Here is a 56,548-nt window from a genome sequence, read left to right as displayed (position 1 = left end):
CACACGCCCTCCAACCCTTTGAATGTTTTTGTCATGGTGTCCTCGACAGGCTAGCTGCCGGATTTTATCCGGCAGAGCCTTGATCTCAGTCGTTGAAAACCTGCTCAGCCAGAGGACGGATTTCCTGCGGCACCGATGCGATAACGGCGTCCTTTGCCTTGCTCGCAAATGCGGCCTGGTCAACTTCCACGAATTTCACACCACGTGCTTCCAGATCGGTGACGAGTGCTTTTTCGTCAGCCGTAAACAATTCACGCTCGTAAGCCTGCGTGGTTTTGGCGGCTTCCTTCAAAGCAGCCTGATCTGCTTCCGACAATTTGCCCCAGCTGCGCTCTGATATTGTTAGGTAGATCCATGAGCGAACGTGTTCAGTTTTGTTGACGACCTTCTGAACTTCGTAAAAGCCACCCGACTTGAAGAGGGCGAGCGGATTTTCCTGTCCTTCGATGGTGCCGTTCTGAAGCGAGGTGAACACTTCCGAGAAGGCCATAGGGGTTGGATTTGCACCAAGCGCTTGCCATGCAGCCACAAAAATCGGCACATTTGGCACGCGGACTTTGAAACCCTTCAGATCTTCCGGCTTTGTAATCTCACGATTGGCTGAGAGATTGCGCGGACCGCGTGCGAAATAAGTCAGAGGGCGAATGCCCGCCTTTTCGATGATCTCGGCTTCGATCTGCTGGCCGATATCACCCGATGCAACCTTGTCCATATGTTCAAGCGACTTGTATCCATATGGCAAAGCCAGCAAAGCCGCTTTAGGCGCCCAATTCTGCAGACTTTCGCCGGTGATGGTCATGTCGGCGGTGCCAAGCTGCATGCCGTTGATGACGTCGATTTCCTTGCCGAGCGATTCATTGGGATAGACTTCAACCGCTACGCGCCCTTCGGTGCGTGTCTTGACCTCGTCAGCGAATTTCAATGCGGCCTTGTGCCAGATGTTCTCTTCATTGGCGAGGTGGCCAAGCTTAAGAGTAACCTCCTGTGCAAGCGATGTCCCTCCCATCAATGCGAGCATCGCGCAGGTTGCCGCTATGTGTTTAAAACTCTGAAACTTCATTCTTTCCTCCTCCGGAATGATGTCGATGCCGTTTTTGTCCGGCGTTATAGAAAATATTCGGGCCTTTCCTGCTCTATGACGGGGAGATCGATCAGAATCCCCTGCAGGTGTTGCCGCATGAATTGTTCAGCCCGGGAGGCATTTCCCGACGCAATGGCGTCAACCACCTCACGGTGCTGGGCGATCAGACGGGCAACCGGAAAATGCATGCTCGACAAAAAGCGCACGCGGTCCATCTGCGCCTTCATCTCAACCACGACGCGCCAGGCTTTGCCCTTGTCAGCGCCTTCAGCCAAAGTGCGGTGGAATATTTCGTCGGCATCCATGAAATCTCTTGCCGATCCGCCAATGAGTTCTTCCTGGCGAACGAGCTGCGCCCGTAGTTCGGTCACAAGCGCATCGTCTGGTGATTGGGCCAGAAGCTTAACGATATCGGCCTCAACGGCTTCGCGCACAAAGCGGGCATCCATTACTGCTTGAAGTGAGATTTTTGCGACGAAGGTTCCTCGCTGCGGGCGGACCTCCAGCAATCCTTCATTGGCAAGCGTAATAAAGGCTTCACGGACAGGCTGGCGGCTCACGCCATACTGCTGAGCCACGTCAGCTTCAGAAATTCGCGTGCCAGGGGACAATGCATTGTCAATGATGGCAGCTCGCAACGTAGCGTAAAGCTGATCCACCACACTGATGTGCTTTGGTCGCAACAATGGACTTTGCATATTCTTCGTCTCCTCGATTTCCGATTATACCATACTACCATACCAGTCAATATGGTGACGTGTTTGCACCGCTGTGGCTCAGCTTGCTGATGTTTACTACGGCGAGTAAATAGCCGAATTATCTCGGCTTTTCGTCAATTTTTTAGGCAATGAGAAATTGGATGATGTGTCGGTCTGCAGGCTGCAAAGCAGGTTATTCCGCCGATCTGGCCGTATCAGATCGGCGCTCCAGCAACTTATTTTGAAGTGAGTCTCACCTCGAAACGCGTCCCGCATTTTTCAGGAAGCGTTCACTGAGTGATTGCATGCACTAGAGCATTTCCTGTTTTTCTTGAATCATTGGAAATGCTCTATCTCTTTGTTTTTTCGCATTATCCGACGCAAAACCGCTTCGCACTTTTGCTGGAAATGCTCTAATCACACGGTTTTATATGAATTGGTGTCACTTCCTCTTTGCCCAACTCAATGCATTTCTGTACAGCGCAAAAGGTCCAGCCGCCGCCTGTTTTGCCGGATGCAGCCAGTACGATTTCCTGCCGGGGCGGTATGTGCGGGCGGTAGTGATACCAACCGTCTTCCAGGAAGGCATCAGCCGGCGGATCCATACCGGCTCCAGAGCCTTTAATGCGCGCCTCTGATAGAACCAGCCCCTGAGAAGTTACTGTCCACGACTCCTCCCATGGTATTTTTTCAACACTATGCGTCCATGAGAGGAGAAAGCTTGTGGCGGCGACTTTCAAAACGCCGCCAGCTGTTGCAATGCAGATCGCCATTTAGCCGGACGACGCGACAATGGATGGCCGCGATCTCCAGAAATGCCAGATGAGGAATGCTGCACAGGCGGTGAAACCCATTTCATCGCTATAAGGATAGGTCGCGAGCATCAGGGCGATAGCGGCGAAAGCCCATATGCGCTCCCACATATTCAGCGGTGTGCGAAGGTGGCCGATCGCCGCTGCCCCCCAAAGAAGGATACTGAGCAGCGCTTTAACGAACATATAAGCGAAGGCAGGCCAGAAACCGAACTTCTCAGAAAGAGGTCCGCCTTCCTGCAGCATGATAACCGGTTCGTACACAGCCATGAAAGGTACGGCGAAGCCCGCTACTGCAATGCGGATCGCTTGCATGCCGATCTTCATCCCCGATTCCCGTGCAATTGGGGCTGCCGCGAAGGCAGCAAGAGCTACAGGTGGGGTGAGGTCTGCCATGATGCCAAAATAGAAGACAAACATGTGCGACACCAGAAGAGGTACTTCGAGGTGAAGAAGTGCGGGCCCAGCTATCGAAGAGGTGATGATGTAGTTGGGAATGGTCGGAATGCCCATGCCGAGTATGAGACAGGCAAGCATGGTCAGTACCAGCGAGAAGAACAACGAGTTCTCTCCGACGCTGACAATCAAACGCGCAAAAGTCGATCCTGCCCCCGTGAGCGCCAGAACGCCGATGATGACGCCAACTAATGCGCAGGCAACACCCACTGGAAGCGCGTTTTTGGCACCTTCTGCGAGGCTTTGAAGACAAAGATTGAGCGTTTCCCGACCACCGCGCACTAGAAAATTGATCGCGACCAGAAGTGCTACAAGAGCAATGATCAGCGTAATACCGCGTAGGGCGTAGCCGAAAATGTTGAAAGTCGTGCCGAAGGCTGCTGCCGACATAACGCCCAGCGCGACCCAGAACAGCACACGCAACGGCATGGACATGCCGCCGGAAACGGGGACGCCGAGGATGATAAGCGCAGTGAGACTGAGGCCAACGGTGCCTGCAAAAAGTGGCGTGTAGCCCGAGAAAAGAAGCCATACCAGTGCGACAAGCGGCAACACCAAAAACCAGCGTTTTCTGATTGCTTCCAATGCGCTTGGCATCTCGCTTTTATTGAGGCCCTTCATTTTGAGGCGACGTGCTTCAAGATCCACCATGACAAAGACGGTGATGAAGTAAAGAATTGCCGGGATGATCGCGGCTTTGACGATGTCGACGTAAGGCAGGCCGAGCGTTTCAGCCATGATAAAAGCCACGGCACCCATAACTGGGGGCATGATCTGGCCCCCCATTGATGCAACGGCCTCAACGCCACCGGCAAAGGCGGGGCGAAATCCAGACCGTTTCATCAGGGGAATGGTGAAAGCGCCTGTCGTCACGACATTGGCCACACCGGAGCCGTTGATCGTCCCCATGAGTGCAGACGAGATCACCGATACTTTTGCCGGTCCGCCGCGCGATGCTCCGACCGTCCCCATAGCTATGTCGTTGAAAAGCTGGATCATGCCTGCGCGCTCGAGAAATGCCCCGAATAGGATAAAGAGGAAGATATAGCTCGATGAAACGTAGATTGGTGTCCCATAGATGCCTTCGGTTCCCAAAAAGAGAACCTCGATCACTTGCTCGAAATCATAACCACGGTGATTGAAAGGATGCGGTAAATATTGCCCGAACAGACCGTAGGCTAAAAAGATCGCGCAGATCAGCGGCAAGGTCCAGCCCATCATCTTTTTCCCCGCCCAGAAGACGAGAGCGACGACGAGGATGCCGATCACAATATCCAGTGTGTTGGGTTCCCCCGCGCGGATCACGAGGTCTTCATAAAAAATCCAATGATAAAGGCTGAGCACAAAAGCCACGATTGCCGCAAACCAGAAGGCTGCTCTTTGGGCGGTCACGGTGCTTGCATTCGCATAAAGACCAAACAGCAATAGGAGCAGAAAGCCGACATGGATGGACCGAACCACCTGACTGGGTAATGGTGAATAGGCGGACGTCCAAAGCTGGAAAACAGAAAAAGCCACGGCAATGGCAAACAGGAGTCTCGCACCTGTGCCCGTGCCCCAGGCTGGAATGTGCTCGGCCGATTCTACGGCGCTGTTCTCGCTCTGCGTCATGAGTAAACCTTCATCAGATTATACCAGTTAAAACAAACAGTTGCGCAATGATCTGCGTTGTTCGGATCAAATGAGCTCTGTTGGAAAAGGTGAGGCCCGGGTTATCCCACCCGGGCGTCGACTATCTGGATGCGGCAATACAAGCTTGCCACGATTACCAGCCGGTCTTACTCGATGCCTTTTTCCTTGTAATAACGCAGCGCGCCGGGGTGTATTGGAACCGGCGAGACGATGGTGCTTTTATCGAGTTTGATGGCTTTTGCCGAAGAATGAGCAGCAGCCAGCTGGTCGAGGTTCTCAAATAATCTCTTGGTCATCTGATAGACCAGTTCTTCGTCCATATCAGGACGAACGATCAGATAGTTGATCACGGAAGCCGTCACGACATCCTTATCTTGACCGTTGTATGTATCCGCCGGGATTGTGTTGACCTGATAGGGTGCACCGATTTTCTCGATGATATCGGCTGGGACTTCCACAACGTTTATATCCACGGAATTAGCAAGATCGCGCAGCGAAGCGACACCAAGACCCGACGATTGCAATGTTGCGTCCAACTGGCGGTTTTTCATAAGCTCGACCGATTCCGCGAAGGGCAGATATTCAATCTTGCCGAGATCGTCATAGGAAAGGCCAGCGGCTTCCAGAATGGTTCGCGCGTTCAGCTCGGTTCCGGATTTCGGAGCGCCGACGGAAAGTCGTTTCCCCTTCAGGTCGGCCAATGTCTTGATGCCGGATTCCTTGGAGGCAACGATCTGAACATAATTCGGATAGATTGCAGCGAGAGTGCTGAGATTGGTGAGCTTCTTTTTAAAGCCAGCCGCTTCATTCCCCTCATAGGCATCACGCAATGAGTCTCCCAGGGTGAATGCGACTTCTCCACGACCGCTGTTGATGAGGTTGATGTTTTCAATCGATGCTTTTGTTGCCTGAACCGATGGCCGAACCTCAGGAATGCTGGAATAGATTTTTTCCATCGCGACGCCGAGTGGATAATAAACGCCACTGGTGCCGCCGGTCAGAATATTTACAAATTCCTCCGCTTTGGCGTGCGCAGCACCAAGAACAAGGCCGAGCGCTGTAGCTAGAGAAACAGTCGATTTCCGGTTGAAAATTAGCATATTTCCTCCTCCCATAAATAAATGTCGTCTTGGCTATAGAACCATGACTAAGCAGGAGATTATGTGGATCAATCCCCCGCCGCATTTGAAAATGTCCTCCCTCGGAACTTGGGAAACGCTATAGCATTATTGAAAAAAACCAAAATGTTTTTGGCTGTTATTATTTTGTTAGTATAATTTCCCATGAGCATGGTATTTTTTGAATAAATGCATGAGAAAGAGGCTGTAATGGATAATATATAAACGGAATAAGACGGAAAATTTATAAGTATATTTTTGTTTGTAATTCTACTTTTCAGACCAGATAGAATAGTCAATCTTACCTTTGAGTTCAGGAAAATCATCTGGATCGAAACGTGGTTCGCCTGCTTGTTTCTGATTGAAATAGTCTTTGGTTATTTTGACGACTGTTCCAGACAGAAGTACGATGGCGATCAGGTTGACCGATGCCATCAAGCCCATCGCAGCGTCGGCCATATTGAATACCGTCGCTACCGTCGTATAGGCACCCCAGATTACCATGATCAGAACAGCGGCTCGTAGCGTGCCGATCATCCCACGGTTATCGAGCTTCAGGAATACCATCGCATTTTCTGAATAAGCGTAGTTGCCGATGATTGAGGTGAACGCGAAGAAGAAAATGGCAATCGCAATGAAATAGCGACCTGCCTCACCAATGTGCACAACCATCGCTTCCTGCGTCAGTGGCGTTCCTGTCAGCTCTGAACCAGGTGTCATGACGCCCGACAACAGGATCATGATGCCCGTAGCCGTGCAAATCAGGATCGTATCAATGAACACGCCCAAAGCCTGCACAAAACCCTGGCTTGAAGGATGATGAGGTGAGGGGGTGGCGACCGCCGCTATATTGGGTGCGGACCCCATGCCCGCTTCGTTTGAGAACAGGCCACGCTTGACGCCGTTCAGCATAGCTCCCGCAATGCCACCAGCGGCCTGTTCGATGCCAAAAGCGCTCTTGACGATGAGCGCAATTACTCCGGGTACCGCAGTGATATTTGCGACGACCACGTAAAGTGCCATGCCCAGATAAGCGACGGCCATGAATGGAACGACATACTCGGCAACCTGCGCAATCTTACGAATGCCACCGAATATAACGATCCCGGTTAGCACTGCGAGAGTGATGCCAACCCAAATCTTCTCAACGCCAAAAGCTCCCTGCATGGCATCGGCGATGGAGTTTGCCTGAACGGCGTTAAAAACGAGGCCGAACGCGATAATTAGGCAAACTGAAAAGATCGCACCTGCCCACGGTGCATTTAATCCACGTGAGATATAGAAGGCAGGTCCACCGCGATATTGGCCATTGTGATCTTTGATTTTATACAGCTGCGCCAAAGCGCTCTCGGAGTAGGCGGTTGCCATGCCAACGGTCGCGACGACCCACATCCAGAATAAAGCACCCGGACCGCCCAGAAACAGGGCCACGGCGACACCAGCCAGATTTCCAGTGCCGACACGCGATGCGAGACTCGTACAAAGTGCCTGAAGCGGTGTGATCCCGCTGGTGTCATTTGCTGGTGCGCGCATGACAGATCGGAAGAATTCCGGGAAATGCCTGAATTGTATGAACCCAAGGCGAAATGTAAAATATATCCCCACAGCGATCAGGCCATAAAGGAGAATATAGCTCCAGAAGATCGTGTTTAGAAAATCAATTATTGCATTCAGTATGGTCATGCTGATCTCCCAATAATTGACCTGCGGTGGACCTATCTTTAGTCACGATGACATGAGTTCATGCTCTGAGTATTTCTATAATTGCAATAATATTAGCTTATTTAGCGGGCGTGAAATGAATTTCTAGCCGGTCATTAGTCAACCACCGGAATTGAACAAGATAACAGCAGAATAAAGATTATACATCTCAGTATCGAAATCGATATGCATTACCAGCGCAACCAAACGTGTCTGCCGATCATGACGAGAAGCCCGGTGATAGCAATGCCGAACGTATACCAGGTCGCGATGAACGGAATCCCCCTTTTCTGGACAGTGAAGTGAACAGACAAGCACACCGCTAGCGCCCAATACGATGTCCGCTGCGAGACCCGCAAGCGCTGGGTTAACGGGAGCCAGCCTGCGCATGGCTGCAAGGAGCGATTTCAGCATTAGCAGAGTTATGAGCACTATCAGCCACGGACAAGCGAGAGCTGTGCGCCCAAAAGTAACATCCCGCCTTTATTCGGGCGAGGCACCCTCCCACTAATATAGTGCTGCCTCTATCAGACAAATGAGAAGAAGAGCCATTAGCCGCCAGTGCAGTTGGCTGCGGTTCGGTCGGGACAGGGCGGAACTGCGGGAACCAAAACCAGAAGTAGAAATAGCGCGTCGACGTTCTGGGTCAAACTATCGGCAAGACGGGCACAGCGGATGCTCCGCTCTGTCAGGCCTTTCCGCCAGCATTGACCATTCCGTCTTACTGTGTTTGCCACAGGGCGCATACCCAAAATCTGAAATAACCAGCAAATAGGTATCGTGCCGATAACCCAGCGTTGGGCACGAAGCGTTTAAGCTAAAGACCCATGATAGGTACCTCACTCCTGAGGAGTTGGATCGACTGGGAAAAGCCCTCGGTTCGGCGGAAAGGAAGGTGGTAAGCATATTTGCAGTTGCCGCGATAAGGTTTCTCTTCATGACAGGATGTAGAAGGAACGAGGCGCTGACTCTGCAATGGTCGTGGATTGATTTCGAACGCCGAATAGCGAAATTACCAGATAGCAAAACTGATCAAAAAGTTGTGCACCTAGGTGACAGTGTATTATCATTGATAAAATCACTCCAAAAGTCGCCGGCTCACCGTTGGTTTTTCCGTCATCAGTAGGAGGAGATCGACCGCTCAGTATCCAAAAGACATGGCATGATCTTCGGCATAATTTTGCAAGTATGGCTGTGTCGTCGGGACAAAGCTTATATCTGGTTGGGAAATTGTTAGGGCACAGTCAATCCCAGACAACTCAACGATATGCGCATTTGGCGCTAGATCCTATACGCGATGCGGCAGATAGTGTTTCGAATATGATTGGCTAAAACTTAAGCCGAACTTGCTCAGAAGATACTCCACAAACGAGTTAGTGCGCGTTTTTGCTGATGTTGTCGGCAACAACGCTATGATAGCCGTTATAGTCTGGTATCTCTATGTCCCGAAAGCCGTTGCGCTTGACCTCGCGATAGATCGTCGAGCGATGATGACACATGAGTTGCGCAATATCGCCGAGAGGGACTTTGAGCTGCTTAAGTTCGAAAAGACCACGACGTTCAGGCAAAGTGATTTGCGAATAGCAGTTCGATATCCAATTTTCTCCATGGTTAACGCCATGAATTTATTGGCATGTTGCAGTTTAGGATAGAATATATCTGACGGGGCTGACCATCGAAATGCGAACAAAGTCGCCAGAGTTTATCTGACGACTTTGAGTTTAAACCGTTTCAACACTGTTTGGAAAGTCAGATACGGTCTTCATGCACAGATCGCGCTCTTCGACATGTGGCATATGGCTAGATTCCTCAAATAGTACCCACTTATTGTTCGGAACATTTTCCACATAGGGCTTCACAACCAATGGCGTTGCTTCATCATAACGGCCTGAGACGACAAGCGTTGGTGCCTGAATGCGGCTGAGGCGGTCTTCAAGTGTCCAGTCTTTCATCGTGCCGATTACATGAAATTCAGTCGGACCGTTCATGTTGCGATAGATGGTATTATCCTCATCCATGATCGCGAATGTTCGTGCGACTTCCTTAGGCCATGGATTTACGCGGCAGACATGGCGATCATAAAATACGCGAGAGACTGCGATATATTCAGGATCGGTCAGCGTGCCCGTTCTTTCATGCTGCAACAAAGTTTCCTGCACATCAGCGGGAAGTTCGCGTCGTAAACGGTTGGCGTCCGCCACCCATGTGTGCATGTTAGCGGGGGAGTTTGCGATAACGAGTGTCTTTAGGTCCGCAGGTTGTCCAACGGCGTGTTCTGCACCCAACATACCACCCCAAGATTGGCCGAGATAAGCATATGAATTACATGACGCGCTATAATAATGAGAAGGTGAAAGACCTTGTAGCAGCTGCGCGCCTTGAACTCGATCCGAAGAAGCGCGAAGAGATGTATGTTGATTTGCAAAAAATGGCGAAAGACGACGTCAACTGGATCGACCTTTATTACAGCCCATATATCAATGTTACGGGAAAGAATATCGATGGTTTTTATCAGTATCCGCTCGGTCGTTTCTTTTTAGAAGACACAGTGAAGAACTAATGTGAAAGTTTGAAACTGAAATGACGACGGCCTTTTGGCCGCCGTTTAAATGTGGTGTTTGAATGGATTCAACGTAACGGCCCGATTGCTACCGCCTGTTTAAGCAAGGCCTCGTGACGTAAGACACGTCTTTAGCGACGTCGTTAATGACGTGTCTTGAGATTGAGGTAGACGATGCGGATGGAGATACTGGGCCACGAACGCCGACGTCGGTGGCGGGCCGAAGAGAAGCTTGCGATAGTCAATTCGGTTGGGGTTGATGGCGCGACCGTAACAGAAGTTGCGCTACGTCACGATGTATCGCGTCCGCAGATTTATATGTGGCGTAGCGAGTTGAAGAGGAAGGGGCTTCTGCCTCCCTCGCCGGAGCCCTTGTTTCTTCCCGTTGACATGACTGCCGCTCCGTCCGGCTCTGAGGCGAACAGTTCCGTCGATGCTTCATCCTCAATGGTTGAATTGCAATTGCGCTGCGGCCGCCGTCTTTGTTTTGACAGCCAAGTGGAAGGCGCGGTGCTGACGCGGCTCATCCGGGCGGTGGAACAGGCATGATTGGACCGGGCACCGGCGTTCGGGTTTACCTTGCCTGTGGCGTCACAGATATGAGGAAGGGTATTGAGGGCCTTTCGATGTTGGCTCAGGATGTCTTGCGTCAGAAGCCAACTGGCGGAGCGGTCTTCGCTTTTCGCGGGCGGCGTGGTGATCGGGTGAAGCTCCTGTATTTTGATGGCCAGGGATTTTGCCTTTATTATAAAATTCTGCAGAAAGGCCGTTTCCCCTGGCCCTCAGCGGCCGATGGGACGGCTCGACTGACAGCCGCGCAACTGGCGATGCTATGGGAAGGAATAGACTGGAGGCGTCCGGACTGGGGTGCTCCGCCGGCACGTGTCGGTTGATTTTTATCTTACTGAAACTACTTGTTTTTATGGCGTTCTGCCCTGACTTATGCTAGTCAGGATCATGTCGAATGCGAGCTCAATTCTTCCTGACGATCCAGCCTTTCTGAAGGCGATGATCACCGCCTTGCAGGCGGAGAATGCGAAGATGTCGGCGGCGTTGAAAGCGCATGATCACCTGATCCAGGGTTTGAGGCTGCGCATTGCCCGGCTGAAGAAACAGGTCTTCGGCAAGTCTTCTGAAAAGATTGAGCGGGAAATTGCGCAACTGGAGCTGGCGCTGGAGGATCTGTTGATCGCCAGTGCCGAACACGAGGCTGCGCCCGTTGAAGAGCTTGAAGACGAGATGGCTTGCGTCCCGGAGGAGACTTCACAGCCCCGGCCTCTGCGTCGACGTCCGCGCGTATCGGAAAATGCCGTTCGCGAACGCCGGGAACTTGATCCCGGTCATTGTTGTCCTGCCTGTGGCGGAGAATTGCGCCTTGTCGGAGAGGATGTCAGCGAAATCCTCGACATGATCGCAGCGACGATGAAGGTCATTGAGATCGCCCGACCAAAGAGGTCGTGCCGTTGCTGCGAGAAAATGGTGCAGGTTCCTGCGCCCAGCCGCCCAATACCCGGCAGTATGGCGGGTGCCGGGCTTCTGGCCTATATCCTGGTCTCGAAGTTCGATGATCACCTGCCGCTCTATCGCCTCAACGAGATCTTCGCGCGGATGGGTGCCGATATACCTGACAGCACATTGGTGGACTGGTGCGGTCGTGCCATGCAAGTGCTTCGGCCGCTGATCGAGCGAATTGAGAAGGAGATCATGAAAAGTGATCTCCTCCATGCTGACGATACCCCGATCCGGGTGCTGGATCGCTCACTGCGCGACAAGGAACTGGGCAAAGGTGTGAAGAAGGGCAGGATCTGGACATATGTCCGCGATCAGCGTCCATGGGCAGGCGGCGCACCGCCGGGTGCGGTTTATTACTTCGCTCCCGACTGGAAGGAAGAGCACGTCCATCATCATCTGCGAGAAGCGAGCGGCATCCTCCAGGCTGATGGTTATAAAGGCTACGCAAAACTATACGAACCTGATGCGGGTGGGAACTGCCGCTTCCGCGAGGCTTCCTGCTGGGCGCATTGGCGGCGTGACTTTCATGATATCTGGGTCGCGAACAAATCCGTGATTGCGCGCGAGGCTCTCGATCGGATCGGAGCGCTGTATGATATCGAGCGGGATATTGCAGGCCGGCCCGCCGATGTACGGCTCGCCACGCGCCAAAAGCACAGCAAGCCGAAGGTCGAGGAACTGCGCGCATGGGCGGAAAAGCAGTTGCTTAGCATTCCGGGCAAAAGCGAACTGGCGAAAGCTTTGCGCTATGGGCTGAGCAGATGGCCGTCACTCTGCCTGTTCCTGGAGGACGGTCGTGTGGCCATAGACAACAACGCTGCGGAGCGAGCCCTGAGGCCCATTGGTGTTGGACGTCGGAACTGGTTATTCGCAGGCGCTGATACTGGCGCGGAAACTCTGGCACGTGCCATGACGATCATTGAAACGGCGAAGATGAGCGGTCTCAATCCGCAGGCTTATCTGGCCGATGTGCTCGACCGCATTCACGATCACAAAATCAATCGGCTCGATGAGTTGCTCCCATGGAATTGGGTGCCTCTCGGAGCAGAACATGCTGAGGCAGCCTGATGGCCACGGTCACGTTTTTCTACACCACAGACTATGTCGCTGAAATGCTCAACGAGGATGCTGACCTTCTGTATGCGATCATCCGCAATGACGATAACCTGACTTATGGAAATATAGTCACTGTCGTAACCGGCGAGGATCAAACCACTTCCGCTCTAACGGACGACGGCATCGATGAACTCAGACAGATACTCGCCGACGCGCGTCAATCAGCCGAAAAATGGCAAGAATTCCTCGAATGCTTTGTCGATGACCAAGAAGTCGTCGAACGTGTCAAGACATATTCCCCACGGTAACAATCGGGCGGTTACGGTTATGCAATCAAGAGCCTTACCGAGACGCCTAACGGCACCTACATGCGCCAGACGAAAGAGGCTGGCCCTGTTTATGAAGCGACTGCCGGTCTGGCGGTAAAAGGCAAGACGACTCTCGTTAACAGCGAAGGCCGTATTGTAACGCAGCACATCATGGAACGCGCGGACGCCGACCAACAGCGTGCAGCAATCACGGCCCTGGTCGCCGCATTAAAAGAAGATTTGCCCCGCGTTTCGATTATGCCTGCGCCAAAGGGTTGTCGCGAGGATCTGTTGAATCAGTTCACGATCACTGACAACCATTTCGGAATGATGTCGTGGCGCGAAGAAACTGGCAGCGATTACGATCTGCGGATTGCCGAGCAGCTATTACTCGATTGGTTCTCTGCGGCTGTGGCACAGGCTCCCGACGCTCACACGACCATTCTGGCGCAGTTGGGCGACCTTATGCATCACGATGCGCTTGAAAGCGTCACGCCTGCCCACAAGCATGTTCTGGACGCTGACAGCCGACTGCAGAAAGTTATTCGCATTGTGATCCGCACGATCCGCCGTATTATTGATATGCTGTTGCAGAAGCACGAGCGCGTTCATGTCGTGATGGCTTCGGGGAATCACGACCCGGCCTCTTCTGCATGGCTGCGTGAAATGCTGGCCGTTATGTACGAGAACGAGCCGCGCATCACTGTCGATAACTCCCCTTCGCTTTATTACGCCTTCGAGTGGGGTAGCACGATGCTTGCCTATCACCATGGTCACAAGCGAGGTGTTGGGAATATCGAGGGCACGATTGCAGGCATGTTCCGTGGAATGTTTGGCCGCTCACTGCAAGCCTATGTGCATATTGGTCACCGACACAGCGACGACGCTCGAAAAGGCACGCTGATGTATGTCGAGCAGCATGAAACCCTCGCAGCACCAGACGCTTATGCCGCTGGCGGCGGGTGGCTGTCAGGCCGATCAGCAAAGCGGATTACCTACAGCAAGCAATTCGGTGAAGTCGGTCGCGATATTCTCCGGCCTGAGATGGTCGCAGGGAAGTATGCGGCGGCTAATGATAATGTGGCAAGCCAGAGGAGGGTGGTGTAAGTTGAAAAAAATACTCCTCCCCATTTATAACAATGGGGAGTGTGAAGTTTAAATGAATAGAAGTATTATTTTTATGATAATGTAGATGAGATTTAGTATGGTTGTAAGTAAGTTAATGTAAAACATCTTTTTCTCCTTTCTACTTTTATTTATGAAAAGAGAGTCTGTGATATTTACGTAATATGATTATTTTTTAATGACAAATTGTCGCACTGTAACGCCGCCCACCAAGCGGCGTTTCACCACAACACGAGGAGAGCATATGCTTGAAGAAGCAGAAGACAAAGCCGCACGTGCGGCTGTTGAAGGGCGGCCCACAGCAGAGCCGGCTACGCGCATTACATTCGGCGCCAACGGCATCGCACTAAGCACTAGAGATGAGCACGGCATCTGGCATGACGTGCCGTGGGTAATCAATCTCGCTCCCGTCAAGCAACCTGCCGATCTCGTCATAATCGAGAGTCCTTACAACGAATATGTGGAGGCCAACACAGCATATGCGCGGGCTTGCCTCTTAGACAGCCTGCGGCGAGGCGAAGCGCCGATTGCCAACCATTTGCTGCACACGCAAGTGCTGGACGATATGCAGCCAGATGAGCGGTTGTTGGGGATTGAGGCTGGCCTTGCCTGGTATCGGGTGGCAACAAAATGCGTTGTTTACACTGATCGTGGTATCAGCGGAGGAATGAAGATGGGCGTAGCACGCGCTGAACAGCACAGCGTTGCCATTGAGTATCGAAGCATTGAGGCGAGGGCAGCAGGAGTAGCACATGAGCAATCTTGAAACAGCAATTGCAGTAGCGGCAGCAGCGCACATGGACCAGAAGAGCGACAACGGCGATCCGTACATTATGCATCCACTGCGCGTTATGATGGCTCAGGAGACGCGCGAAACGCAGATCCTCGCTGTTATGCACGACATGATCGAGCACACGAACACTTCCTTGAACGATGTCTATTCGTTTGGCTTTGACGACGACATTGTGCTGGCCTTGAACGCAATTACGCGTCGCGATGACGAAGACTATTTCGTCTACGTAAAGCGCGCCTGCTCTAATCCCATTGCACGGCCGGTGAAGATCGCTGATCTGCGGGACAACCTACGCACCTATCGCGACGATGAGGAACACCGAGTTCGCTACGCCGCTGCTCTGGAAATGCTCGGGGAGGCTCCATGAACCATTTCCACGTTGGCCAAAAAGTGGTCTGCATCGATTCAGTCGTTGGCTTTGAGCAATACCTTGAGGTGAAAGAAGGCGAAATTTACGAGATCGCGTGGATTGGTCCATTCGAGCATTATATTCATGGCACTTACATCGGTGTGCGGCTTAAGGGCGTCGATCGCGGAACTTGCCCACAGTTTGGTTACGACAACCCACCTTTTGCAGCTAGTCGATTCCGCCCACTTGTAGAGGATAAGTTGTCAGCACTGCGTGGCTTGCTGGCTGGTGGGCCTTTGAGCGAGAAGTTCGAAGAACCAAAGCGTAAGGTGAGGGAGGAAGTGTGATGGTGCCAGACGCTAGGATTGATCGTGAGATTGCGCGCGGAGAGTTGGATAGACCAAAGCAGCCCATGCCAAAGCCTGTGCATTTAACTGATCTTGGCCTTCGATCCGTTAGCGCGATCAAATCCGACGGCGGATCGACCAGCTATTACGAGCTGCCTGAAGGCGCGAGCGAGCTGAACGACCTTATCGAGCACAAAGGCATGTCCTTTGCGCTCGGCAACATCTTTAAGGCTTGCTACCGTTTCGGCGAGAAGGACGCGGCCAGCCGTCTTTATGATTTGAACAAGATCATTTTCTTTGCTGAGAGATTGAAGGCGATCGAACAGCGAGCAGCATAAACAACAACCGCCCTTCGGGGCGGTTTTTATTTGCTCATTCCATATCGGGAATTTCGCCATATTGGAAAATAATGGCTGGAGGTCCATATTCGCCAATGTCCGGATCGGCCTCTCTACTCCATGCTACGACCCCTGCATGTTTTCCTTCCAGCGTAAGAGCTGACTTCATGGCGCGGCCTTCCGTTTCAAAGGCTATAGGGTCAAATGCTGGAATCAGATCACCGTCATCGTTTTTATCAAAAGCCGCAACCACGATCAGTCGAGCAGCTGCCATTCAATTCACTTTCCCTCGGTGTTGAGATCAAGCTCCGCATTGTCTTTCGACGAGTTAGCAGATTTCTTTTTAGAAGCTTTCCCTTTCCCCACTTTGGGTTCCGGTTGACGGTCGGGTGAGCTTGTAAACTTGATTGCCATGGATCTCTTTATATACCTCTTAATACGAATGTTCCTAAAATGTTCTGGCATGCAGGATATGTCAAGGGTCAAAACTCGTCACTCTACGACAAGTCTTTCCCACTCAGACGATTCGAATACTTTACCGCCATGTCGGCGCATGAATACACTCCTGCTGCGCTCGTCCGAAAAGCTAAACACGCAGAAATGTATCCCGGCCTTTCTGGCCATGTGGTGTATCGAATGCGCTCCGAGGCGGTCCGCGTCTCTATGGACTGATCGGCGCTCAAACTTGAGCGCATACGATTCTGGCAGCGCCACCTGGAAGCGATAATCAGAAATCTGGTTGAGCAGCGGTTTCATCTCGTAAACACCGTCGGTTTCCAGCCACGTGAAAACCCAAGAGACATGGCGAGGCTGGCGTACTCAATTTCTTTGATGAGGAAATCCCGGTCTTTCAACAGCGCTTCCATAGCGGCGCGCATATCGCCTTTGTGATAGGCGAGAACCAATTCAATCTCATCGTCGTAATTCTCAGCGACAGCATTCATGACGTTCTCCTGCTTGTTTATTACCACCGCCAATGTTCTTGTTATGTTCTAACTAACGCCGGGAGTCAATGCCTGAGGGCCATCAATTTGCCGCCGTTACCCCAAGCGTTACCCCGATGATGAAAACCGAGCCTTTGCTTACAGCGCTATTTTCTAAGCATTTGAATTTTCAGTGAAAAATGGTGCCGCTTAGCAGACTCGAACTGCTGACCCCATCATTACGAATGATGTGCTCTACCAACTGAGCTAAAGCGGCCCGGAACCATGGTTCCAAAACTCCCGAGGGAATACCGATCTGTTTGTGACCGAACGGTGCGCTGATAACCAAAACCATAGAGGAAAGCAAGGTCCAAAACGCATATTCTTCACGTTTGTTCGGACCAGTTGGAAACAAAGCCTCCGGTATGGGTCACAGGAGGCTTTGTTGTCATTACGGATGGTGTGCGTCTGGGCAGATGCGGTTGCGAGCTTGCTTGTATTCCTGCGCCAGACGATCAACGAGCTTTGCTGCAGGTGCAATTTCCTTAATTGCACCGATACCCTGTCCACACCCCCAAATGTCTTTCCAGGCTTTCGAGCCTTCCTGTTGGACTTTGTCGAAGTCCATCTTGGATGGGTCAGCCTCCGGCAGATGATCAGGGTCGAGGCCAGATTTAGCGATTGATGGTTTGAGGTAGTTCCCTGCAATTCCGGTAAAGTAGTTGGAATAGACGATATCAGCAGCGTTCGATTCAACGATCATTTGTTTGTAATCTTCAGAAGCGCGGGCTTCCGTCGTGGCAATGAACGGTGAGCCAATATAGGCAAGGTCTGCGCCCATGGCCTGTGCCGCGAGAACTGCGCCACCATTGGCGATTGCACCGGAAAGAAGCAGGGGGCCGTCGAACCATTCACGAATTTCCTGAATGAGTGCGAAGGGTGAGAGCGCACCTGCATGGCCGCCCGCGCCTGCGGCAACAGCGATGAGGCCATCCGCACCTTTGCGGATCGCAGAGTTGGCATGGCGATTGTTGATAACGTCATGCAGAACAATGCCGCCGTACGAATGGATCGCGGCATTGACTTCAGGAACCGCCCCCAGGGAAGAGATGACTATGGGAACTTTGTATTTCACGCATAGTCCAAGGTCGTGTTCGAGACGCTTGTTGGAACGGTGCACGATCTGGTTAACTGCAAAAGGGGCGGCCGGGCGCTCAGGATTCGCGGCATCGTAGGCAGCGAGATCTTCGGTAATCTCGGCTAGCCACTCGTCCAACTGCGCTTCGGGACGCGCATTGAGTGCCGGAAATGAGCCGACGACGCCTGCTTTGCATTGCGCCAGCACCAAAGCCGGATTGGAAATGATAAACAGTGGCGCTCCGACCACGGGAATGCGCAGCCTGTTTTTCAAAGTATCCGGCAATGCCATTTCATCCTCCAAAAAATTGACGTTTCCGTAAACGTAATATTTCTAGCATGGCTTTTGCTAACAGCAACACGAAAAATTACTGCAAAAATTCGAGGCAGTATGAGAGCTTATTCGAAGGCCATTTTGACAAAGGTCCGGGGAAAATGAGGTTTAAAGTTAATATTTGGTATCTTTGACAGTTGCTGCGGGTAGCCAAAATGGGTCTAGAACAGGTAAATGCCTTGATTCAGACGTTAATTTCGCTGAGGCTCATTTAACCGGCTGTGCCCGACGAGCCCAGCCCATAGACGCAACCAAGGAAGAGCAGCCCTTTGGAAAGTATCGAACGCGCAATCAGAAATGCATTCGCAAAGTCGGATGCGCATAATCCGGTCACCCGTCAGCGCATTTATGAAGCGGCTTGGGGTGCACACGAGCGCGCGTTGACCGCCAATGCTGCCCTTAGTGAAGATCAGAAGCAGCAGCGACGTCAAAAGATCAAGGATGCTATTTCAGAGATCGAGGCTGAGTTTAAGTCTGGTTCTGCGGCGAGCGCTAAGCGGGAACCGTCGCTGGGCGTACCAGAATCCTCAGACCCTGTTTTGGGCGAAGGTGCTTACGAAGCTGGTCCTGCGCTAGACACAGCAGATATTCGCGCGACCTCGAAAAAGAAAAAGCGTGGCTCTGCCGATCTGGGTTATGAAGCAGGCGTCTCCCGCAAGGATCGTAAGAAAAAGCGTCGCTCACCGCTTATCAGCGTTGGTATCCCGGTAATGGTTATCGTTATTCTGGGGCTGATTGGTTTCTCGCTTTACAACAGTTTTGCGGATTTTACGCGCGGCAATGGTTCAAGTCCGCTTTTGACGGATAATCGCATGGCGCCGATTAAAGAAGGTGAAGATCCGGAAGGACGTACCTGGATCAACATTTTCACGCCGACGGATGCTACGCGCATGTCAGTGCAGGGTGGCGCGACTGCTGAAATCATGCGTGAAGGCACCAACAGTTTTGCTCGGGTTCAGTCGAAGGACCCAAATGACAGTGTCACGTTTGATGTGGGCGAAGGTGTGTTGAACCAGCTTATGGGCAAAAAGGCGACCTTTGATATTGTTGCCCGCAGCGATGATGGCAAGCCCACGCAGATGTCGGTTAACTGTGATTTTGGGGGTCTCGGCGATTGCGGGCGCAGACGTTATGACGTTCGTGATTCCGTGAATGATTTTCTGTTCGATCAGGATTTTCAGGCGGGCCAGTCTGCCGGTCGCGCGGGCAAGATCACAATCAATTCTGATCTCAGTGGCGCAGGCAAGCCCGTTGATATTTTTGCAATTCGTGTAACCACTGCGGCTGAATAATCAGCTCAGCAGCTTTTCCAGCGTTTCAAGCCGGTCCGCTTCGCGGGGCGGCTTGTCCCAGCGTAGCCGTGAAAACCGCGGAAAGCGCATGGCGACACCCGATTTATGGCGCGTGGAGCGGTTGAGACCCTCGAAAGCAACTTCCACCACCAGCCCATGATCGGGCTCGGCGCGGACCGATCGCACCGGGCCGAAGCGCTCCGTGGTGTTCTCGCGCACAAACTTGTCCAGCAGCTTCAGTTCATCGTCCGTGAAGCCGAAATAGGCTTTGCCAACCGGCACCAGCATTGGCTCGTCTTCCGGTCCTGTCCAGACGGCAAAGGTGAAGTCTGAATAATAGCTGGAGCGCTTGCCGTGTCCACGCTGGGCATAGACGATCACGGCATCGACGGTGAAAGGATCGCGCTTCCATTTGAACCAAGGCCCTTTCGGGCGTCCGGGCAGGTAAGTGCTGTCGTGGCGCTTTAGCATCACGCCTTCGATGACGGGATGGGGTGGATTGGCGCGAAACTGCGCCAGTTCCTGAAAGTCAGCGAAAGGCAGCACCGGCGAAAGATCGAACCGGCGGGGGTCGAGCTTGCCGACGAATTTTTGCAGGCGGGCACGGCGTTCGGAAAAGGGCAGGGGGCGCAGGTCTTCTCCGGTCTGCTGGTTCCCTTCCTGCAATAAATCATAGGCCCGTACGAAAGCCGGATAGTCGTGTAATTGCTTCACGCTCACGGTCTTGCGGTTCAGTCTTTGCTGCAGATCGGAAAACGTGGCGGTTTCTATGCCGGTTTCGCCGTGATGACCGACGAGCAGTTCGCCGTCGATGGCACCTTCGAAATCCATAGCCTCCAGAATGTCCGGGAATGCGCCGGAAATATCGTCACCGGTGCGTGAATAGAGACGGCGCACGCCGTTTTCCGCAACGGCCTGAACCCGAATGCCGTCCCACTTCCACTCGGCACTGTAGGCGGATGCGTCGAGCGAGGGGATTTCAGTTTCATTAAGCGCTGTCGCCAGCATGACGGGGCGAAACGGCGCGGCTGCGGTGGCAGCAGGCTTTTCACCACGGCCTTCCAGCCAGGCGAAAAGCACCTCATAGGGTGGTGACTGGCCGTGCCAGAGTTCCTCAATTTCCACAATATCGACGCCGCCGACATCAGCGAGAGCCTGTTTGGCAAGGCGAGCGGAAACACCGACACGCAAGCCGCCGGTTACGAGCTTTAATAGTGCGTAGCGTTCAGAAATGCCAAGCAGATCGAGCCATCCGGCCACGAGCATCGGGCCTTCGCGGCGCGAGGCATTCTGCAATTCGTGAACCACGATCCCAAGTGGCAGATTTGCGCCGGGCGCGGTTTCACTGGGGCCGGGCCAGATGAGCGAAATCGTTTCGGCGAGGTCTCCCACATAATCATAGGAATAGGCAAAGAGCGTGGGATCGATGCGCTCGGCTATCAGTGCGCGCAGCATGGCGGGCTTCACGCTTTGCAGTTCGAGATCGCGCGTGATTGCCGCCAATGCCAGACCGCGATCCGGGTCGGGAGTAGCGCGGAAATAGTCAACAAGCAGACGAAGCTTGCCGTTGCGCTGCGGCGTCAGAACCAGCCGGTCAAGAAGTTCAGCGAAAGCACGCATCAATCGCCCTCATCTTCATAGCCGATGAGATGCAGCGGCTTGGCCGGTATGTTCTGCAGCTCGCACCAGCGAACAAGCGCTTCCTCGCGCCCATGTGTGACCCACACTTCGGCGGGTGCAATTTCCGTAATTGTCGCCGTCAGTTCATCCCAGTCGCAATGGTCGGAAATGATGAGTGGCAGTTCAACGCCCTGTTGCTTGGCGCGCTGGCGGATGCGCATCCAGCCGGAGGCGAAGGCCGAAATAGGATCGGGAAAACGCCGCGCCCAGCGGTCGGAAAAAGCCGATGGAGGACCGACGATGATCTTGCCTGCAAAATCCGGCTGCGCTTCGTCACGTTCCAGCGTTGCCGGTTCAAGCGGACCGAGATCGATGCCTTGTGACTGGTAATAATCGCAGATCTTTTCCAGTACTCCGTGAATATAGATCGGTTCCGAGTAGCCTGCATTGCGTATGAGTTTGATAACCCGCTGCGCCTTGCCCAGCGAATAAGCGCCGACGAGGTGCGCGCGTTCAGGAAATTGCCGGATTGATTTGAGAAGCGTCGCGATCTCGTGCGACGCATCCGGGTGACGAAATACCGGCAGCGCAAAGGTTGCTTCGGTGATGAAGACATCACAGGCGACCGGCTCAAAAGGTGCGCAGGTTGGATCGGCTGCGCGCTTGTAATCGCCCGAAGCGACAATGCGGGTTCCGTCCTTCTCCACTGCGATCTGGGCCGAACCGAGCACATGGCCCGCACCATGAAAACCGACCCGTACACCATTGATCGTCAGGGTTTCACCGAGGCCTATCGGTTGCGTGGTTTCGGCGAAGTTTGCGCCGTAGCGTAGCGCCATGATGTCGAGCGTTTCGGGCGTTGCCAGTACATGGGTGTGGCCCGAGCGGGCATGATCGGAATGTCCGTGCGTGATGAGCGCGCGTTCCACCGGACGCACGGGGTCGATGTAGAAATCGCCGGGCGGGCAATAAAGACCTTTGGGAGAGGAGCAGAGAAGCTGGTTGAAACGCATGGTTTGAAGATAGGTCACGAAGTTCGCCCCGAAAAGAGAGGTAGCTTGCGTCTGCTGACAAAATGAGAACAAAAGTGAACAAACACCTTGGCGACTTGCCTTGCTGCGATTAGATTGACGGCGTGACACTGAACCTGAAACCCGCCGCCGCATCTGCCGCTTTTCCCTTGCCGGACCGTTTTCTCGAATGGTTTGCGGCCAAGGGCTGGTCGCCGCGCGCGCATCAGCTTGAGCTTCTGGCCCGTGCCGAACAGGGACAGTCCACGCTTCTGATTGCGCCCACCGGCGCGGGCAAGACGCTGGCCGGGTTTCTGCCTGCATTGGTGGATCTGGAAAAACGTGGGCGCTTAAAGCCCGGCTTGGCGAAGCGTGGAGTTCACACGCTTTATATCTCGCCGCTGAAGGCTCTGGCCGTTGATATCCATCGCAATCTGACGGTGCCGGTTGAGGAAATGGGTCTCGACATAACTATTGAGACACGGACCGGCGATACGCCCGCACACAAACGCCAGCGGCAGAAGCTGGTACCGCCGGATATTCTGCTGACCACACCGGAGCAGCTTGCACTGTTGATCGCATCCAAAGGTGCGGAACAGTTCTTCAAGGGGCTGCGCTATGTGGTGCTGGACGAATTGCACTCGCTGGTGATTTCGAAGCGCGGGCATTTGCTGGCGCTGGGGCTGGCGCGGCTGCGCCGCCTGCAACCGCAATTGCAGACCATCGGCCTTTCCGCAACGGTGGCTGAGCCCGATGAACTGCGCCGCTGGCTGGTTGAACAGGACGGCACCGGGCCGATGGCCGGACTTGTGACGGTGGACGGCGGCGCCAAGCCGGAAATCAGCATTCTCGAATCCGACGAACGGGTGCCATGGTCAGGCCATTCGTCACGCTATGCCATTCCTGACATCTACGAGGCGATCCGCCAGCACCGCACGACGCTTTTATTCGTCAATACGCGCAGTCAGGCGGAGATGCTGTTTCAGGAACTCTGGCGGGTCAATGAGGACACGCTGCCCATCGCGCTGCATCATGGTTCGCTTGATGCCAGCCAGCGCCGCAAGGTTGAGCAGGCGATGGCCGCCAACACATTGCGGGCAGTGGTCGCGACTTCGACGCTTGATCTGGGGATCGACTGGGGCGATGTCGATCTGGTCATTCATGTCGGCGCACCGAAAGGGGCCAGCCGCCTTGCGCAGCGCATCGGCCGCGCCAATCACCGTATGGACGAGCCAAGCCGGGCCATTCTTGTGCCCGCCAATCGCTTCGAGGTGATGGAGTGCCGTGCCGCACTCGACGCCAATTATCTGGGCGCGCAGGATACGCCACCTCTGATTGACGGGGCGCTGGATGTGCTGGCGCAACACGTGCTTGGCATGGCCTGTGCCGAACCATTCAATGCCGATCAGCTTTATCGTGAAGTGCAGAGCGCTGCACCCTATTCGAACCTTCCGCGAGACACATTCAACCGCATTCTGGATTTCGTTGCGACTGGCGGCTACGCGCTCAAGACCTATGAGCGGTTTGCGAAAATCCGTAAGACCGTGGACGGCACGTGGCGGGTCTCCAATCCGCGCATTGCGCAGCAATATCGGCTCAACATCGGCACGATTGTCGAAGCGCCAGAGTTGAATGTGCGGCTTACTCGTGGCGGCAAGGGCGGAAATGCACGCGGCGGACGTGTTCTGGGGCGGATCGAAGAATATTTTCTCGAAACGCTGACACCGGGCGATACTTTCCTTTTTGCTGGCAAGGTGCTGCGGTTTGAGGGCATCCGCGAGAACGAATGCATCGCCTCCAATGCTGCCGGGCAGGATGCCAAGATTCCTGTCTATGCAGGCGGCAAGTTTCCGCTTTCCACCTATCTTGCCGCGCAGGTGCGCGCGATGCTCGCTGACCGCACACGCCGGCAGTTTTTGCCGGAACAGGTGCGGGAATGGCTGGAGGTACAGCAATGGAAATCCGTGCTGCCAGCAACGGACGAGCTGCTGATCGAAACCTTTCCGCGTGGCAATCGCTTCTACATGGTCGCCTATCCGTTCGAGGGCAGGCTGGCACACCAGACGCTCGGCATGTTGCTGACTCGTCGTCTGGAACGCATGGGCGCACATCCGCTTGGCTTTGTCGCGACCGATTATTCGCTGGGGCTCTGGGGCCTCAAGGATATGGGCGCGATGATCGGCACTGGAAAGCTCAATCTCACCCGCCTGTTCGACGAGGATATGCTGGGGGACGATCTCGAAGCCTGGCTCGATGAAAGCTATCTTCTGAAACGCACTTTCCGCAATTGTGCCGTAATTTCAGGGCTTATCGAGCGCCGTCATCCGGGACAGGAGAAAACAGGCCGTCAGGTTACGGTTTCCACCGACCTGATCTATGACGTGCTGCGGACCCATGAGCCGGACCACATATTGCTGCAGGCGACACGCGCGGATGCCGCGACCGGGCTTCTGGATATCAAGCGTCTTGGCGACATGCTGGCGCGCGTGAAAGGTCATCTCCTGCACAAGCCGCTCGACAGGATTTCACCGCTGGCGCTGCCTGTGATGCTGGAAATCGGGCGTGAGCGTGTGGCAGGAGAGGGCGATGAAAAGCTGCTTGAAGAGGCCGCAGACGATCTGATCAGAGAGGCGATGCAATGAAGACTGCCGTGTTGGGCAATGGAGAGGCCTACAGTCTGGCTCATGCGGAAGTGCGTGGCGTTGCGGCTGTGTGCGATCCATCCGGTGCACTGTTCCTGCCTGATCTCCATATGCTCATCGTCTCAGACCTGCATCTGGAAAAAGGTTCATCCTTTGCCCGGCGCGGCCAGCTCATCCCGCCTTATGACACAGCAGCGACGCTCGACATGCTGGCGCTGGCCATCGCGCGTTATCAGCCGCGAACCGTCATCAGCCTTGGCGACAGTTTTCACGATGCGACGGCCAGCCAACGCCTGCCGTCGCTTTATGCCATCCGGCTGAAGTCGCTGATGGAGCATCGTGACTGGTTCTGGATCACCGGCAATCACGATCCTGATCGCCCGGTCGACCTACCGGGCGATTGTGTGGAGGAACTGGCAGTAGGGCCGCTTGTTTTCCGGCATGAACCATCGCGCAAGGCCGGGCAGGGTGAGATTGCAGGTCACCTTCATCCGGCGGCCCGTATCGTGCGACGTGATCGGTCGGTGCGCCGCCCTTGTTTTGTAAGCGACGGGGAAAGGCTCATCATGCCTGCTTTCGGAGCCTATACGGGTGCGCTGAATATTCTGGATCGCGCCTTTCGGGGGCTGTTCACGGACGAGACCCTGCGCGCCTATATGCTGGGACAGGGTAAGGTTTACCCGATTGCGCGCGGCGCGCTGGTGGGCGGCTAATCTTTTTTGAATAAAACACGTCCGGCCCAGCCGGTGAAGACAGCCAGGAACACCGCGAACAAGCCGTAATAGAAGCTGTATTTGTGCGCGGCGTCATAGATGCTTTGCTCGACACTGGCCTTCACGATTTCAAGGCTGGCATTAGCTTCGCGCAGAAAGACACCGTTACGGAACAAAAGAGCTCGGGCGCGATGGCGGCCGACTGGCACATTGGCTGACAAGTTCAGCGTTGCGCGAAACAATGTGCGCGAGATAAATTCCACACTGCCGATACGCTGACTGTAAAGACCTTGCCGTATTTTCATCTCGCGCAACTCGTCGCCGAATTTCAGAATATTGCCCGACAGGCTGGCCGGGTCTTCGGGCCTCAGATAAAAATTGCGCACACCAACAGAAAGCTGGCGGTAGATCTTATCGTCCGCAATGTCCTGCAAGTTGCGTGTCGAAGCTAACGAGTAAGAAAGTGGGACGCCAAGGAAGGTTTCAGAATCTGCATTCACCCAGACGCCCAGATAGCGTTGTTTTTTGCGTACGACCAGATCGCGCGCCGGCCCTTGCAGAACGACGATGATGTCGTAGCGTCCCTGCCGCTGGATCATTGGATCAGCATTATCCAGCGCGCCGAAGATTGTGAGATCGGTGCCACCAAAATTGGAAGTAATGGCAATCGTCTCGGTTGAAAGACCAATCTCGATGGTTTCTTCAGCAGGATTTTGCAGCTGCGGCACCCCATTGCCATCGCCACTTGAATTGATCTGCGCTGATGCCGGGGCTGCTGCAAAGCAGAGAAGAAAAACGGATATGAGCGTGAGTTTCCTCATGTCACATATCCGCTATTGTGATCGAAAAAAGATTATCCGGTCGTACAAAAAGGCCGAACGCAAGACGCAGGCCTACGGCGAGAACCAGCAAGGCAAGCAACAGGCGCAGCTGTTCACCACGCAATTTCTGGCCTGCACGCGCACCGTATTGTGCACCAATCACACCACCGAGCATCAGGAGAAATGCCAGCACGATATCGATGGACTGATTGGTTGTTGCCTGCATCACAGTCGTGAATGCCGTGACGAACGTGATCTGAAACAGCGATGTGCCGACAACCACATTGGTCGGAACGTGTAGCAGATAGATGAGCGCCGGCACCATGATAAAGCCGCCACCAACACCCATCACCGATGACAAAAGGCCGATGAAAAAGCCGATGCCGAGAACCGGAATGATGCTGACATAGATGGTGGATGCGCGGAACCGCATCTTGAACGGCAGCTTATGAATCCACGTGTGCTGCCCCGGACGGCGGATCGCACCTGCCTGTCCTTTTTTAACACGGCGCAGTGCACGCACGCTTTCAACCAGCATCAGCCCGCCGACTGTGCCGAGGAAGAAGACATAAAGGATGGAAACGATCAGATCGAGCTGGCCTAAGTCGCGCAACCATGAGAACACGAAAATACCGAGCAGCGATCCGACTATACCGCCTGCGACCAGAAACAGGCCAAGCTTGATGTCGAGGGTTCGCCGCTTGAAATGCGCAAGCGCACCAGACACCGACGAGGCGATGACCTGATTGGCGCCGGTGGCCACGGCAATGGCTGGTGGAATGTTATAAAAGATCAGCAAAGGTGTGATCAGAAATCCACCGCCAACACCGAACAATCCAGAAAGAAAGCCAACGGCAGCGCCCATGCCGAGCAGAACCAGCATGTTGACCGATAATTCCGCAATGGGAAGGTAAATACCCAATTCCGAACCCGGTTTCTGTAACGCACAACACGCAGGCCAATGCGGTCGCGCCATGCCGCAAGGTCTGTCTCAAGTCTTTAGAGCGGATTTCGATTTCGCTGAAGCGATCGACGCTCTAATCGTTTGTTTTAACGCGCATCTTAGTTCTGAAACCGTTTCACACTTTTCAGAATGCGCCCTAAAGGTCTTGCTCTCTCAAACAAGGGAAGTCAAACCCCGATTGAGAATAGAGTTACTTTGAACGATAATGAGAAAAGAAAATGGCACATTGTTGTTTGTAAACAACAATGTGCGTCTGGCCAAGCCATAAAACCTTCATATTCGGAACGACGCTCGACCTATTTACTCTTGCGTGTCTTGTTCGAAAGCCATTCACCCTTTTCGGGATATGCTCTGGCTATTCGTATGAGCCTTGCCGGTTGCTCAGCACAATATTGATGTGCTCCTTCGGGGTTATGATCGAATGTGACGAAGATGGATAGAATTGCGCCTTGATCGCAATTGGGTCCGATATTTTATTATCGATGAGGCTGCCGTTTTTTATCACATAAAGATATGGATTGGTGATGCTTGCGCTGTAGGCGCCTGCAAACTTACTTCCGGATGTGAGACCGAACGATGTCGTTGCATCAGAATAATAGTGCCCATTCGTTATGGCCCACTCTTCTGCCGGGCTGGAGCGCGCCATGGAAGTTTTTTTGCCATCTGGTGTTGAGAAATTGAGATTGAACGACAGCGCTATGTAAATGTTTTTTAGCTCTGAGTTCCCGGAAACAACTTTGAACAGCGACTTGTATGGATGGAATTCTTCAGCAGGAATGAGGTGGCTATCCAATGAGGATATTTCAAAATCAATCGCGTCCCCCTGAAAGCCTTTGATATCCTTGTCCAGTGCAAGGGGTATTTTGGCAATTACGCCATTTTCCATCTCGTTATTAACATGCAAAAGCATCACATGGCCCCCTGGTTTTATTGATTAAATAATAAGCGGCGGCAATTGGATTCAAGCTGTTACTTCTCGCAGAAAGTAAACTCGTTGATGGAAGATTTTACAGCCTTTGGTGCCGTTGACACTTCCGGAAATCTTTGCAATTCGCAGGGGCACAGCGCGGCAGGAGGATTGTGCCATGATGAGATACGGTATTCTGGCTCTTACGGCATTTATCCCATTGCCTGCCATGGCGAATTGCATTCCGCCTTGGCAGACGCAATTTGCGTGCAATATTCCTGAGCGCAATGCGCGTGCAGAATTCTGCCGTATCGCTGACCCAAAGGCCCATCCGGATAAAAAAGAAGCATATTATAATTATGTGATCGGAACGAAGCCGTCAGAACTCTATTTCGAAACCAATTCCACATGGTTTTCGACAAAAGACACAAATATCGATCACCCAACCGATATGACGATGGCACTCGGTTATGCGCGTGGTGACTACGTCTATGCGTTTGTTGTGACTGAAGATAAGCGCAATGCAGACGGTATCAGAGATGCCGAAGTGCGTGTCTATTCATCGACGGACAAATTTACCAACGACACCAAAGACAACGAGACCGCAAAATTATACTGCGATCCCGCATCAATTATCGCAGATCAGGACAGCATCAGGCCTTGACCTGACGCCTACTTGTTCTTCTCGAGCAGGAGCTGTACGAGCTGTTGATTGACTTCGCCCGTCGGCTCTTGCCCGTGGGCCTTCTGAATTTCAGCGATGGCGTTGCGGGTCTTGTTGCCCATCACACCATCTGCGGTTCCAACTTCATAACCATTCTTCTGTAGGATGAGCTGGATGTTACGAACGGCCTTCTTCATATCGACTGAGGCAGTAGTGACTGGTTTCTCATCAGACCAGCCCTCGGGTATGTCGGCTAAATTGGCTTCCTGATTGAGTGGCTTAGCCTTCCAGAGTTCCACGCTGCCCTTGGCGCGTTCAAGCTGCTGAGGTTTCAGTGCTTCGCCTATCTGATCACGCTTTTCGGCTGCATCCTTGTCGCCAGCTTTGGCCGCAAGTGCAAACCACTTGTAGCTTTCTTCAAGGTTCACCTGCATTCCGAGACCCTTGGCGGCCAGAATGCCGAGATTATACTGGCTATCCTTGACGCCGAGCTCTGCAGCTTCGGTAAACCAGCGCACGGCAGATGCATTGTCGGGTGTACCATTGGCACCCGATGCAAAAAGCACCGCCAGATTATGCATGGCGCTGGCATTGCCCTGTTTTGCTGCCTGCTGATACCAGTCAACTGCTTGTGTGAGATTGCGGGGCATGCCGAGCCCCTTCTCATTGAAATTGCCCATGCGATAAAGAGCTGGTGCAAAGCCCTTTTCAGCTGACTTCTCAAACCACTTTGCAGCTTCTGCCAGGTTTTCCTGAACGCCACGGCCTTCCATATAGCGATTGCCGATTTCAAACAGTGCACGAGAGTCACCGGTCATTGCGGCTTCGCGCAATGCTGTGGGGCCTGCTTCGACCGGCACTTCGGTTACAGTGGTTTCCGGTTCTTCAGCCGGTGTCGTATCGGCAATTGTTGGCTCTTGAGGTGCCGGAGTTGGCATCGGTGCATTCAGATTGCTTTCCTGCTGCGGCTTGGCAATCTCTGTCTCAGGTACAACCACTTCCGGCATTGGCTGCACTTTAGGTGCTGGCAATGCTTCATTTGCGGGAGCGATAGACGCAGTCGTTCCATTGTCGATTGCCGCAGCTTCTGTCTTTGCGGAAAGCTCTGCCTGTTGATTGAGTTCGAGGAATACCGAGCCTGCCTGCAAGCCAGCAATTGCCAGCATCACAGCACCAATCGCCAGCAGAATAGGTTTGCGCTGGCGGTTGAAAAGATCGCTGATCGATCCTTTCTTCTTCTCAGGAGCCTTTTCTGATTGCTGTTCAAGCCTGGTTGCTTCCTCGGCCGCTTGCTGCGCAGTGCGACGTGCAACGCTGATCAGATCGGCCTTGCCGCTTGTTTCAGCTTTCGTGCCTTCGTGCTGACTGCGTTCTTCGCGAACACGCTTCATGATCGTATTGAGGTCAAGCACGCTGTCATTGTCAGGCTGAACGGAATCCAGTGAAGCACTCAGTTCCGGCTCTTGACGCGTCTTAGGTGTCAGCTTTGCGAGTTTCTCATCGGTATTCGGTGCATCAACGACAGGCTTTGCGTGTTTTTCGACTGTCTGAGGAGCAAGGTTCGGAAACGCTTGCGGTGCGGCAGAGTATGGATTTGCGACTGCCTTGACTTTTGGGTGTGCCTGCGGGAGATGCGGCTGTGTATCGATCTGCTGTTCGAGGTTTGCAAGCCGATCAACGACTTTAACGAGTGTCTCGTGAACAGCCTCAAATGTCTTGCCATTCCGCTCGTCAGCATTACGGGCAAGGGCCTCAAGCGATTTCATATCATTGGCAAGCTGTAGTGCAATCGCAGTATCATGTTGCGAGCCATGCTTGAGGACACGGGCAACAGCAGTTTCAGCGGCTTCGCGAGCCGCGTCCAGGACCGTTTCGCGGTTGTCTGAAATCGAACGCTCGATTGCATCGAGGCGCGGCTTGATTTCCGCAAATTCGGCTGATGGCTTGGCCAGTTGACGTGCGAGATTTGCAATCTGGCTTTCGAGACCGCGAATGGCCTCGCTTTCTGCAAGCGCGATTTCTTCCGGTTGCGGCGTTTGCAAAAGACTCAGCGATATCTGTTGCGAAATATCGTCCAGACGACCTTCGAGTGTGTGAAGCATACCACCTTCTGCGTAGTGGCTTGCATATTGCGCATCAAGGCGCTTGGTCAGTTCCTTGAAACGATTATCAACCTTCTCAAAAAGTGCAGGATTTGGCTCGCTGGCCCATTTTTCAGCAGCAGCGATCTTCTGGTCGATTGCTTCCAAACGGGCATCGACGTGGTGATAATCGGACTGGTTCAGGCTTTCCATAACCTTGCCAACCTGATGGGCAAGGAGATTGATCTGCTGTGCCAGCTGGTCGATTGCCTGTTCAGGCAAACGCGATCCTTCGCTTAGAGCGTCGATGCGCTGTGACAATTCACCAAGGCGGCGGAATAGTGTGTCGGCATTTTGTTCAGCAACAGAGCTGTCAAGTTGCTGTGTCAGCTCGTTGAGACGACGTTCGATGCGCTCCAGACGAAGTGCTTCTTCATGATCTGAAATCTGATGGCGGCTGGCTGCAATCAGAGCGCGACTGATTTCATCCAGGCGGCTATCGATCTGGCGCAACGCACTGTCGTCAGAAAATGACGCGCCCGGCGCTTCGCCCCGTTCCGCAAAGCGCGGTGCAAAAACCGGGGCCGATCGCGTGTTATGCTGTTCGGCCTTATTTTGTTCATCACTCAGACGGCGCAGATGTTCAGCAATTTCTGCGAGACCTTCAATGCGCCTGTCGGTTTGCTGTGGTTCCACAGCGCGGGGGCGAGGAGCAGCACTGCCAAGCTGACCCAGGCGCTTTTCCAATTCTGCCAATGTGTTGTGCAGCTCGTTCATAGCGCTCGACTTTGGTGCCGCAGGCGTATGGCGCTCACGCAGGGCGTTGAGTTCATCTATGATAGAGCGTGAACCGGGTGCCTGATGAGTGTTTGCCATGTGAAATTCACTTTTCCAAAAATTAGAAGCTAGCCGAAAGCCGAATTCACGAACGAGTCGAAGCCATGTTTACTGAGGCTATATTCTTACAATCGTGGTAAATAAGTCGTTAAAATCTATTGCTGATTGCATAAAAACGGCCTCCTTTGGGGAGGCCGCTGTGGCGTTAAGTTTTTGGAAAAATAGACACTATTCGGTTGCGAGCACCGCACGTGGACGCAAAGTGAGGGCAAGTGCCAGAAAGATCAGGCAGGCAATGGTAACGAATACCGGCAGGCCGTGGGTCAAATATTGCTGAGCGATTCCCGCAAAGAGTGGGCCGATCAATGCACCAACACCCCACATCAGGCCCATGCTGGCATAAATCCCAACCAATTGGGCACCTTTGAACTGACTGCCGACCACGCTCAGCATGATTGTATAAATACCGACGAAAGCACCACCCCACACAAACAGCAGCGTATAGGTGAGCCATGGCAGAGTAAGAGCCCATGGCCAGACGGCTGCACCTGCGGCTGAAAGGGCAGCGAGAATGATGAGCAGGCTCTGACGGCTCATTCGATCTCCCAGAAAGCCAATGGGAATCTGCAGAACGATTGCACCGAACATCATGACGGACATGAGCTGCGTTGCCTGGTTTTCGCTCCAGCCGAGATCGACTGCATAGAGCGGCAGAAATGACAGGCCAGCCGATTCAATGGCAGCATTCAACACGGTTGCTGCGAGTGCGACGGGCGCAAGTGCCAAATAATGCAGCGGGCTTCCATGTGGTTTGTCGGTAATCGGCGGCGCGCTGACTTTGGGGCTTGCAATCAAAAGTGCCGCTATGATCGCAAGGGCAGAGCCGATCAGATAAGGCAGAAACCCGCTTGATCCGACCAATGAGAGGATTAATGGCCCAAGCGCGAAGCCGAGTGACAGGGCGGCTGTGTAAATGCCCATGGTCTTGGAGCGGTTTTCGTCCGTACTCAGCGAATTGAGCCAGGTTTCCGAAACGACGAACAATGTTTCTGATGCTGCCCCCAGCAATATACGCAGTGGGAACCAAAGCCAGATCAATGGTATTGCGGGAAACAAACCGAGAAGCAGGGCCGCAGCGGCGAGGGCTACGATCACCAGCAAGCGCATGCCGAGCAATGCACTGAGGCGCGGAAGCAAAAAGGCCATGCAAAGCACACCGACTGCATGCATTGCCGCGTTTGCGCCGATAATTGCTTCGCTGAACCCCATTTCATCCAGGTCGAGCGCGATGAGCGCAGCGCTGAGACTATATGTCAGGCCGAAGATCATTGCAGTACTCGTGACGGCAGTGCGGGAGAAAATGACGTTGGAAGGGGTTTGTTCTGTGGTCACAGCTATGATCCGAAGAGCTTGATATTAGAAATACTTAGACAGCAAGCCGGACAAGCAATCAACTGGTTCTGACAAATCTTTTCTGATTGTATTTGAAGTGTTAAATCAGTTTGTGGTGCGTTTAGTCATCGTGACGAAACAAAGAGGAATGCCGAATGAATCTGTCCGCCTATTCAACTGTTGCGTGCACGCCGTCTGTTGAAGAATATTTGCATCTTCGCGCAGTGGCGGGATTAAGTTCGTTTTCGGAAGAGGCGGCAGCTCAAGGACTTAAAGGCACCGTTTTTGCTGTAGTCGTTTTGCACGGCGATGCAGCTATTGGAATGGGTCGGTTGATTGGAGATGGAGGCTGCTTTTTCCAGGTGGTGGATATTGCAGTCGATCCAAGACATCAGGGGCAAGGTCTCGGTAAGTCGATTATGAATGCTATCATGCAGTATGTGGATGCCGAGCTTCCTGATTCAGCTTACGTGAGCCTGATTGCCGATGTGCCAGCTAACAAGCTCTATGAAAAATTTGGCTTTCAGGAAACCGCTCCAAGATCGCTTGGGATGGCTTATCGGGTAAAGAAAACCGCTTGAATAGGTGTCTCTGATTGGCGGTCTGGGAAATTAAAAAGGTCCTCCTGATGGCATTATCTTTCTAAATTATCTGTAACTTTCAGTCGCATCTTGCTGATGTTACTCTGGATTTGCGTTCCGATTCATGGGCAGGGGCATCGGTTCGCAGTCGCTCCAGCAGCCTTGCTGCGGAGCGACTTTTGTCTAGCGGTTGCTGCACCAACCATTTGCAACTGCAACAAACTGTCATTTTTGTTTTCGGTCAGTGTATTTATTTATGGATTGCAACCTGTTTGCAGGAAGGCACCCGTATCGCGCACCCCAAGCCCCCCGCCCAAATGCGCGATGCGGGCCTTTGTCTTCGGCGGGTTTGCAGTCTCTTCTGTTATTTGCAAGTCTAGTTATAATCATACAAAAATAGTATGATTATGTACTTGCTCGTTTAATTTGCTTTATTGAAACAATACTGTTATCAAGCAGCCTCTTGGGAGGATTAAACCGCCTGTGCGCGCTCAGTCGCTGCCGGGCGGTTTTCCATTTTTAGGCCATCTCGAAACCGTTTCACACTTTTCGAGATTGGCACCTAAGGCGCACGTCAAGGCCAAGTTCCAGAGCGCGCATATCAGCTATGCATATTTGTTTCTTGTAATCATTGTGCCTGCCGCCTATTTTCGGGTTGTTCAGTTTCACTCCTCCTCCCAGAAACTGAACTCGAAGCGCGGCACTCCTCCTCCCAGTCGCGCTTTCCAGATCAGCCCGCTTCGCACTCCTCCTCCCAGCGAAGCGGGCTTTCTTGTCTTCAGCGCTGAATTTTGTCTTTTCAATTTCACCGATCGTGGCGATGTATTTTCGCGCACGTTTCTGCAGAATTTTTCCGTTTGGTCGATGTGGAATATGCAATAGCCGCCGGGTTAAGCGTTGTTGCAATTCGATTTCAGAGGTGAGGGCGGAGCGCGCGCAAGTTGTTCCGCTTTAAGCGAAATATCCCCAAAGTACCTCATGCAATTTCCAGAAAAGCAATGGCGCACGAATATGTGTAATTTTTGACGTTTACGGAAACGTCAAAGTACGCTAGTTTTGCCCCGGATTTGGACTCTGGCCTTCAAAAAATGAGAAGGCAGATGTCTGAAAATGGCAAAAATGGCTGGTTTTTTGAGTTTTAGAACCCATTTTTGTCAGCAAGGACATGCTGTCATGCATTTGAGTGCTTCATGTGACAGACATGCCAAAACGCAGGTGGGAGCCTGTTCCGCTTCATGCGGGGCTGAGCGGGTTATTGATTTGGAGGATTTCGATGCCGAGCTATCGCGCGCCAGTTGAGGATACAAATTTTGTTCTCAATGACGTTTTGAATTATCAGCGCTACAACAACCTGCCGGGCTTTGCTGATGCAACGCCTGATGTGGTCGAGGCGATCCTGTCGGAAGGCGCGAAGCTTGCTGAAGGTACGCTGTTCCCGGTCAATCATACGGGTGATCAGGAAGGTTGCGTCCGCGCATCCGACGGTTCAGTAAGGACGCCAAAGGGTTTCAAGGCTGCCTATGACCAGTATCGCGAAGGCGGCTGGCTCGGCCTCGCCGTACCGGAGCAATATGGCGGGCAGGGGCTTCCTTATCTCCTGCACACGGCTGTTGGCGAATATATGTCGTCTGCCAATATGGCGCTCACCATGTATCCGGGCCTGACACAGGGCGCGATTGCCGCGATCCTGACCCACGGCACCGATGAGCAGAAGGACACCTATCTGCCGAAGATGGTGGAAGGCACCTGGACCGGCACGATGAACCTGACCGAGCCGCATTGCGGTACGGATCTGGGCCTACTGCGCACCAGCGCCGCGCCGCAAAAAGACGGTTCCTACAAGATTTCCGGCCAGAAGATTTTCATCTCGGCTGGCGAACACGACATGTCCGAAAACATCATCCATCTGGTGCTGGCCCGTATTGACGGCGCGCCGGAGGGCGTGAAGGGCATTTCGCTGTTCATCGTGCCGAAGTTCATTCTCGATGAAAACGGCAATCCTGGCGAGCGCAACGGTGTTTCCTGCGGTTCCATCGAAGAAAAGATGGGCATTCACGGCAATTCCACCTGCGTCATGAATTATGACGAGGCAAAGGGCTTTCTGATCGGCGAAGCCCATAAGGGCTTGCGCGCTATGTTCACCATGATGAACGAAGCGCGTCTTGGCGTTGCCCTGCAGGGCCTTTCGATTGCCGAAACCGCATACCAGAACGCCGCCATCTATGCGCGTGAGCGTATTCAGGGTCGTGCGCTTTCGGGTGCCGCGGCACCGGACAAGAAAGCCGATCCGATCATCGTGCATCCAGATATCCGCCGCAACCTCATGAACATCCGCGCTTTCAACGAAGCCGGTCGCGCGCTTATCCTCTGGACGGCACTCAACTCCGATATCGCCCATCGCTCAGGCGATGAAGCCGAACGTCAGGCGGCAGATGATCTCGTCGGCCTTTTGACGCCGGTTCTGAAAGGCGTTCTGACCGACAAGGGTTTTGAACACGCCGTCATGGCGCAGCAGGTCTTCGGTGGCCACGGCTATATCGAAGAACACGGCATGAGCCAGTATGTGCGCGATGCGCGTATTGCCATGATCTATGAAGGTGCGAACGGCATTCAGGCGCTTGACCTCGTCGGCCGCAAGCTGGCGCTTAACGGTGGTCGCGCAATCACTGCCTTCTTCAAGGAAGTGGGCGATTTCTGCGAAACCAATCGCGAAAATGAGAAGCTTTCCTTCTTCACCAAGCATCTGAAGAAGGGCCTCAACGATCTTCAGGCCGCCACCATGTGGCTGATGCAGAATGCCATGGCCAAGCCCGACAATGCCGGTGCTGCCTCCAACGACTATATGCATCTCTTCGGACTGGTGGCGCTCGGCTTCATGTGGGCGCGCATGGCGAAGATCGCGGAAGAAAAGCTTGGCAATGGCGAAGGCAACAAGGCGTTCCTTGAAGCCAAGCTTGTTACCGCGCGCTATTATTTCGAGCGGATCATGCCGGAAAGCGCAGCACATCTCGCACGCATCCAGTCGGGCGCGGATTCGATGATGGCGCTCAACGCGGACACATTCTGAGTTAGAGATCAGGCTGAGTTAGAGATCAGGCTAAGTTTTCGAACTTGGCGGGAAGGAGCAAAAATGGCTGAGGCTTATATTTACGATCACGTGCGCACACCGCGCGGACGTGGCAAGAAGGATGGCAGCCTGCACGAAGTGCCTGCCGTTCGTCTGGGTGCGAAGGTTCTGGAATCCCTGCGCGACCGCAACGGTATCGACACGGCAAAGGTCGATGACATTATTTTTGGCTGCGTCGACCCGGTCGGTGAAGCTGGTGCGGTCATCCCGCGTTCGTCGGCTTTTGAAGCCGGTTACGACTTCAAGGCGCCGGGCATCCAGATTTCGCGCTTCTGCGCTTCCGGCCTCGATGCGGTCAATCTGGCGGCAGCCAAGGTCGCCTTCGGTTCCGACGATCTGGTGATTGCAGGCGGCGTAGAAAGCATGTCGCGCGTCGGCATGGGCATGTCGGGCGGTGCCTGGTACATGGACCCATCGGTAGGCTTTCCCGGCTATTTCATGCCGCAGGGTGTTTCTGCTGATCTGATTGCCACGAAATATGGCTTCAGCCGCGATGACGTCGACGCTTATGCCGTCGAAAGCCAGAAGCGTGCTGCCAAGTCGTGGGAAAAGGGCTATTTCAAGAATTCGGTCATTTCGATCAAAGACCAGAATGGCCTGACCATTCTTGACCATGACGAGCACATGCGCCCTACGACCGATATGCAGGCACTGGGCCAGCTCAATCCGTCCTTTGTGATGCCGGGCGAAATGGGCGGCTTCAATGCGGTCGGCATTCAGGCCCATCCGGAAATCGAAACCGTCAATCACGTCCACCATGCTGGTAACTCGTCGGGCATCGTCGACGGTGCGGCTGGCGTTCTGGTTGGCTCCAGGAAGGCTGGCAAGGCATTCGATATCAAGCCGCGTGCGCGCATTCGTGCTTTCGCCAATATCGGCTCCGAACCAGCGCTCATGCTGACCGGCCCGGTCGATGTGACGGAAAAGCTTCTCAAGCAGGCCAAGATGAAGATCTCGGACATCGACCTGTTTGAGCTGAACGAAGCCTTTGCTGCCGTTGTTCTGCGCTACATGCAGGCCTTCGACATTCCGCACGACAAGATCAACGTCAATGGCGGTGCCATTGCCATGGGGCATCCGCTCGGTGCAACCGGCGCAATGATCCTCGGTACGGTGCTGGATGAACTGGAACGCCGCGATCTTAACACTGCGCTGGTGACCTTGTGCATCGGTGCCGGCATGGGCACGGCGACAATCATCGAGCGCGTGTAAGGCGAGGGAGGTTTTACGAATGGCTTATGTAAATTTCAAAGTTGAAACCGACGCCGATGGCATTGCTCTCGTCACCTGGGACATGCCTGAAAAGTCGATGAATGTCTTCACCGTCGAGGCGATGCAGGAACTGAACGCCATCATCGATGCGGCGACTGCCGACGATAAGATTAAGGGTGTTGTTATAACATCCGGTAAGGACAGCTTCTCCGGCGGCGCCGACCTGACCATGCTGGAGGGCATGTTCAAGGAGTTCCAGAAGCAGAAGGCCAAGGACCCGCAGGGCGCGGTCCAGACTCTGTTCGACAATGTCGGCAAGATGAGTGGCCTTTTCCGCAAGCTTGAAACCTGTGGCAAGCCTTGGGTTTCGGCCATCAACGGAACCTGTATGGGCGGCGCATTTGAAATGTCGCTCGCCTGCCATGCCCGCGTTGCATCCGATGCGCCGGGCGTGAAAATGGCTCTGCCGGAAGTGAAAGTCGGCCTGTTTCCGGGCGCTGGCGGCACGCAGCGCGTTCCGCGCCTTGCCAATCAGCAGGACGCGCTCCAGATGATGACGACCGGTTCCAGCCTGACCGCTCAGCGCGCCAAGGCAATGGGTCTCGTCACCGAGATTGCTCCGGCCAAGAAGCTGGTTGAAACCGCAAAGAAGCTCATCAAAGGCGGTCTCAAGCCGGTTCAGCCATGGGATGAAAAGGGCTTCAAGCTGCCGGGCGGCGCGATCTATTCGGCTGCCGGTGCGAACCTTTGGCCTGCCGCAACCGCAATCCTGCGTCGCGAAACCTCCGGCAATTATCCGGCGGCACTCGCTATCCTGAAATCGGTTTATGAAGGCCTTCTGGTTCCATTCGATACCGGTCTTAAGATCGAGCAGCGCTATTTCACTGAAATTCTCCAGACGACCGAAGCGGGCATGATGATCCGTTCGCTCTTCGTGTCGTTGCAGGAATTAAACAAGGGCGCACGTCGCCCGGTTGAAGAAAAGCCAACCAAGTTCAAGAAGATCGGCGTCATTGGCGCGGGCTTCATGGGTGCAGGCATTGCTTATGTGACAGCTAAAGCAGGTATCCCGGTGGTGCTGATCGATCGCGATCAGGAATCTGCCGACAAGGGCAAGGCGCATACGGCTGATCTTATCAGCAAGGAAATGCAGAAGGGCCGCGCTACTGAGGCCGACAAGGAAAAGCTCCTGTCGCTTATCACCGCAACGCCGGATTACGCGCTGCTCGAAGGGGCGGATCTGGTGATCGAGGCCGTGTTCGAGGACCGCGAAGTCAAGCGGGTTGCGACCGAGAAAGCCGAGGAAGTGCTGAAAACCACTGCGGTCTTTGCTTCCAACACCTCGACCCTGCCGATCACTGGTCTTGCGAAAGTCTCCAAGCGTCCGAAGAACTTCATCGGCATTCACTTCTTCTCGCCTGTTGACAAGATGATGCTGGTGGAAGTGATCCTCGGCAAAAAGACGTCCGAGAAGGCGCTCGCAGTTGCACTCGACTATGTTCGTGCGATCAAGAAGACGCCGATTGTCGTCAACGACACGCGTGGTTTCTACGTCAATCGCTGCGTGCTGCGCTATATGTCGGAAGCCTACAACATGCTCGTTGAAGGCGTTCCTGCTGCGATGATCGAAAATGCCGCCCGTATGGCCGGTATGCCGGTTGGTCCGCTGGCGCTCAACGACGAAACCGCTATCGACCTGTCGCAGAAGATCCTCAAGGCAACGCTTGCCGATCTTGGCGAAAAGGCTGTCGATCCGCGTCATGTGGAACTGGTGGATCGTCTCGTCAACGAGTTCGACCGCAAGGGCCGCAAGAACGGTAAGGGTTTCTACGATTATCCGGCCAAGCCTGCCAAGAAGCATCTGTGGCCGGGCCTCAAGGATCTCTATCCGCAGCAGAACCCGGACAAGATCGATGTGAAGGAGCTGAAGGAACGCTTCCTCGTCACCATCGCTCTGGAAGCTGCGCGCGTGATGGAAGAAGGCATTGTCACCGATCCGCGTGAAGCCGATGTCGGTTCCATCCTCGCCTTTGGTTTCGCTCCTTATACGGGCGGTACGCTGTCCTATATCGACGGTATGGGTGCGAAGAAATTCGTCAAACTTGCCAAGGAGTTGCAGCGCAAATACGGCCAGCAGTTCAAGGCACCGAAGCTGCTTCTCGACATGGCCGAAAATGGCGAAAGCTTCTACAAGCGCTTCAACCCATATAAGGGCGAGGCGAAGAAAGCAGCCTGATCTGCGGCCTGTTGAGCCTTTTAAAAACGCGCGACATTTCGATGTCGCGCGTTTTTATTCATAAATAAGAAAATTTTCCCTGTAGAATAGCACATCTTGCGTAAAATCAGGCTTTAAGCTAGGTTTGGCACAATATAGGATGGATGGTTAGGTTTAAAATCCTCTTTGGCGGGTTAAAGCAATGTTTTCTCACGACAGCGTATGGGCTGCGATCGATGCCTTGGCAGAACGCAATTCTTTAAGTGCGTCCGGTCTTGCGCGCCGTGCAGGGCTTGATCCGACTACTTTCAACAAATCCAAGCGCTATGCTTCCGATGGGCGCGCGCGTTGGCCGTCAACAGAATCACTTGCCAAAGTGATGGAAGCGACCGGGGCAACATTTGACGAATTTACCCGATTGATCCGTGGTGAAATCGGAACGCCGCATTACGGTGAATATTTGCAGGAGCCGAGCGCCATTCCTCTGCTTGGTATGGCAGAAGCAGGAACGGGTGGCTTTTTCGACGACGCCGGGTTTCCTGCCGGACAAGGCTGGGATGTCGTTCAGTTTCCAGCTTCGCCAACTGATAATGTCTATGCGCTGGAAGTTTCGGGCGACTCCATGTTGCCGCTTTATCGTGATGGCGATACGCTGGTCGTAGCACCCAATGCCCCGGTTCGCCGTGGCGACCGTGTGGTTGTTCGTACCAAAGACGGAGAGGTTATGGCCAAAATCCTGCATCGCCAGACACCGCGCACAATTGAACTTCATTCGTTCAATCCTGAATTTCCAAACCGTTCCTTTGAGACCAGGGATGTTGAGTGGATCGCCCGTATTCTATGGGCGAGTCAGTAATGGTAAAACAGCAGACAAAGAGCCATGCACGCATTGTTTTTGGTGTTTTTGCAGGCATAACCGGTGCCATTCTGGTGGCTGCGTTTGTTGCGCCGTTTTATGGCGCGCTTGATCGTCCGGTAACGCTGGTCGAAAGCGGGGACGGTCAAAGTAAACCGGATGCTGGTGCAGGTAATGGGATTGTCGTTGAACAATTCGATTACAGCGAGCCTGATACGGGTTCTGGAACAGATCAATCGGCATCGCAGGATGGCGCACCCGCTCCAGAGCCAGCCCCGGACGATGAAAGTCAGAATACGAATAGCCAGACAGATCAGAATCCGCTTGAGCGCGAATCCGCGCGTCCGCCTTTAAGTGATCTGGGGCTTGCCTCAACGCCGAAGCCGCCAGAACCTCCGGCACCGAGTGCGCCGGTTGATGAGGGCGAGCCGATGCAACTGCTGCAACGTCCTGTTGCTTTGGCTGCTGGAAAACTCGAAAGTCAGGGCCGTATCATCGATCTGCAAGGCATCGAAACTGTGCCGCTTGAGCAGACCTGTCAGTCTTCGTCGGGTGAAACATGGCCTTGTGGCATGCTGGCGCGAACTGCTTTCCGCCAATGGCTGCGTTCGCGTGCAATTATGTGTCGCCTGCCACAAAACGACAGCGGAGCAGCTGTCGCAACCCAATGCAGTGTCGGCAATGATGATGCAGCCCTTTGGCTCGTAGCGAACGGTTGGGCGAAAGCTGCGCCTGGTGGCGCCTATGTTGAAGCCGGACAGAAGGCAGAAGAGGCAAAACTTGGCGTGTATGGTAACAAGCCAGACACATCATTGCCGAATCTTGGTTCCGATACCGGAGGCCCGCTGCAAAACCCTTCGCCTCTGGCTCCGGAAACTGAACCGCAACCGTCTTCACCATCGCCCCAGCAAGGAGAGTTTCCGCCCGCCCCGCCACCTATGGAACCCATGGTGCCAGCACCCGCAAATTAGAGCATGTCTCCCAAAAGTGGGAGCCGGTTTTAGGATAAAGACATGCGTTAAAACAAATAGTGAGACGCATTTCTAACGATTCATCTTAAGCATGAAATGCTCTAAGCGTTCTCCGCAAGATAACGAGCGGCTTTATTCAGCCGTTCGTTCCTGGTTCTGACGGGATGCACCGTTACGTGGTAGTGTTATGACCACGAGACAGGAGATGATCAGCGCCACGCCCAGCCAGCCCATTGGAGCGAGGCGTTCTCCTACAATGACAACGGCCAGAAGTGCTGCGACTACGGGTTCTATCAGCGTGATCGTCGTGGCCATGCTTGTCGAAATTCGTGCAAGGCCTATGCCGAAGCAGAGGTATCCGACGAACATCGGAACCATAGCCATGTAGAGACCGACGGCTGCGTTGCTCCATGAAGCTATGAAGGGTGCGCCGGTCATAAACAAAACCGGCATCAGCAACAGCCCGCCAATTCCGAATGTTGCACCCATTGCGACGGACGAGCGTATTCCGCGTAACATGAGACTGCGTGCAGTCCAGGAATAAAGGGCGTAGGTCAAGCCTCCTAGCAGACCAAGACAGATACCGATCAGAACCGAGTTACCTGTCTGTGTGCCGCTATGCATCGAGCCCTCCGCGATGCATAACAGGATCATTCCAAACAGGCCGATAAGCGCGCCCCACAGCCATTGCTTTGACAAGCGCGTGCCATCGAACAGATATTCGATGAGAGCGGATAGCAGCGGCGCCGAACCAATGGTCACAACTGTTCCGATGGTGACGCCCGCCATGCGCATAGAGGCGTAAAAAGCGAGCGGATAGATAGCAACCGCCAGCCCACCTAATACCAGATTGCGCCAATGTTTCGAGAGATCCGGCAGCGCGCGCAATATTCCACGCCCGGCCAACAGTGCTTGCAATAATCCACCAATGCCCATCGCTGCGGCGCCAATTGCAATAGCGCTGACTTCCGGCGCAAAAGTGGCAGCTGTGCCGGTGGTTCCCCAGACGATGGCGGAAAAGAGAACGGCAGCGACGCCGATTGTATAATCACGGGATGAAGTGTTCACAGAAGCTCCAGCATGTCGGATGCCATAGCGCGAGCTTCCGAAACGCATCCGCTATTGCCTTCCAGCCCGGCTCTCGACATGGCGCCTTCGAGCAGAAAAGCCATGTGCTTGGCGAGTGCTGTGGCGCGGGCAGGATTATGCGGTAAAAGCTCCGTCAGCTGGGCAGCGAGCAGCGCTTCAACTTCGCGCTTATGATGCTTTACAGCCTGTCGCCCAATGTCGTCTGCAGAGAGTTCAGCCGCCGCATTCAGCAGGCCGCAACCGCGAAAACCGCGCTCATATTCGTGCTCGGCATGATCCTGATAAGCATCGAAAACAGCAAGAACTTTGTCTTTAGTTGTTGGCGCATGTTGCAACCGCATCTGGTACAGCTCAAGCCACTCGGCGTGGCGCGCTTCGAGATATTGATTTACCAGATCCGCTTTTGAAGCGAAGTTGTTGTAGAGGCTCTTCTTGGCAACACCTGCTTTTTCAACAATGGCATCAATGCCCGTGCCGCCAATCCCGTTATTATAAAAGAGAACGGCAGCGGCCTTGAGCAGCTTGTCTCGCGCACTTTCAGAGGAGGGTTGTTTGTTGCTCATCTTGAAATCTCATTAGTAGGTAGGTCGTACTACCTACTAATGAGGCGTGAGTCAATCGGAAGGGTTTTCACCATGGGCGAACGTGTCGAGCGTGGCCTGCATTTCATCCATGGAAAGCGGACCGCCGTGCCCTTCGGTTTCTATGATGCGCAACTGGCTTGCAGGCCATGCCTTATGCAGTCGCCAGGCGGTTATCGCAGGTCCGCTAAAATCACGTCGACCGCAGATCAGAACAGCCCGAATGTGGGCGATCTTTTCCATGCCATTGAGGATCTCGCGACCATCGCGCAAAAAACCGTCATTCGCCCAGTAATGGGTGACGAGGGTTGCAAAAGCGAGACCAGTCATCTCGCCAAAACGGCTCTCGATTGGTGTCCAGTTGGGGTCGAGCGAAATATGTGTCGCCTCCCATCGGTTCCAGTCGCGTGCTGCCTGTGAGCGATCTTCCAGATTACCGCTTGCCAGTCGTCTGGCATAGGCTTCAACGACGCGCTCGCCGTCGCGTCTCAATGAGGCTTTCTCGAACTCGTCCCACGCTTCTGGAAACAAGTTCCCAACGCCTTCAGTAATCCAGTTTACTTCACTCCGGCTGGTGGTTGTTACCGCTACGAGTACCATTTCGGAAACATGGTCTGGATGCGCCTGCGCATAAGCGAGCGCAAGCGTTGCGCCCCATGATGAACCTGCAATAAGCCACTGATTGATGCCCAGATGTTTGCGGACGGCTTCAATATCTTCAATCAGGGTATGGGTGTTGTTGAGATGAAGCTGATCTAGATCGCCTATCGCAAGAGGACGGCTGCGCCCGCAACCTCTCTGATCGATACCGATGATATGATATTTCTCTGGGTCAAAGCGTTGCCGGTAGCTGCCTGATCGTAAACCGCTTCCAGGACCACCATGCAGATAGAGTGCCGGTTTGCCTTTTGGATTGCCCGATGCCTCCCAATAAATCTCATTGCCGTTTGATACAGCAAGCAAGCCGTTGGCGAAGGGTTCGTAGTGGGGATAAGGCATCTGTGCTCCGGTTATTACCGGGCATAAAAAAGCCTCACCCGGTGGGATTCCGGGTGAGGCTTCTCATAAAAATATCAAGCGTTTATGACAGTGTTCCAGCAAGTGCTTTCTGGATCAGCGCACGGGTTTCATCGATGCCATAGAGAGCGACGAAAGAACCAAAGCGAGGGCCGCGTTCCTGTCCAATCAGCACTTCATAAAGCATTTGGAAGAAGGAAACCGATACGCCCGGGCCACCTTCAGGGCTCTTCTTGGTGTGATCCTGATAACGCTCGATTGCACGGGCGACATCCAGAATAGCATTCTGAATGTGGTTGCCATCGCTGCCAGTGGGCAACGTTGCAAGCTTGGCATCCAGTGCTTCCAATGCTGCGCGTTCCACATCGTCCGGCGCACGGAACTGCTTGGTTGGCTTGACGAAATCGTTGAAGTAACGGATCGCGTAGCCAACAAGCGCATTGAGTTCCGGGTTGTTTTCCGGCGTTACACCCGGCACATGGCGGGAGATGAAGCCCCACAGCACGCCCGGATTTTCTGCATTCGATGCGCTCACCAGATTGAGCATCAGCGCGAAGGTAATCGGCAGGTTCACCTTTGGCGGGTTACCGTAATGGATGTGCCAGACCGGATTGTTCAGACGATCCTTCCATTCCTGACGCTCATAAGCGGAGAGATATGTGAAATACTCGTCTACAGCCTTCGGGATCACGTCGAAATAAAGCTTTTTCGCGGTCTTAGGCTTCTGGAAATTGTAGAGTGCAAGGCTTTCGGTCGGCGCATAGGCCAGCCATTCGTCAATGGCAATGCCATTGCCCTTCGACTTGGAAATCTTCTGGCCGATCTGATCTAGGAACAGTTCATAGACAAAATGTTCCGGTGCGCGACCGCCCAGAATTTCACAGATGCGGTCGTAAATGCCCGCATTGGTCTGGTGATCCTTGCCAAACATTTCGAAATCGACACCAAGGGCTGCCCAACGCATGCCGAAGTCCGGCTTCCATTGCAGCTTCACATTGCCGCCGGTGACAGACAGGGTAGTTTCAACACCGTCTTCATCGTCAAAGGTAATGGTGCCAGCCTTGGCATCCACCTTCTTCATCGGCACGTAAAGCACGCGGCCAGACTTTGGCGAAATCGGCAGGAATGGGCTGTAGGTCGCCTGACGCTCTTCACCAAGCGTCGGCAGCATCACTTTCATGATGTCGTCATAACGTTCCACGGCCTTTAGCAGTACCGCATCGAACTTGCCTGACTTGTAATATTCAGTCGCGCTTGCAAACTCGTAATCGAAGCCGAAAGTATCGAGGAAGCGGCAGAGCATGGCATTGTTGTGCTCTGCAAAGCTCTTGTACTCGCCACCAAATGGGTTTGGCACGGCGGAAAGCGGCAATTGCAGATAAGGCTCAAGCGCTGCCTTGTCCGGAACATTGTCCGGGATCTTACGCATGCCGTCGAGATCGTCGGAGAAGCAGATGAGGCGCGTCTTGACCTTATCGTCTGTCAGAATGCGAAATGCATGACGAACCATCGAGGTGCGAGCCACTTCGCCAAAAGTGCCGATATGTGGCAGACCCGACGGGCCATAGCCGGTTTCGAAGATTACCGTTTCCGGCATGCCGGTCTTTGCATAACGCTTCAGGATTTTTTTAGCCTCTTCAAAAGGCCATGCTTTCGCTTCCGCGGCCGCCGCGGTCAGTTCCGGGGTCAGCGTAATTTCGGGAAGACGATGCGAAGTCATGGTTTTATCCTGATATCCTGTGAAGGGCTTTATTCGTTGAAAACGGTGTATGTATACACGCTTATGCTCTATGGCGCGCCCCGGCGCGCGCGTCAATCTTTGCTAACCCTATTGCGACCGAATTTCCTTGCGCAAGTGCGATAGGCTTCCTACGTTTCCTGTCGATTGACCTTCAGTTTTGATTCCGATCGCATGATGCAGGAGCATTTGATGAACAAGATTTCACCGCAGGACGCTCTCGTCTACATCATGGTGACGACATCCGCAGCCGATACGGCTATGACTGATGCAGAGCTTGCTTCCATTGGTAACGTGGTATCGCGTCTGCCTGTGTTTCAGGGGTTTGATCCCAAGCGCCTGCCGAAACTGGCAAGTGATTGCTATGCGCTGCTGGCCGATGAAGACGGATTGGAAAAAATTCTCGATCTTGCGCATGAGGTGCTGCCCGAGCGGCTTTACGAGACAGCCTATGCATTGGCTGTTGAAGTCGCTGCCGCCGATTTGCATGTCGAGCAGGAAGAGCTGGAGTTCCTTCAGATGCTGCGTGATCGCTGGGATCTCGACGAGCTGACGGTTGCGGCAATCGAGCGCTCGGCACGTGTGCGTTTCCGCAAGCTCTAAAGCGGGCGGGGTTAATCCCGCCCGCTACATAAGGTGGACTGGATTAACCGACGGCTGGAACGCGTCGGGCTTTGCGCCATTCGATTGCTGTCCGCATCAGGTGGGCAGCATCTGCGAATGTTGCATTTTCTTTCCAACGCTCCGCGTGGATGAGATTGGACGGAACGATGTCTTTCAATGCTTCAAGCGTATGGCGAGGGACTGTGTCGGTACAGCTCCACAAGCGCCGAAAAACGACACTTATACGCGTGATCTTACCATTGATTGCTACGACTGGTTCTGCTGATTCCAGATTCCAGTGCTCATAAGCATCCACTGCGTCCTGAAATGCGTGATGCAAATAGATCGGTGCGTGACCGTCATGAAGTGGGGGCAGCAAACTGGGCATTTCTGTTTCCTCTCTTCCAATGGTGGTTCAGCTTCAGGCATTTACGGAAACTTCAATACAGGACTCCGCAAACACGGTTCAAAAAGAGCTCATACCGGCTCTTCATGCATATGCCGTATCGATCTCATCCTCACGAAATACGACAACACATAATTAACCATGATCTATGCAAGGGCGGGTGTTTGGCAAGGAGGAAATTTCTTTAAACGGGCCAGAATGGGAAAATCAGTTCAGCTTAAAGTTAGCCAATAGTCTGCCTCATGCCCACATTATTAGGGCTTTTTTACCGCTTCTTAAATTGAGATCACTTCGGAAAAGAGAAACAGTTTTCGATATTTATTGCCACGGTGACACAATTTGCCCTGTAATTGTTTGGACGTCGGTGTAGACAAGAAAAAGGGGAACTGAATTTCAGAGGCAGTGACATGGCTCGGTTTATTGCATCGCGCAGAGCATTTCTGGTTGGCTCGACTTCACTGGCACTTTTGCCTCTTTTGCCGCGATGGGCGGCAGCGGAAGACAAGGCACAAAAGGGTGGACGACTGGTTGTTGCGGCGGATTCCGAACCGCGCAATCTCAACCCGGCTATTGTCGCCTCCAACGGTGTCTTCTTTGTTGCAAGCAAGGTGATAGAACCGCTCGCAGAAGCTTCTTTTGATGGTGAAAACGGTCTGGAACCACGTCTTGCAATCAGCTGGGAAGGCTCTGATGACGGTCTGACTGTTACATTCCGTCTGCGTGAAGATGTAAAGTGGCATGACGATACGCCGTTCACCTCTGCGGACGTGGCATTTTCTGCGATGGAAGTCTGGAAGCCGTTGCAAAATCTCGGACGGGTTGTGTTCAAGGCACTTGAAAAAGTTGAAACGCCTGACGAACATACGGCGGTTTTCCATTTCAGCGAGCCAACCCCGTTCCAGCTTATCCGTAATGCACTGCCCGCGCTCACTGCTGTCCTGCCAAAGCATGTATTTGATGGCACTGACATTGCTGCAAACCCGGCCAATGAAAAGCTCATAGGCACCGGGCCTTTCAAATATGCCGAACACAAGACCGGTGAATATTATCGGCTTGCGAAGAATGATAACTATTGGGGTGAGGGTGAACCCTATCTCGATGAGATCATCTATCGTGTATTGCCGGACCGTGCTGCGGCTGCAGGCGCGCTGGAAGCCGAAGAGATTGATCTGGCTGCGTTTTCCGCCGTACCTCTGGCCGATCTCGACCGTATCTCGAAAGTACCGGGACTGACGGTTATTTCCAAAGGTTATGAGGCGTTGACTTATCAGCTGGTCGTAGAGATCAATCATCGGCGCAAGGAACTGGCAGATATCAAAGTTCGTCAGGCGATCGCGCACGCCATTGACCGCGATTTCGTGGTGAAGACGATCTTCCTCGGTTATGCCAGGCCTTCGACCGGACCTGTTCCGCAATATGATAGCCAATTTTATACTGGCGATGTGCCCGCCTATGCCTTCGACGTAGAGAAGGCCAACGCCCTTCTGGATGAAGCTGGTTACAAGCGTGGCAGTGACGGCACGCGCTTTGTGCTGAAATTGCTGCCAGCACCTTATTTCAATGAAACCAGGCAGTTCGGTGATTATCTGCGCCAGGCGCTGGCGGAAATCGGCATCGATGCGCGTATCGTCAATAATGATTCAGCAGCGCACCAAAAGGCAGTCTATACGGACCACGATTTCGATCTGGCAATCGCACCAACTGTTTATCGCGGTGACCCTGCTATTTCGACAACTATTCTGGTTGAAAGTGGAATTCCTGCGGGCGTACCGTTTTCCAATCAGGGCGGTTATGCCAATGCGGAACTGGATGCGGTGATTGCAAAAGCCGCGCATGAGATCGATGAGAAGAAGCGAACTGCGCTTTATCATCAGTTCCAGAAATTGGTGGAGGCCGATCTGCCGCTTATCAATGTGGCCGAGTGGGGCTTTATAACAGTCGCCAACGAGCGTGTGAAAAATGTCTCCAACAATCCGCGCTGGGCGGTATCTAACTGGGCGGATGTCTGGATTGCACAGTGACGAAACATTGCTTTGATTGTACGCTCAAAGCGTGGCGCAGATTCTAACTCTCTTCAGGAAACGACTGATCGGCAGCATGATTGTGCTGCTGATTGTTATTGTTGGCTGTTTTCTGATGCTGGAAACGGCGCCCGGCGACGCCGTTGATGCCTATGCCGTAAGTTTTGGCGGAGATGCGGCAGCCATTGCCGAAATGCGCGCACGTTGGGGGCTGGATCAATCAATCTGGCACAGACTTGGTGCATATCTTACCACCCTTGCTCAAGGTAATCTTGGCTGGTCAGTCAGTTTCAATCGTCCCATTCTCGATGTCATTCTTGAACGCCTGCCCAACACGCTTTTACTGATGGGTGCTGCGACCGCGCTGTCTTTTGCCTTGGGGTCAGCTTTGGGTATTGTGGCGGGTGCAAAGCCCGGCAGCTTTAGCGACCGCTTTCTGTCTGCCACCTCGCTTGTACTTTATGCCATTCCAGGCTTCTGGCTGTCGCTTGTGTTGGTGATCCTTTTTTCGATCCGCTTGCGCTGGCTGCCTTCAAGCGGGATCGAAACCATTGCCTCTGGTAAAGAGGGGTTGGCACGCGCAATGGACATAGCACGCCATTTAGTGCTGCCGGTTGTATCGCTCGCGCTCGTTTATCTGGCGCTTTATCTCCGTGTTATGCGTGCTTCAATGGCTGATATCTGGCGCATGGATTTCGTCCGTGCATTGAAGGCGCGCGGTATCTCGCGCCCGCGGATCGTGTTGCGCCATGTGGCACGCAACGCGCTTCTGCCGCTTGTGACCATGCTCGGGCTGCAAGCGGCTTCCATGCTGGGCGGCAGCGTGGTGATTGAAAGCGTCTTTGCTGTTCCCGGTCTTGGACGGCTGGCGCAGGAAGCTGTTGCAAGCCGTGACACACCTCTGCTGCTGGGCGTCATTCTCACCAGCGCAATTATGGTCATCGTTGTCAATTTCCTCGTTGATCTTCTCTATCTTTGGCTTGATCCGCGCATAGCCACCGGAAAGGTGAGGCCATGAGCGGGTTGAAACGCTATTTCGGATTGGGGGAGGGCATAGCAGGGGCAATTATTCTGCTCGTGCTGATCGCAGCAGCACTCTTTGCACCGCTGCTCTTTCCCGGCGACCCTTTGCGCATTGTTGCAACGCCTTTGCTCGCGCCTTTCGACAATGCATCTTTTCCGCTTGGAACAGATCGGCTGGGCCGTGATGTGCTGGCCGAGCTTTTTCATGCAAGTCGCACATCGCTGATCGTGGGGCTGACTGCTGCTGGAGCGTCAGTCCTGATAGGCAGCATTGTTGGCACGCTCGCAGGCTTTGCAGGTGGACTTATCGATGAAGTGCTGATGAGGATAACGGAAGCATTTCAGACCGTGCCGGGTTTTCTTCTGGCGCTCGCCTTGGTCAGTATTGCCGGACCTTCGCTGCCGGTCTTGGTTACGGCAATCGCACTATCAAGCTGGACTCAGGCCGCGCGTCTCACGCGAGGACAGGTGCTTTCTATCCGCGAACGTGACTATGTTGCGTCTGCTCGCGTTATAGGTATGCACCCGCTGGAGATAGCTTTTCGTCAGATATTGCCCAATGCCTTGCCGCCGGTTCTGGCGCTTGTGCCGGTGATTGTGGCGTCCGCAATTTTGATCGAGGCGGCACTATCTTTTCTGGGACTGGGCGATCCCAATCGTGTGACCTGGGGCGGCATGATTGCAGAAGGCCGCACGGTTCTGCGTTCGGCGCCGTGGCTATCTATTTTGCCGGGTCTGGCGCTGGCGTTGACTGTCGTCGGTGTCTATCTCGCAGGCGAAGGCATTACACAGGCTTCATCGCGGCGTGAGGTGCAGGCATGAGCGTGCTCGCACATATTGAAAATCTCGGCGTGCGCTATGGCTGCGATACTGCGCTGAACAATCTCGATCTTGATATAAATGCCGGCGAAATGCTTGCCATTATCGGTGAAAGCGGTTCTGGAAAAAGCACGCTGGCGTTGACGCTTGCCGGTCTATTGCCCGCCAATGCGCAGGTTTCAGGCGCGATCCAATGGCCGAATGGAGAACCAAAGCCCGGTCGCGATATCGGGTTCGTATTTCAGGACCCGGCTTCGAGCTTTGATCCGCTCATGTGTGTTGGCGCGCATTTGGTCGAGACAATCCGTGCCCATGAAAAGGTTGATGGCAAAGCGGCAAAAAGCAAAGCGATCAGGCTGCTGGAGCGGGTTCATATTCCTGAACCGGACGACAGTTTCTTACGCTATCCGCACCAGTTTTCTGGCGGGCAGAAACAGCGCATCGCCATAGCGCTTGCGATCGCCGCAAATCCGCATGTGTTGATTGCCGATGAGCCGACAAGTGCGCTCGATACAATCGTGCAAAAGGAAATCGTGGCACTGCTGCGCGCTTTGGTTCAGGCTGATGGCATGACGCTGATCTTCATCACACATGATATTGCGCTGGCCTCCAATCTGGCGGATCGCATCGCCGTTTTCCGCCATGGTGAATTGGTGGAAAGTGGTCCAGCGCGCGCGATCATTGCAAACCCGCAGAGCGATTATACGAAAGCGCTGATTGCAGCGGTTCCCGTGCTGGAGCCTCAACATGGATAGAGCTTTGTTGCAGGCGACTGATCTGACCGTGCGTTATGGCGATAAGCTGGCGCTTGATTATGTAAATCTTGAGATTGCAGCAGGTGAAACGCTGGCGCTGGTCGGGCCTTCCGGCAGCGGTAAATCCACATTAGCGCGGGCGCTTCTAAGGCTGCATTCGCTTGAATCCGGTTCAATCCAGTTTGAGAGTGATGATTGGCTAGCACTCAAAGGCGCTGAATTGAGAAAGCGTCGTGCGCGGATGCAGATGGTGTTTCAAGACCCGCTTTCGGCATTTAATCCACGCGCAACGGTGCATGATCTGCTCAGCGAACCGATGCGCATCCATGGGCTCAGCAGGGATATTTCAGAGCTTTTGCTAAAGGTCGGGCTTGATCCGAAGTTGAGCAAACGCGGTGTGCATGAGATTTCCGGTGGTCAGCGGCAGCGTGTAGCGATCGCCCGTGCACTTGCCACATCGCCCTCTCTCATCGTTTTGGATGAAGCTGTGTCTGCACTTGATGTGACGGTGCGTGGCGCAATTCTGAAATTGTTGCAGGAAATACAGGACGCCGAGGGCACAGCCTATCTGTTCATCACGCATGATCTTGCGGTTGCAACGCAGATAGCCGATCGCATTGCCGTAATGGAACGCGGGCGGGTTGTTGAAAACCGCCCGGCGCGGGAATTGATCGCCGCACGACAAGCGCCTGTAACGAAGGCGCTTATAGATGCAGTACCGAGGGTTTTGGTTTAGGCCTTGCCAAGCTCGATAGAACGCTTGCGTGCTGCATCGACGGCTTCGGCGATCAAATTCTTGAGACGGTCTTCACCCATCAGTACATCCAGCGCTGCAGCTGTTGTACCGTTCGGGCTTGTAACCTGTTCGCGCAGTTTGGTTGGGCTGTCGCTGCTTGCAGCAGCAAGAGCGCCAGCGCCCATAACGGTCTGCATCGCAAGAAGTGCAGCGGTTTCGCGCGGAAGACCGGCAATGACGCCTGCATCAGTCAAAGCCTCGATGAAGTGGAACACATAGGCCGGGCCGGAACCGGAAACGGCCGTTACAGCATCCATCTGTTCTTCGTCGGTAATGCTTGCGACCTTGCCGGACGTTTTGAGCAAGGTTTTGACAAAAGCCGCATCGTCTTCGCTTACATTGGCATTCTTGTAGGTGACAAGCATACCCTTGCCGATTGCGGCCGGCGTATTGGGCATGCAGCGCATGATCTTTGCATCGCTGCCTAGATGCTGCTCGAAGAATGAAACCGGAATGCCAGCAGCCACGCTGACAAAGGTCGCATTCGGTGCAAAGCGCTTATAAGCGGGCAACACATCGCCCATGACCTGTGGCTTGACTGCAATAAGGATCATGCGCGGGTTCAGATCGTCGGACAGGGAATCGGCGCTTGAGCATGCATTCACGCCCACACCCGCAGCCCGGCTCTGAAGCGCTTCTGATGGTTCAACAACATGCACATTCTCGGATTGCAAAATACCGCTGTCGAGCCAGCCTTTCAGCATGGCAAAACCCATATTGCCGCAACCAACGAGAATAACTGTATCTTGCATGAGAATGTTCCGCCTTCATGAATCGAGAGTTTAAGCACTGTCGTTTGTTGGGTCCGATATAGCCCTCCATAAACACAAACCGCAAGGCGCGAAGGCAAAAACTCTGGAGAAGAGACGCGCTTTAATGTTTCAAACTTGCAATCAATTCTTTGTTGAACAGATGCTGTTTTATGGATAGGTCTCTTTCTGGAAAATAATTACGACCTAATAAAATCTGTTGTAAATCATTGCTTTAAAAGGTGAGCCAATGCTTGGAAAAGCTTTCCATATCGTGCGTGTAGCCGCAATCGCGGCTGGTGTTATGGCAGCAGGTGCGGCTGCAGCCGAAACGCCAAATGGTCCTGATTGGGGTGTCAAGGCAATCAGCAAGCTTTCGGATGCTGATCTTGTTATTACGTCACCTGCGGGTAAAGCCTTTATGGACAAGCTTGCACCCGATCATGACAAGGCCTGTGGTAAGCCAGACGAAAATCGTCCGGATTTCGACGAATATTGTTCATGGGCTTTCAATAATGAAGAGGCTGATTTCGATATTCTTCTCGGCATTAAAGACAACAAGATCGTCAGTGTCGTAGCATCCACTGTGCCTGAAAATAACGATGTCTGGGTATGCGAAAAAACACAGAAGGATATTCCGGAAAGCGATTTGCAGACGTGTAATGTTCGGTCTGCGGATGAGAAAAGCCGCACGCATTGGTCGGAAAGCTGGGAAAGCTTCCTGAACTCCATCAACTAAGCGTTTTGCATTGTTAATGGTTATAGTGAGCAGTGCCGACGAAAGTTGGCACTGCTTTCTTTTTTATAATTTTACTGTGATTTATTGATTGCTTACTTTTTCTGTTCCAATATGTCGAGCGCATAGCATTGAGGGGAACAATGGATCCGGCATTAACGACTGGCGTGCCATCAGCGGAAGCTTTCACGCATGTTCGCATTATCATCGGCATTATTCTTGGCCTTTGCGTATCACGTTTGTTGACGGGCTTTGCCCGTTTCATTCAGCACCCGGACAAGCAGAAAATTTACCCTGTGCACATGGCGTGGGTTGCGTTTATTTTGTTGTCTGTAATTCACTTTTGGTGGTTCGAGTTTAATCTGCGGGTTATACCTCTCTGGACATTTGAAATCTATTTTTTCGTTATTTTTTACGCGGGGCTTTACTTCCTGCTGTGCACTCTTCTCTTCCCCGATAGCCTTGAAGGATACACTGGCTATCGCGATTATTTCATCTCGCGACGTAAATGGTTCTTCGGAATTCTTGCGCTGGTCTATATTGCTGACGTCGTGGATACGCTGCTTAAAGGTTTTGAACATTATCAAAACTACGGCATTGAGTATCCTATTCGTGTCGGCGCGCTGATTGTGGGAAGTCTTATAGCGATGTTCACCGATAATCGGCGTTATCATGCGATCTTTGTCACCATCGCATTGCTTTACGAAATAGCCTTCACACTCAGGCATTTTGCGACTTTATCCTGAAACTTGGTCACTCAGAGATTGTCATCTTAGTTGATGACGCTTATTGGCATGTTTTCAGGATCAAGGCGGTGTATCCCAAGGCACCGCTTGTTTAAAACGGAGCATTCGATATGGCCCAATTGATCGATGGCAAGAAGCTCGCCGAGGATGTGGTTTCCACGGTGAAGCGTGAGACCGAAAAGCTCGTCAATGCGACCGGGATTGTACCCGGTATTGCAGTGGTTATCGTCGGCGAAGACCCGGCAAGCCAGGTTTATGTGGCCTCGAAGGGCAAGAAGGCCAAGGAATGCGGCTTTGTTTCCGTTCAGCACGATCTGCCGGAAGATGCATCTGAGCAGGAACTTCTCGACCTGATCGACAGCCTGAACAATGATCCGGCGATCCACGGTATTCTGGTGCAGTTGCCGCTGCCAAAACACATCGATTCAGGTCGCGTTATCCAGACAATCTCGCCGGAAAAGGACGTTGACGGCTTCCATTTCATCAATGTGGGCAAGCTTGGCACCGGCGAAGTCGACACGGCTTTTGTTCCATGTACGCCCGCTGGCGCAATGATTATGATCGAGCGCGTTCATGGTCGCGATCTGTCGGGCCTCAATGCCGTTGTGATCGGTCGTTCCAACATTGTCGGCAAGCCTATGTTCAATCTGTTGCTTGCAGCAAATGCGACCGTGACCGTTGCGCACAGCCGTACCAATGACCTACCTGCGATTGCGCGCACTGCAGATATTCTGGTTGCCGCAGTCGGTCGTCCGCAGATGGTCAAGGGCGACTGGGTCAAGCCGGGTGCGACGGTGATCGATGTGGGTATCAACCGTATTCCTGCGCCCGAAAAGGGGGAAGGTAAGACGCGTCTTGTTGGCGATGTCGATTTTGCGGATGCAGAAAAGGTGGCCGGTGCCATTACGCCAGTTCCGGGTGGCGTCGGTCCGATGACCATTGCCATGCTGATGGCGAACACTTTAACGGCTGCTTGCCGCAGTGCTGGTTTCGAAAAGCCAGTATTTTGAAACAACTTAGAGGCGCATTTTGCGCCTTTTTGTGAAGTTTCTGTCAATTTGAGAGGCAAAGCGGCGTAAAAACCGCTTTGCCTTATTTTATTGATGCCGCTTATCAGAAAACTGAAGCGCCTTCATCGGCCCGTCCGGCAATCTGACGGAAGGCGCGGAAGAGTTCACGTCCCATTCCGTGTTCATTGCCTGAGAGATCAGGACGCTGTTCGATGCGCTCATCAAGAAGCGCATCACTGATCAGCACTTCCAGAGTTCCGTTTACGGCATCAAG

Annotated in this window: 57 protein-coding genes, 1 tRNA gene and 3 pseudogenes (2 of these 61 cut by a window edge); 33 read left to right on the top strand and 28 right to left on the bottom strand. The window is 53.4% G+C overall.

The window, feature by feature from the left end; genetic code table 11:
* The 8 genes from ACSME1_RS18780 to ACSME1_RS18745 form a co-directional block, all read right to left on the bottom strand.
* On the bottom strand, positions 1-35 hold the 5' end (the start) of the coding sequence (locus tag ACSME1_RS18780; protein ID WP_105534586.1) for a TRAP transporter small permease. It extends 466 nt beyond the left edge of the window; the window shows 35 of its 501 coding nt (coding positions 1-35); its start codon is at positions 33-35; its stop codon lies beyond the left edge, outside the window.
* Between the two features lie 50 nt (positions 36-85).
* Complete coding sequence (locus ACSME1_RS18775) at positions 86-1,060, bottom strand: TRAP transporter substrate-binding protein (RefSeq protein ID WP_105534587.1); 975 nt, start codon at positions 1,058-1,060, stop codon at positions 86-88.
* A gap of 44 nt (positions 1,061-1,104) precedes the next feature.
* Positions 1,105-1,779 carry a GntR family transcriptional regulator gene (locus ACSME1_RS18770; protein ID WP_105534588.1) on the bottom strand — a complete coding sequence of 225 codons (675 nt, stop codon included), beginning with the start codon at positions 1,777-1,779 and terminating at the stop codon, positions 1,105-1,107.
* A gap of 413 nt (positions 1,780-2,192) precedes the next feature.
* Positions 2,193-2,552, bottom strand: a complete 360-nt coding sequence (locus ACSME1_RS18765) for a DUF1850 domain-containing protein (protein ID WP_424577597.1) — start codon at positions 2,550-2,552, stop codon at positions 2,193-2,195.
* A complete protein-coding gene (locus ACSME1_RS18760) occupies positions 2,553-4,658 on the bottom strand; it encodes a TRAP transporter permease (protein WP_424577598.1) in 2,106 nt (701 codons plus the stop codon).
* A 167-nt stretch (positions 4,659-4,825) separates the two neighbouring features.
* Positions 4,826-5,779: a TAXI family TRAP transporter solute-binding subunit gene (locus ACSME1_RS18755; protein WP_424577599.1), complete on the bottom strand. Its 954-nt coding sequence runs from the start codon at positions 5,777-5,779 to the stop codon at positions 4,826-4,828.
* Positions 5,780-6,067: 288 nt separating this feature from the next.
* Entirely contained in the window at positions 6,068-7,471 is a 1,404-nt protein-coding gene (locus tag ACSME1_RS18750) for an alanine/glycine:cation symporter family protein (protein ID WP_435655465.1), read from the bottom strand.
* A gap of 147 nt (positions 7,472-7,618) precedes the next feature.
* Positions 7,619-7,930, bottom strand: coding sequence for an NrsF family protein (locus tag ACSME1_RS18745; protein ID WP_435655192.1), 312 nt, complete (start codon positions 7,928-7,930; stop codon positions 7,619-7,621).
* Between the two features lie 197 nt (positions 7,931-8,127).
* On the opposite strand from ACSME1_RS18745, the pseudogene ACSME1_RS18740 reads away from it, so the two are divergent.
* From ACSME1_RS18740 to ACSME1_RS18730, 3 genes and pseudogenes are all read left to right on the top strand, one after another.
* Positions 8,128-8,223: pseudogene (locus ACSME1_RS18740) on the top strand (cytochrome b/b6 domain-containing protein); the annotation flags it as partial.
* 170 nt (positions 8,224-8,393) lie between these two features.
* Entirely contained in the window at positions 8,394-8,624 is a 231-nt protein-coding gene (locus tag ACSME1_RS18735) for a tyrosine-type recombinase/integrase (protein ID WP_435655191.1), read from the top strand.
* 62 nt (positions 8,625-8,686) lie between these two features.
* Positions 8,687-8,830 (top strand): hypothetical protein, encoded by a 144-nt coding sequence (locus ACSME1_RS18730; protein WP_435655190.1) that lies wholly within the window; start codon positions 8,687-8,689, stop codon positions 8,828-8,830.
* A gap of 41 nt (positions 8,831-8,871) precedes the next feature.
* Here ACSME1_RS18730 and ACSME1_RS18725 read toward each other — a convergent pair whose 3' ends face one another.
* Positions 8,872-9,066 carry a helix-turn-helix domain-containing protein gene (locus ACSME1_RS18725; protein ID WP_051514737.1) on the bottom strand — a complete coding sequence of 65 codons (195 nt, stop codon included), beginning with the start codon at positions 9,064-9,066 and terminating at the stop codon, positions 8,872-8,874.
* Between the two features lie 153 nt (positions 9,067-9,219).
* A pseudogene (locus ACSME1_RS18720) lies at positions 9,220-9,816 on the bottom strand (proline iminopeptidase-family hydrolase); the annotation flags it as partial.
* Between ACSME1_RS18720 and ACSME1_RS18715 the strand changes: the two are divergent.
* From ACSME1_RS18715 to ACSME1_RS18670, 10 genes and pseudogenes are all read left to right on the top strand, one after another.
* Positions 9,807-10,058, top strand: a pseudogene (locus ACSME1_RS18715) (ABC transporter substrate-binding protein); the annotation flags it as partial. The pseudogenes ACSME1_RS18720 and ACSME1_RS18715 overlap by 10 nt on opposite strands.
* Positions 10,059-10,232: 174 nt before the next feature.
* Complete coding sequence (gene tnpA, locus ACSME1_RS18710; RefSeq protein ID WP_265983403.1) at positions 10,233-10,607, top strand: IS66-like element accessory protein TnpA; 375 nt, start codon at positions 10,233-10,235, stop codon at positions 10,605-10,607.
* Positions 10,604-10,951: an IS66 family insertion sequence element accessory protein TnpB gene (gene tnpB / locus ACSME1_RS18705; RefSeq protein WP_011982990.1), complete on the top strand. Its 348-nt coding sequence runs from the start codon at positions 10,604-10,606 to the stop codon at positions 10,949-10,951. Before tnpA ends, tnpB begins: the two co-directional genes overlap by 4 nt.
* A gap of 64 nt (positions 10,952-11,015) precedes the next feature.
* Positions 11,016-12,638: an IS66 family transposase gene (gene tnpC / locus ACSME1_RS18700; protein ID WP_265983404.1), complete on the top strand. Its 1,623-nt coding sequence runs from the start codon at positions 11,016-11,018 to the stop codon at positions 12,636-12,638.
* Positions 12,638-12,934: a hypothetical protein gene (locus ACSME1_RS18695; RefSeq protein WP_265983406.1), complete on the top strand. Its 297-nt coding sequence runs from the start codon at positions 12,638-12,640 to the stop codon at positions 12,932-12,934. The genes tnpC and ACSME1_RS18695 overlap by 1 nt, the downstream gene beginning before the upstream one ends.
* A 60-nt stretch (positions 12,935-12,994) precedes the next feature.
* The gene (locus ACSME1_RS18690) at positions 12,995-14,041 is read left to right on the top strand and encodes an oxidoreductase (RefSeq protein WP_435655189.1); all 1,047 of its coding nucleotides are present in this window, start codon (positions 12,995-12,997) and stop codon (positions 14,039-14,041) included.
* Between the two features lie 262 nt (positions 14,042-14,303).
* On the top strand, positions 14,304-14,825 hold the full coding sequence (locus ACSME1_RS18685; protein ID WP_435655188.1) for a DUF7768 domain-containing protein: 522 nt from the start codon (positions 14,304-14,306) through the stop codon (positions 14,823-14,825).
* Positions 14,812-15,219, top strand: coding sequence for a GTP pyrophosphokinase (locus tag ACSME1_RS18680; protein ID WP_248126159.1), 408 nt, complete (start codon positions 14,812-14,814; stop codon positions 15,217-15,219). Before ACSME1_RS18685 ends, ACSME1_RS18680 begins: the two co-directional genes overlap by 14 nt.
* Positions 15,216-15,548: a hypothetical protein gene (locus tag ACSME1_RS18675; RefSeq protein WP_435655187.1), complete on the top strand. Its 333-nt coding sequence runs from the start codon at positions 15,216-15,218 to the stop codon at positions 15,546-15,548. The genes ACSME1_RS18680 and ACSME1_RS18675 overlap by 4 nt, the downstream gene beginning before the upstream one ends.
* The gene (locus ACSME1_RS18670) at positions 15,548-15,886 is read left to right on the top strand and encodes a hypothetical protein (protein ID WP_435655186.1); all 339 of its coding nucleotides are present in this window, start codon (positions 15,548-15,550) and stop codon (positions 15,884-15,886) included. The genes ACSME1_RS18675 and ACSME1_RS18670 overlap by 1 nt, the downstream gene beginning before the upstream one ends.
* A gap of 34 nt (positions 15,887-15,920) precedes the next feature.
* On the opposite strand, the gene ACSME1_RS18665 is transcribed toward ACSME1_RS18670, so the two are convergent.
* From ACSME1_RS18665 to ACSME1_RS18650, 4 genes are all read right to left on the bottom strand, one after another.
* Positions 15,921-16,160 carry a hypothetical protein gene (locus ACSME1_RS18665; protein WP_435655185.1) on the bottom strand — a complete coding sequence of 80 codons (240 nt, stop codon included), beginning with the start codon at positions 16,158-16,160 and terminating at the stop codon, positions 15,921-15,923.
* A 478-nt stretch (positions 16,161-16,638) separates the two neighbouring features.
* Positions 16,639-16,830, bottom strand: a complete 192-nt coding sequence (locus ACSME1_RS18660; RefSeq protein WP_100557140.1) for a hypothetical protein — start codon at positions 16,828-16,830, stop codon at positions 16,639-16,641.
* A 180-nt stretch (positions 16,831-17,010) separates the two neighbouring features.
* Positions 17,011-17,086 (bottom strand) — tRNA-Thr (locus ACSME1_RS18655).
* A gap of 174 nt (positions 17,087-17,260) precedes the next feature.
* The gene (locus tag ACSME1_RS18650) at positions 17,261-18,238 is read right to left on the bottom strand and encodes an NAD(P)H-dependent flavin oxidoreductase (RefSeq protein WP_435655184.1); all 978 of its coding nucleotides are present in this window, start codon (positions 18,236-18,238) and stop codon (positions 17,261-17,263) included.
* A gap of 311 nt (positions 18,239-18,549) precedes the next feature.
* Here ACSME1_RS18650 and ACSME1_RS18645 point away from each other — a divergent pair, with 311 nt between their 5' ends.
* Positions 18,550-19,572, top strand: a complete 1,023-nt coding sequence (locus tag ACSME1_RS18645; RefSeq protein WP_435655183.1) for a hypothetical protein — start codon at positions 18,550-18,552, stop codon at positions 19,570-19,572.
* On the opposite strand, the gene ACSME1_RS18640 is transcribed toward ACSME1_RS18645, so the two are convergent.
* Positions 19,573-21,192, bottom strand: a complete 1,620-nt coding sequence (locus tag ACSME1_RS18640; protein ID WP_435655182.1) for a cisplatin damage response ATP-dependent DNA ligase — start codon at positions 21,190-21,192, stop codon at positions 19,573-19,575.
* On the bottom strand, positions 21,192-22,205 hold the full coding sequence (locus tag ACSME1_RS18635; RefSeq protein ID WP_435655464.1) for a ligase-associated DNA damage response exonuclease: 1,014 nt from the start codon (positions 22,203-22,205) through the stop codon (positions 21,192-21,194). Before ACSME1_RS18635 ends, ACSME1_RS18640 begins: the two co-directional genes overlap by 1 nt.
* Before the next feature lie 122 nt (positions 22,206-22,327).
* On the opposite strand from ACSME1_RS18635, the gene ACSME1_RS18630 reads away from it, so the two are divergent.
* Positions 22,328-24,844 (top strand): ligase-associated DNA damage response DEXH box helicase, encoded by a 2,517-nt coding sequence (locus ACSME1_RS18630; protein ID WP_435655181.1) that lies wholly within the window; start codon positions 22,328-22,330, stop codon positions 24,842-24,844.
* A complete protein-coding gene (gene pdeM, locus ACSME1_RS18625) occupies positions 24,841-25,557 on the top strand; it encodes a ligase-associated DNA damage response endonuclease PdeM (protein WP_435655180.1) in 717 nt (238 codons plus the stop codon). Before ACSME1_RS18630 ends, pdeM begins: the two co-directional genes overlap by 4 nt.
* Here the strand turns inward: pdeM and ACSME1_RS18620 are convergent.
* The 3 genes from ACSME1_RS18620 to ACSME1_RS18610 form a co-directional block, all read right to left on the bottom strand.
* A complete protein-coding gene (locus ACSME1_RS18620) occupies positions 25,554-26,378 on the bottom strand; it encodes a TIGR02186 family protein (RefSeq protein ID WP_024896832.1) in 825 nt (274 codons plus the stop codon). The two genes, pdeM and ACSME1_RS18620, sit on opposite strands and share 4 nt — an antisense overlap.
* Before the next feature lies 1 nt (position 26,379).
* Positions 26,380-27,261 (bottom strand): sulfite exporter TauE/SafE family protein, encoded by an 882-nt coding sequence (locus ACSME1_RS18615; protein ID WP_024896833.1) that lies wholly within the window; start codon positions 27,259-27,261, stop codon positions 26,380-26,382.
* A gap of 436 nt (positions 27,262-27,697) precedes the next feature.
* Positions 27,698-28,252 carry a hypothetical protein gene (locus ACSME1_RS18610; RefSeq protein ID WP_435655179.1) on the bottom strand — a complete coding sequence of 185 codons (555 nt, stop codon included), beginning with the start codon at positions 28,250-28,252 and terminating at the stop codon, positions 27,698-27,700.
* Between the two features lie 175 nt (positions 28,253-28,427).
* Here ACSME1_RS18610 and ACSME1_RS18605 point away from each other — a divergent pair, with 175 nt between their 5' ends.
* Positions 28,428-28,913 carry a hypothetical protein gene (locus ACSME1_RS18605; protein ID WP_435655178.1) on the top strand — a complete coding sequence of 162 codons (486 nt, stop codon included), beginning with the start codon at positions 28,428-28,430 and terminating at the stop codon, positions 28,911-28,913.
* Between the two features lie 8 nt (positions 28,914-28,921).
* On the opposite strand, the gene ACSME1_RS18600 is transcribed toward ACSME1_RS18605, so the two are convergent.
* Both ACSME1_RS18600 and ACSME1_RS18595 read right to left on the bottom strand, forming a co-directional pair.
* Positions 28,922-31,870: a peptidoglycan-binding protein gene (locus ACSME1_RS18600; protein WP_435655177.1), complete on the bottom strand. Its 2,949-nt coding sequence runs from the start codon at positions 31,868-31,870 to the stop codon at positions 28,922-28,924.
* 189 nt (positions 31,871-32,059) lie between these two features.
* Positions 32,060-33,223, bottom strand: coding sequence for an MFS transporter (locus ACSME1_RS18595; RefSeq protein ID WP_435655176.1), 1,164 nt, complete (start codon positions 33,221-33,223; stop codon positions 32,060-32,062).
* Positions 33,224-33,378: 155 nt separating this feature from the next.
* Here ACSME1_RS18595 and ACSME1_RS18590 point away from each other — a divergent pair, with 155 nt between their 5' ends.
* From ACSME1_RS18590 to ACSME1_RS18560, 7 genes are all read left to right on the top strand, one after another.
* The gene (locus ACSME1_RS18590) at positions 33,379-33,804 is read left to right on the top strand and encodes a GNAT family N-acetyltransferase (protein WP_424577622.1); all 426 of its coding nucleotides are present in this window, start codon (positions 33,379-33,381) and stop codon (positions 33,802-33,804) included.
* Positions 33,805-34,287: 483 nt separating this feature from the next.
* On the top strand, positions 34,288-34,686 hold the full coding sequence (locus ACSME1_RS18585) for a hypothetical protein (protein ID WP_424577623.1): 399 nt from the start codon (positions 34,288-34,290) through the stop codon (positions 34,684-34,686).
* A 391-nt stretch (positions 34,687-35,077) separates the two neighbouring features.
* Positions 35,078-36,871 carry an acyl-CoA dehydrogenase C-terminal domain-containing protein gene (locus ACSME1_RS18580; RefSeq protein ID WP_435655175.1) on the top strand — a complete coding sequence of 598 codons (1,794 nt, stop codon included), beginning with the start codon at positions 35,078-35,080 and terminating at the stop codon, positions 36,869-36,871.
* A gap of 63 nt (positions 36,872-36,934) precedes the next feature.
* Complete coding sequence (locus tag ACSME1_RS18575; protein ID WP_094539007.1) at positions 36,935-38,143, top strand: acetyl-CoA C-acetyltransferase; 1,209 nt, start codon at positions 36,935-36,937, stop codon at positions 38,141-38,143.
* A 19-nt stretch (positions 38,144-38,162) separates the two neighbouring features.
* The gene (locus tag ACSME1_RS18570) at positions 38,163-40,379 is read left to right on the top strand and encodes an FAD-dependent oxidoreductase (protein WP_435655174.1); all 2,217 of its coding nucleotides are present in this window, start codon (positions 38,163-38,165) and stop codon (positions 40,377-40,379) included.
* Positions 40,380-40,560: 181 nt separating this feature from the next.
* Positions 40,561-41,214 carry a S24 family peptidase gene (locus ACSME1_RS18565; protein WP_024896442.1) on the top strand — a complete coding sequence of 218 codons (654 nt, stop codon included), beginning with the start codon at positions 40,561-40,563 and terminating at the stop codon, positions 41,212-41,214.
* The gene (locus ACSME1_RS18560; protein ID WP_435655173.1) at positions 41,214-42,185 is read left to right on the top strand and encodes a thermonuclease family protein; all 972 of its coding nucleotides are present in this window, start codon (positions 41,214-41,216) and stop codon (positions 42,183-42,185) included. The genes ACSME1_RS18565 and ACSME1_RS18560 overlap by 1 nt, the downstream gene beginning before the upstream one ends.
* Positions 42,186-42,317: 132 nt before the next feature.
* Here the strand turns inward: ACSME1_RS18560 and ACSME1_RS18555 are convergent, their stop codons facing one another.
* From ACSME1_RS18555 to ACSME1_RS18540, 4 genes are all read right to left on the bottom strand, one after another.
* A complete protein-coding gene (locus tag ACSME1_RS18555; protein ID WP_435655172.1) occupies positions 42,318-43,253 on the bottom strand; it encodes a DMT family transporter in 936 nt (311 codons plus the stop codon).
* Positions 43,250-43,837, bottom strand: a complete 588-nt coding sequence (locus ACSME1_RS18550) for a TetR/AcrR family transcriptional regulator (RefSeq protein ID WP_435655171.1) — start codon at positions 43,835-43,837, stop codon at positions 43,250-43,252. The genes ACSME1_RS18555 and ACSME1_RS18550 overlap by 4 nt, the downstream gene beginning before the upstream one ends.
* A gap of 51 nt (positions 43,838-43,888) precedes the next feature.
* Positions 43,889-44,854 carry a prolyl aminopeptidase gene (gene pip / locus ACSME1_RS18545; RefSeq protein WP_435655170.1) on the bottom strand — a complete coding sequence of 322 codons (966 nt, stop codon included), beginning with the start codon at positions 44,852-44,854 and terminating at the stop codon, positions 43,889-43,891.
* An 82-nt stretch (positions 44,855-44,936) separates the two neighbouring features.
* Entirely contained in the window at positions 44,937-46,592 is a 1,656-nt protein-coding gene (locus tag ACSME1_RS18540) for a lysine--tRNA ligase (protein WP_424577630.1), read from the bottom strand.
* 210 nt (positions 46,593-46,802) lie between these two features.
* On the opposite strand from ACSME1_RS18540, the gene ACSME1_RS18535 reads away from it, so the two are divergent.
* Positions 46,803-47,213 carry a tellurite resistance TerB family protein gene (locus tag ACSME1_RS18535; protein ID WP_024896436.1) on the top strand — a complete coding sequence of 137 codons (411 nt, stop codon included), beginning with the start codon at positions 46,803-46,805 and terminating at the stop codon, positions 47,211-47,213.
* 43 nt (positions 47,214-47,256) lie between these two features.
* Here ACSME1_RS18535 and ACSME1_RS18530 read toward each other — a convergent pair whose 3' ends face one another.
* Positions 47,257-47,601 (bottom strand): hypothetical protein, encoded by a 345-nt coding sequence (locus ACSME1_RS18530; protein WP_024896435.1) that lies wholly within the window; start codon positions 47,599-47,601, stop codon positions 47,257-47,259.
* Positions 47,602-48,026: 425 nt separating this feature from the next.
* Between ACSME1_RS18530 and ACSME1_RS18525 the strand changes: the two genes are divergently transcribed.
* The 5 genes from ACSME1_RS18525 to ACSME1_RS18505 all read left to right on the top strand — a co-directional run bounded on the left by ACSME1_RS18525 (position 48,027) and on the right by ACSME1_RS18505 (position 52,973).
* Positions 48,027-49,640: an ABC transporter substrate-binding protein gene (locus ACSME1_RS18525; RefSeq protein WP_435655169.1), complete on the top strand. Its 1,614-nt coding sequence runs from the start codon at positions 48,027-48,029 to the stop codon at positions 49,638-49,640.
* Positions 49,641-49,716: 76 nt separating this feature from the next.
* Entirely contained in the window at positions 49,717-50,658 is a 942-nt protein-coding gene (locus ACSME1_RS18520; RefSeq protein ID WP_435655168.1) for an ABC transporter permease, read from the top strand.
* Positions 50,655-51,485 (top strand): ABC transporter permease, encoded by an 831-nt coding sequence (locus ACSME1_RS18515; protein WP_100556877.1) that lies wholly within the window; start codon positions 50,655-50,657, stop codon positions 51,483-51,485. Before ACSME1_RS18520 ends, ACSME1_RS18515 begins: the two co-directional genes overlap by 4 nt.
* The gene (locus ACSME1_RS18510; RefSeq protein ID WP_435655167.1) at positions 51,482-52,237 is read left to right on the top strand and encodes an ATP-binding cassette domain-containing protein; all 756 of its coding nucleotides are present in this window, start codon (positions 51,482-51,484) and stop codon (positions 52,235-52,237) included. The genes ACSME1_RS18515 and ACSME1_RS18510 overlap by 4 nt, the downstream gene beginning before the upstream one ends.
* Complete coding sequence (locus ACSME1_RS18505) at positions 52,230-52,973, top strand: ABC transporter ATP-binding protein (protein ID WP_435655166.1); 744 nt, start codon at positions 52,230-52,232, stop codon at positions 52,971-52,973. The genes ACSME1_RS18510 and ACSME1_RS18505 overlap by 8 nt, the downstream gene beginning before the upstream one ends.
* On the opposite strand, the gene proC is transcribed toward ACSME1_RS18505, so the two are convergent.
* Positions 52,970-53,785, bottom strand: a complete 816-nt coding sequence (gene proC / locus ACSME1_RS18500) for a pyrroline-5-carboxylate reductase (RefSeq protein ID WP_435655165.1) — start codon at positions 53,783-53,785, stop codon at positions 52,970-52,972. The two genes, ACSME1_RS18505 and proC, sit on opposite strands and share 4 nt — an antisense overlap.
* Positions 53,786-54,032: 247 nt before the next feature.
* On the opposite strand from proC, the gene ACSME1_RS18495 reads away from it, so the two are divergent.
* From ACSME1_RS18495 to folD, 3 genes are all read left to right on the top strand, one after another.
* The gene (locus tag ACSME1_RS18495) at positions 54,033-54,521 is read left to right on the top strand and encodes a hypothetical protein (protein ID WP_024896428.1); all 489 of its coding nucleotides are present in this window, start codon (positions 54,033-54,035) and stop codon (positions 54,519-54,521) included.
* A 140-nt stretch (positions 54,522-54,661) separates the two neighbouring features.
* A complete protein-coding gene (locus ACSME1_RS18490; protein WP_024896427.1) occupies positions 54,662-55,264 on the top strand; it encodes a hypothetical protein in 603 nt (200 codons plus the stop codon).
* A gap of 110 nt (positions 55,265-55,374) precedes the next feature.
* The gene (folD, locus tag ACSME1_RS18485) at positions 55,375-56,274 is read left to right on the top strand and encodes a bifunctional methylenetetrahydrofolate dehydrogenase/methenyltetrahydrofolate cyclohydrolase FolD (RefSeq protein ID WP_111787048.1); all 900 of its coding nucleotides are present in this window, start codon (positions 55,375-55,377) and stop codon (positions 56,272-56,274) included.
* A gap of 103 nt (positions 56,275-56,377) precedes the next feature.
* Here folD and edd read toward each other — a convergent pair whose 3' ends face one another.
* Positions 56,378-56,548, bottom strand: the 3' end of a protein-coding gene (gene edd, locus ACSME1_RS18480; RefSeq protein WP_435655164.1) for a phosphogluconate dehydratase. It continues 1,653 nt past the right edge of the window; only the last 171 of its 1,824 coding nucleotides appear in the window; the start codon falls outside the window, past its right edge; the stop codon is at positions 56,378-56,380.

The organism is Brucella pituitosa (genome assembly GCF_965577835.1).
GTDB lineage: Bacteria > Pseudomonadota > Alphaproteobacteria > Rhizobiales > Rhizobiaceae > Brucella > Brucella pituitosa.
The sequence above is the reverse complement of the archived record's forward strand: the minus strand, read 5'-3'. Positions and strand labels throughout refer to the sequence as shown.

Coding starts and splice junctions, on each gene's coding strand:
- tnpB (WP_011982990.1), top strand. CDS start 10,604: ATGATTGGACCGGGCACCGGCGTTCGGGTTTACCTTGCCTGTGGCGTC.
- ACSME1_RS18530 (WP_024896435.1), bottom strand. CDS start 47,601: ATGCCCAGTTTGCTGCCCCCACTTCATGACGGTCACGCACCGATCTAT.
- ACSME1_RS18675 (WP_435655187.1), top strand. CDS start 15,216: ATGAACCATTTCCACGTTGGCCAAAAAGTGGTCTGCATCGATTCAGTC.
- tnpA (WP_265983403.1), top strand. CDS start 10,233: ATGCGGATGGAGATACTGGGCCACGAACGCCGACGTCGGTGGCGGGCC.
- ACSME1_RS18610 (WP_435655179.1), bottom strand. CDS start 28,252: ATGCTTTTGCATGTTAATAACGAGATGGAAAATGGCGTAATTGCCAAA.
- ACSME1_RS18775 (WP_105534587.1), bottom strand. CDS start 1,060: ATGAAGTTTCAGAGTTTTAAACACATAGCGGCAACCTGCGCGATGCTC.
- proC (WP_435655165.1), bottom strand. CDS start 53,785: ATGCAAGATACAGTTATTCTCGTTGGTTGCGGCAATATGGGTTTTGCC.
- ACSME1_RS18525 (WP_435655169.1), top strand. CDS start 48,027: ATGGCTCGGTTTATTGCATCGCGCAGAGCATTTCTGGTTGGCTCGACT.
- ACSME1_RS18605 (WP_435655178.1), top strand. CDS start 28,428: ATGATGAGATACGGTATTCTGGCTCTTACGGCATTTATCCCATTGCCT.
- ACSME1_RS18550 (WP_435655171.1), bottom strand. CDS start 43,837: ATGAGCAACAAACAACCCTCCTCTGAAAGTGCGCGAGACAAGCTGCTC.
- ACSME1_RS18685 (WP_435655188.1), top strand. CDS start 14,304: ATGCTTGAAGAAGCAGAAGACAAAGCCGCACGTGCGGCTGTTGAAGGG.
- ACSME1_RS18600 (WP_435655177.1), bottom strand. CDS start 31,870: ATGGCAAACACTCATCAGGCACCCGGTTCACGCTCTATCATAGATGAA.
- ACSME1_RS18635 (WP_435655464.1), bottom strand. CDS start 22,205: ATGCGTTTCAACCAGCTTCTCTGCTCCTCTCCCAAAGGTCTTTATTGC.
- ACSME1_RS18760 (WP_424577598.1), bottom strand. CDS start 4,658: ATGACGCAGAGCGAGAACAGCGCCGTAGAATCGGCCGAGCACATTCCA.
- ACSME1_RS18590 (WP_424577622.1), top strand. CDS start 33,379: ATGAATCTGTCCGCCTATTCAACTGTTGCGTGCACGCCGTCTGTTGAA.
- folD (WP_111787048.1), top strand. CDS start 55,375: ATGGCCCAATTGATCGATGGCAAGAAGCTCGCCGAGGATGTGGTTTCC.
- ACSME1_RS18515 (WP_100556877.1), top strand. CDS start 50,655: ATGAGCGGGTTGAAACGCTATTTCGGATTGGGGGAGGGCATAGCAGGG.
- ACSME1_RS18575 (WP_094539007.1), top strand. CDS start 36,935: ATGGCTGAGGCTTATATTTACGATCACGTGCGCACACCGCGCGGACGT.
- ACSME1_RS18495 (WP_024896428.1), top strand. CDS start 54,033: ATGCTTGGAAAAGCTTTCCATATCGTGCGTGTAGCCGCAATCGCGGCT.
- ACSME1_RS18665 (WP_435655185.1), bottom strand. CDS start 16,160: ATGGCAGCTGCTCGACTGATCGTGGTTGCGGCTTTTGATAAAAACGAT.
- ACSME1_RS18765 (WP_424577597.1), bottom strand. CDS start 2,552: ATGGCGATCTGCATTGCAACAGCTGGCGGCGTTTTGAAAGTCGCCGCC.
- ACSME1_RS18510 (WP_435655167.1), top strand. CDS start 51,482: ATGAGCGTGCTCGCACATATTGAAAATCTCGGCGTGCGCTATGGCTGC.
- ACSME1_RS18580 (WP_435655175.1), top strand. CDS start 35,078: ATGCCGAGCTATCGCGCGCCAGTTGAGGATACAAATTTTGTTCTCAAT.
- ACSME1_RS18650 (WP_435655184.1), bottom strand. CDS start 18,238: ATGGCATTGCCGGATACTTTGAAAAACAGGCTGCGCATTCCCGTGGTC.
- ACSME1_RS18535 (WP_024896436.1), top strand. CDS start 46,803: ATGAACAAGATTTCACCGCAGGACGCTCTCGTCTACATCATGGTGACG.
- ACSME1_RS18620 (WP_024896832.1), bottom strand. CDS start 26,378: ATGAGGAAACTCACGCTCATATCCGTTTTTCTTCTCTGCTTTGCAGCA.
- ACSME1_RS18615 (WP_024896833.1), bottom strand. CDS start 27,261: ATGCTGGTTCTGCTCGGCATGGGCGCTGCCGTTGGCTTTCTTTCTGGA.
- ACSME1_RS18520 (WP_435655168.1), top strand. CDS start 49,717: ATGATTGTGCTGCTGATTGTTATTGTTGGCTGTTTTCTGATGCTGGAA.
- ACSME1_RS18730 (WP_435655190.1), top strand. CDS start 8,687: ATGGCTGTGTCGTCGGGACAAAGCTTATATCTGGTTGGGAAATTGTTA.
- pip (WP_435655170.1), bottom strand. CDS start 44,854: ATGCCTTATCCCCACTACGAACCCTTCGCCAACGGCTTGCTTGCTGTA.
- pdeM (WP_435655180.1), top strand. CDS start 24,841: ATGAAGACTGCCGTGTTGGGCAATGGAGAGGCCTACAGTCTGGCTCAT.
- ACSME1_RS18560 (WP_435655173.1), top strand. CDS start 41,214: ATGGTAAAACAGCAGACAAAGAGCCATGCACGCATTGTTTTTGGTGTT.
- ACSME1_RS18660 (WP_100557140.1), bottom strand. CDS start 16,830: ATGAATGCTGTCGCTGAGAATTACGACGATGAGATTGAATTGGTTCTC.
- ACSME1_RS18540 (WP_424577630.1), bottom strand. CDS start 46,592: ATGACTTCGCATCGTCTTCCCGAAATTACGCTGACCCCGGAACTGACC.
- ACSME1_RS18680 (WP_248126159.1), top strand. CDS start 14,812: ATGAGCAATCTTGAAACAGCAATTGCAGTAGCGGCAGCAGCGCACATG.
- ACSME1_RS18570 (WP_435655174.1), top strand. CDS start 38,163: ATGGCTTATGTAAATTTCAAAGTTGAAACCGACGCCGATGGCATTGCT.
- ACSME1_RS18565 (WP_024896442.1), top strand. CDS start 40,561: ATGTTTTCTCACGACAGCGTATGGGCTGCGATCGATGCCTTGGCAGAA.
- ACSME1_RS18755 (WP_424577599.1), bottom strand. CDS start 5,779: ATGCTAATTTTCAACCGGAAATCGACTGTTTCTCTAGCTACAGCGCTC.
- ACSME1_RS18505 (WP_435655166.1), top strand. CDS start 52,230: ATGGATAGAGCTTTGTTGCAGGCGACTGATCTGACCGTGCGTTATGGC.
- ACSME1_RS18770 (WP_105534588.1), bottom strand. CDS start 1,779: ATGCAAAGTCCATTGTTGCGACCAAAGCACATCAGTGTGGTGGATCAG.
- ACSME1_RS18670 (WP_435655186.1), top strand. CDS start 15,548: ATGGTGCCAGACGCTAGGATTGATCGTGAGATTGCGCGCGGAGAGTTG.
- ACSME1_RS18490 (WP_024896427.1), top strand. CDS start 54,662: ATGGATCCGGCATTAACGACTGGCGTGCCATCAGCGGAAGCTTTCACG.
- tnpC (WP_265983404.1), top strand. CDS start 11,016: ATGTCGAATGCGAGCTCAATTCTTCCTGACGATCCAGCCTTTCTGAAG.
- ACSME1_RS18690 (WP_435655189.1), top strand. CDS start 12,995: ATGCGCCAGACGAAAGAGGCTGGCCCTGTTTATGAAGCGACTGCCGGT.
- ACSME1_RS18640 (WP_435655182.1), bottom strand. CDS start 21,192: ATGCGTGCTTTCGCTGAACTTCTTGACCGGCTGGTTCTGACGCCGCAG.
- ACSME1_RS18695 (WP_265983406.1), top strand. CDS start 12,638: ATGGCCACGGTCACGTTTTTCTACACCACAGACTATGTCGCTGAAATG.